This is a genomic window from Streptomyces sp. NPDC023541 (genome assembly GCF_055559995.1).
The window spans coordinates 1-57,671 of record NZ_JBVHJO010000015.1; the positions used below are offsets into that span (position 1 = coordinate 1).

Here is a 57,671-nt window from a genome sequence, read left to right on the forward strand (position 1 = left end):
CCGGCCCCGCCGGCGTTTGAGGCGCGGCCACCGGCCCGCAGCCGGAGGGGATCAGCGGCAGTGCCCGGCGAGGGCAGCGGCGGGCACCGGCCCGCCGCCGGAGGCGATCCGCGGGGCACGCCCAGCGGCTACGCGCCCGGCCAGGGGCCCGGGATCGGGGTCTCTTCCTTCTCTTCCGTCTCCGTCCTGAAGACCTTGAAGCCGCGCCTCTGGTAGTTCGCCATCGCCGTCGGGCCGTCCTGGCTGCAGGTGTGGACCCACACCCGGCGGGTCGGCTCGCGCTGCGGCCAGCGCGACGCGAGGTCCCACGCCCGTTCCACGCCCACGGACAGCAGGTGCCCCCCGATGCGGCGGCCGCGGAAGTCGGGGAGCAGGCCGAAGTACATGATCTCCACCACGCCGTCGTCCTGCGGGTCGAGCTCCACGTACCCGGCCGGCGTGCCGCGGTCGTACGCCACCCACGTCTCCACCCCCGGCCGGCCGAGCTGTTCCACCCACTGCGCGCGGGTCAGGGACAGCCGGTCCGTCCAGTGGATGTCGCCGCCCACCGAGGCGTAGAGGAAGCGGCTGAACTCGGGGGAGGGCACCTCCGACCGCACGATGGATATTTCCGGGCCCGCCGGAGCCGCCGGGATGAGATCCGCCGGAGAGGTCATCTCCAACGACCAGGTGGTGAGTGTGATAGTGCTCATGCAGCTCAGGGAATCATGCCGGGTCCCGTCCGGCCCAGGCGGGCCCGGACCACCGCCGGGGCGGTGGAGTGCGGGAGCAGCGCGGCCGGGTCCTCGGGGCGGAGCAGCTCCACCTCGACGTCCTCCGCGAAGCGGTACGGCCGGTGGGCCAGGACGCCCGCGAGGTGGCGGCGTACGCGCGACAGCTCCGCCCGCACCGTCACCGTACGGGCCGGGTCACCGAAGACCTCCGCCGACAGCTCCGCCGCCGAGCGCCCCCGCGGGCTCTCCGCCAGCAGGAACAGCAGCTCCGCGTGGCGCGGGCTCAGCTCCTGCGACCAGCTCCCGGACGACCCGTACACCGTCGCCGACCAGGAACCCGACCGGCTGAGGTCCAGTACGACCCGGGTCGCGGCCGTGCCCGTACGGTCCGGCGCGACCCGCAGCAGCCAGCCGCCGGGCAGCGGCTCTGCCACACAGTCGCCGAGCTGCGGCAGCCACACCCGGCCCGGCGCGAAGTCCTTCGGCAGGGGGATCCGGTCCGCCGGGGCCAGCCCCGTCACCGCGGCCGTCCAGCCGTGCGGGTCCACGGCCAGCGCCCGTCCGGGCAGCCGGGCCAGCAGCGGGGCCGCCACCGCCCGCAGCCGCTCCAGCGACTCCAGGTGCCGGATCCGCAGCTCCCGTTCCGCGAGCCGGGCCACCGAGCTCACCCAGGCCAGCGTCGCCGGATGCATGGTGGCCAGCGGCCCGCTGACGTCGACCACGCCCAGCAGCCGGCCGTCCCGCGGGTCGCGCACGGGCGCCCCGGCGCAGGTCCAGTCGTGGTGGCTGGAGACGAAGTGCTCCGCCGAGAACACCTGGACCGGCCGCCGGGCCACCAGGGCGGTCCCCACACCGTTCGTGCCGACGACGGCCTCGTCCCAGTCGGCCCCGACCGCGAAGCCGAGCCGGTCCGCCTTGCGCAGGATGGACGTGTGGCCCTCCCGCCACAGCAGCCTCCCGTCCGCGTCCGCGACGACCATGATGTGGAGCGCCCCGTCGAGCGCGGGCAGCAGGCCCTCCCGCAGCACGGGAAGGACCTCCCGCAGCGGGGAGACGTGGCGCCGCTCCTCCGTCTCGGCGGCCGACAGCATCCGCGAGCGCGCGTCCCGGTCCGGGTGCACCCCGCCGGCCAGCATGCGGCGCCAGGACTCCGCGATCTCCGGCCGGGGCGCGGCCGGCGGGCGGTCGCCCGCCAGCGCGGCCGCGCGCACCCCCTTGAGCAGGCGCGTGGCCTCCCGAGGGTGCATGGCCGAGATGCGTGCCACATCGACCGTGATGCCTGTGGTGTCGGCCACCGGAACCTCCCCGTGCGAACAGGACGTACGACGCCGGCCGCCCGGCGGTTCCCCAGGTGCCGGTCCGCGGCGCCTCGAACCGCTTCCCCCCGGCGCCCCCGACGGGCGGCTGCCGACTCACAGGTTGCAACGGTATGCAACCCTCGCCAAGTTCCGTCCGCCCGACCGAAAATGTCCGCACGCCGCCCGAGCGGCGTGACAGCTCCTCCTCGGGGCTTCGGATCAGAGGTGGTGCCGAGTCGGCGCGGCGCCACCTCTGGGCCGGTCGACGGGCCCGGATCCCGGCTCGGAGCGGTTTGGGGACCGCAGGGGAGCCCGACGGGGGCTCCTCCCTAGCGCGCGATCCGCGCCCGTTCCACGACCGCGCGCAGATCCAGGCTGTGCGGCAGCGTGCCGAAGGCCGTACCCCAGTCACCGCCCAGCCGCGAGGCGCAGAAGGCGTCCGCGACCTCCGGCGGAGCCCATCGGACCAGCAGCGATCCCTGCAGCACCAGAGCCATGCGCTCCACGACCCGGCGGGCCCGCGCCTCGATGCCCTCCAGATCGGCGAGATCCGTCAGCAGGTCCTTGATCGCCGAATCCAGCCGGTGGTCGGCGCCCCGGGCCAGGCCCACCTCCTGGAGGAAGGCGTTCAGCGCCTGCGGCTCCCGCTGGAGGGCGCGCAGCACGTCCAGGGCCTGGACGTTGCCCGAGCCCTCCCAGATGGAGTTGAGCGGGGATTCGCGCAGCAGTCTCGGCAGCCCGGACTCCTCGACGTAGCCGTTGCCACCCAGACACTCCAGGGCTTCGGCCACCATCGGCGTACACCGCTTCGTCACCCAGTACTTCGCGGCGGGCACGGCCAGGCGCAGGAAGGCCTTCTCCTGCTCGGTCCCGGCGTCGTAGGCGGCGGCCAGGCGCAGCGTCAGGGTGGTGGCGGCCTCCGACTCCAGGGCGAGGTCCGCGAGCACGTTGCGCATCAGCGGCTGGTCGATGAGCGGTGCTCCGAAAGCAGAGCGGTGCTCCGCATGGTGCACCGCCTGCGTCAGCGACTGCCGCATCAGCGCGGCCGAGCCGATGACGCAGTCCAGCCGGGTCGCCGCGACCATCTCGATGATGGTCCGCACCCCGCGGCCCTCCTCGCCGACCCGTCGCGCCCACGTCCCGTCGAACTCGACCTCGCTCGACGCGTTCGACTTGTTGCCCAGCTTGTCCTTCAGCCGCTGGATCGCGAAGACGTTGCGCGTGCCGTCCTCCAGCACCCGCGGCACCAGGAAGCAGGTCAGCCCGCCCGGAGCCTGTGCCAGCACCAGGAAGCCGTCGCACATCGGCGCCGAACAGAACCATTTGTGCCCGGTCAGCAGGTACTCGCCGGACGCGCCCAGCGGCACGGCGGCCGTCGTGTTGGCCCGTACGTCGCTGCCGCCCTGCTTCTCGGTCATCCCCATGCCGAAGAGCACGCCGGCCTTCCGCGCCGCCGGCCGCAGGCCCTCCTCGTACACGTGCGAGGTCAGCCGCGGCTCCCACTCGGCTGCGATCGACGGATCGGCCCGCAGGGCCGGCACGGCCGCGTGCGTCATCGAGACGGGGCAACCGTGGCCGGCCTCCGCCTGCGACCACAGGAAGAACCCGGCGGCGCGGCGCAGGTGCCCGGCCGGCCGGCCCCAGGCGTCGGTCAGCCCGGAGGACACCGCGTGCCCGAGCAGCCGGTGCCAGGCCGGGTGGAACTCCACCTCGTCGATACGGTTCCCGTACCGGTCGTGCGTGCGCAGTTTCGGAGGGTTCTCGTTCGCCTGCGCGCCCCATTCCTGGGCCTGCGCGGAACCGGCCGCGCGCCCGAGGTCCGCGAGCTCCGCCCGTACCTCGCCGAGGAGTTCGGGATCCGCGGACGCCAGGTGACGCTCGACGCCCTCGGTGAGGGCCCGATCGCCGCCGTAGACGTCGTAGCCCACCAGGGGCGGGGCCTGGTTGCTGACTGTGTGGGTGGTGGCTGCCATGCGGATACCGTAAGGACGTGCAGCCAGCAAAAGAAACACCCGAGCGGATCCCAGGACGGCTCCACCGGGCCCGCGCCCTCTACCGCAACGTCTCGAAGCGGAAGATGGGCTGGCTGCTGTTGAAGGACACCGTCAACTCGTGCATCGAGTACCGGATCCTCGGGCTCGCGGCCGAGGCGGCGTTCTTCACCCTGCTCTCGCTGCCCCCGCTCTTCCTGGGCCTGCTGGGCCTGCTCGGCTACGTCGACGGGTGGACGGACACCCGTACCGTCGAGAGCATCGAGGAGAACATCCTGCGCGCGGTCGGCACGGTCCTGTCCGACCGCGGCGTCAACGACATCGCCAGACCCCTCCTGGACGACGTCACCCGCAGTGGCCGGCCCGACCTGATCTCCCTCGGATTCGCCTTCGCCCTGTGGTCGGGATCCCGCGCCGTCAACGTCTTCATCGACACCATCACCGTGATGTACGGGCTCGACGGCCACCGCGGCATCGTCAAGACCCGGCTGCTGGCCTTCCTGCTCTACGTCATCGCCCTGCTGATCGGCGCCATCGTGCTGCCGCTGATGGTGGTCGGCCCGGACGCCGTCGTCCGGCTCGTGCCGTGGGGCACCGAGGTGATCGCCGTCCTGTACTGGCCGACCGTGACCCTGCTGTCCATCGCCTTCCTGACGACGCTCTACCACGTGTCCGTGCCCGTGCGCTCGCCGTGGATCGAGGACGTGCCGGGCGCGCTGGTGGCACTGGCCATGTGGGTGCTGGGCTCGTTCCTGCTGCGGATCTACCTCACCAACACCGTGGAGGGGCCGACCATCTACGGCTCCCTGGCCGCGCCCGTCGCCGTCCTCCTCTGGATCGGCATCTCGGCCTTCGCGGTGCTCGTCGGCGCGGCCGTGAACGCCGCCATCGACCGCGTCTGGCCGTCGGTGGCCACGGCGGCGGCGCGCGAGGCGAACGAGCGGATCCGGGAGGCGGAGGCCGCGCAGCTCATCGCGCGGGCCGCCGCCTGGCGGGCGATGGCGGAGGGCGAGTCGGAGGACGACGAGGACGACGCCATGCCGTCGGAGTTCCCGGAACGCTGGTCGAAGTTCCTGCCGCCGGAGGACTACCACTCGCGCCTGCGCAAGCACTGACAGCCCGAGCGGGGGGCGGCCGGGGCGGCGGGGCGGGGCGGGCCAGGGCGCACGGCGGCCCGGCCGGGCCGATCGCACGGGAGGGGCGGGCGTAGCCTGGAGCCGTGTACGAGGAGACAGCGTCGGCCGGCGTGCCGGGAGCCGTGCTGTGGCAGGTCGAGGGCGGCGCCGGCGTGGTGCTGCCCGACGGGTGCATGGACCTGCTCTGGGCCGGCGGACGGCTCCTCGTGGCCGGGCCCGACACAGGACCCCATCCCGCCGGGGAAGTGCACGCGGGGGCCGTCGCCGGGATCCGGCTCGCGCCCGGCACCGCGCCCGCGCTGCTCGGCGTACCGGCGCACGTCCTGCGGGACCGGCGGGTCGCGCTCGCCGACCTGTGGCCCGCCCGGGAGGTACGCCGCCTCACCGGACTGGTGGCGGCGTACGGGGACCCGCGCGCAGGCCTCGAAGCAGTGGCCCGGGCCCGCGCGGCCGACACCGGGCCGGCCGACCCCTTGGCCGCCGAGGTCGTAGCCCGGCTGCGGGCCGGGCAGCCGGTGGCCGCGATCGCGGCCGCGGCGGGCCTGGGGGAGCGGCGGCTGCACCGGCGCTCCCTGGACGCCTTCGGGTACGGACCGCGCAAGCTCGGCCGCATCCTGCGCCTGCGCCGGGCCCTGGCCCTGGCCCTGGCGGACGGGGGCCTGCCGTACGCCGAGGTGGCGCACGCGGCCGGCTACGCCGACCAGGCCCACCTCGCGCGCGAGGTGCGCGCGCTGGCCGGGACCACGCTGACCGCCTACTCGGGGGGCGCCGCCGGGGCGAAGAGGGAGACGCCGCAGCCGTCCGGGTCGAGGACCACGGCGTAGCGCTGCCCCCAGAAGGCGTCCCAGGGCTTCAGATGGCCTCGGTAGCCGGCCCGGGTCAGGTCGTCGTACAGGGCGTCCACCTCGGCGGGGGAGTCGCACAGGAAGGCCAGGTCCCGGCGGCCCTCGCCGGTGGGCGGGGTCCAGGACGGGTCGAAGGACCGGACGGTCTCCTCGGTGTCCCAGCCGATGCGCAGCCCTCCCGGGAGCGTGGCCTCGACGTGGGGGAGGCCGTCGGCCTCGGCCGGCACGTCCAGGCCGAGGCGGCGGTAGAAGGCGAGCGAGGCGGCCATGTCGGAGACGACCATGCCGATCATGTCGAGTCGTGGAGTCATGCCGGCAGGCTAGGCATCCCGGGCTCCGCGGTCTTGAACGAAACGGACACCGTCCACCCGGTCCTGCCCGCCAGCAGCACCGGCTGCCCCGCGTCCCGGACCGGGCAGCGCACGAGGATTGACGGTGCGTCAGATGTGCGCGCTTGCTGTGTCGGGAAGCCGGACGAGTGCGGGGGCGGCGCCGCCCCTGCCGCGTTCCGGCCCGTCGACGCCCGCCGCCGGGCGGACGGCGCACACCCGGCGCGGCGGCTCCCGGGCCGCCCCGCCCCGGCCGTGCGGGCCCGACATGCGCCGTACGCCCAAGAGCACCTCGCCCTCGGTGGGGGAACGCACTTCTGCCCGGGCGCGGGCCTGGCCCGCACCCGGATCAAGGCGCTGACCCGGGAACTCCCGCGCCACCACACCGACTTCGAGCTCACCGGCGAAGTCCGGCGGCTGCGCTCGGACTTCGCCAACGGCGTCAAGCACCTGCCGGTCCGCTTCCGCGCATAGGCTTCCGGAAATGAACGACAGCGCACACACGATACGGATCCGACCGGGCGGCCCGGCGGACGCACCGGCCCTGCTGGACATGCTCGACTCCGCCGTGGCCTGGATGAACGCCCGCGGGAACACCGAGCAGTGGGGCACGGTCCCGTACTCGCGGCGGCCCGGCGGCACGGAGCGGGTGGAGCGCTACACCACAGAGAACACCCCGTACGTCGCGGAGCTGGACGGGGTGCCCGTCGGAGCCCTGGTGCTGGACTCCGGGCCCAGCCCGCAGCTGCCGATCGCACCGGCCGGGGAGCCCGAGCGGTACGTGCGGCTGCTGGTCTCCGACCGGCGGCACGCCGGCCGGGGCATCGGCGCCGCACTGCTGGCGCACGCCGCCGAGGAGACCCTGGGGGCCGGCATCACCCTCCTGCGGGTCGACTGCTGGGCGGGCGGCGGGGGCGAACTGGTCGCGTTCTACGAACGCAGCGGCTTCACGCCCACCGACCGCTTCCTGTCCGGGGACTGGCCGGGACAGGTGCTGGCCCGGCGCCTCGGCGGGGCACTCGGCTGACGAGGCGGAAAACGGCGCGGAGAACCTCCCGGGAAACGTCTCGGGGAAAAGGAGTGGCCCCGACGCGAGCGTGCTTGTTACGGTGGGGACGTTCCCGCCGAGCGGTGAGGGACCACGGCAACGTGTATGACCCGGAGGTGAGTTCATTGATGACTGTCATTGCGCAGGGCGCTGCCCGCACTCAGAAGACCATCGATGTGACCTCCGTGGTCTCCGGCTGACCTCACACCTCTCTTCGCGTGCCGCCGCAGGGCGGGCGCGTGCGGCCGGGGCCACCCTGTGAAGGGTTCCCCTTGTCTTTCTCCGCTTTCCCGCAGGCCTCGCTCTCGCACACCCTCACCCCCCTCGGCTGGGACGACGCGTGGGCGGCCGAGTTCATCCCGTACGCCGAGCAGGGCCTCGTACCCGGCCGTGTCGTACGCGTCGACCGCGGTCAGTGCGACGTACTGACCGCCGACGGCATCGTCCGCGCCGACACCGCCTTCGTCACCCCCCACGACCCGCTGCGCGTCATCTGCACGGGGGACTGGGCCGCAGTCGAGACCGCGGGCAACCCGCGGTACGTGAAGGCATACCTGCCGCGCCGGACCGCCTTCGTGCGCTCCACCTCGTCGCAGCGGTCCGAGGGGCAGATCCTCGCCGCGAACGTCGACCACGTGATCATCGCGGTATCCCTCGCCGTGGAGCTCGACCTGGGGCGCATCGAGCGCTTCCTGGCCCTGGCCTGGGAGTCGGGGGCGCAGCCGCTGATCGTCCTCACCAAGGCGGACCTCGTCCCGGACCCGGTCACCCTCGGCCACCTGGTCCAGGACGTGGAGACCACCGCCCCGGGCGTCCAGGTCCTCACCGTCTCCTCCCACACCGGGGAGGGCACCGACGTCCTGGGTGCGATCGTCGCCGACGGCACCAGCGTCCTGCTGGGCGTCTCCGGCGCGGGCAAGTCCACCCTGGCGAACGCGCTGCTCGGCACGGAGGCCATGGAGGTCCAGGCCACCCGTGACGTCGACGGCAAGGGCCGTCACACCACGACCACCCGCAACCTCCTCGTCCTGCCGGGCGGAGGGGTCCTCATCGACACCCCGGGCCTGCGCGGCGTCGGGCTGTTCGACGCGGAGGCGGGCGTCGGGCAGGTCTTCTCCGAGATCGAGGACTACGCCGCGCAGTGCCGCTTCCACGACTGCGCCCACGAGGCGGAGCCGGGATGCGCGGTGCTCGCCGCGTTGGAATCGGGGGCCCTGCCGGAACGGCGCCTGGAGAGCTACCGCAAGCTCCTGCGGGAGAACCAGCGGATCGTGGCGAAGACGGACGCCCGGCTGCGGTCGGAGATCCGCCGCGACTGGCGGCTGAAGTCGGCGGAGGGCCGGGCCAACTACTCCGCCAAGCGCGGCAACCGGGTCTGACCCGACCGCCCCGCCGCCGGGCTGCCCGGCCCGACGGCGGGGCGGCCCGGGGTGGCCGCTCAGAGCCCCCACGCGTGGAAGGGGAAGAACCCCACCGGGTTCACCCGCGGTTGCCCGGCCGCGTCCACCGTGGCCGGACGCCCCGGGCGCCGGGAGCGGAGGCAGCCGAGTTCGGCCTCGCTGGGCGGGACCTGGACCGGGACCTGGGCCGGGATCTGGGCCGGGATCTGGGCCGGGATCTGGGCCGGGATCTGGGCCGGTCGTTCCCGCGCCGATATTGGGTGATCAACCGGCCCGTTCCCTGTGTACTCTGGGCGAGCTTTCGAACCCGTTCAAGCATCAACAGAAAATGGGGGGCCGGTGCGCAATCGCCGACTCATAGTTTCCGCCGCCGTCATCGCGGCCGGCGTAGGTCTCGTCCCTGGCATGGCCCAGGCCGACGGCCCGGCCAAGCCCGACGCGCACGGGCTGAGCGCTCCGGACGCGGACCTCGGCAAGGCCGCGGCGTCGAACTTCAGCACCTTCACGAGCGCCGCCGAGCGTACCGTCCGGCCCGCCGGCAAGGGCGACGCCCAGGCGCAGGGGAGCGCCGCCTCGGAGCCGACGGTCGGGCTGTCCGCCAAGGGCACCAGCGCCCGCGGGATCAGCCTGAGCCTCGCCGTCAGCATCGACCCGGACGCCCAGATCTCGGCGTTCATCGAGTGGGGCGACGGCAGCTACGACGTGTTCGACACCTACGGTCCCACCAACCAGACCGTGGCCCACTCCTATTCGGAGATCGGCGCCTACACGATCAAGGTCACCTTGAAGGACGGTACGGGCGAGCGGGGCAGCAACTCGCTCGCCGTCGTCACGCCGGGTTCCGACTTCACGCCGTACAAGCCGACCCGTCTCCTGGACACCCGCAACGGCACGGGCGGGCCGAAGGCCAAGATCCCCGCGTACGGCACCACCCGGGTGAGGATCTCCGGCAACGGCGACATCCCCACGGGGGTCACGGCCGTGGTGCTCAACGTCACCGCCACCAACACCAACAGCGCCGGCCACGTGACGGTCTGGCCCGAGGGCAGTGAGCGTCCGAACACGTCGAACGTCAACTTCGCCAAGGGGCAGACCGTCCCGAACCTGGTCATCGTGCCGGTCGACAGGAACGGCTACGTCGACCTGTACAACGGCGGCTGGGAGTCGGTCGACCTGATCGCCGACGTCACCGGCTACTTCACCCGGACCACGTCCAGCGGCTACACGCCGATCAACCCGTCGCGCTTCGTCGACACCCGCAACGGCACGGGCACCGCGCAGGGCCAGGTCCGCGGGCAGGCCACTTTCGGCACCAAGTTCGCCGGCCGGGACGGCATCCCGGACGACGCCACGGCGGTCGCGCTGAACGTGACGGTCACGAACCCGCGCGAGGCCGGCCACCTGACGGTGTTCCCCAGCGGGGGCAGTGTCCCGATCACGTCCAACGTCAACTTCCGCGCCGGCCAGACGGTCGCGAACTCCGTGATCGTGCCGGTCGGCCCCGACGGCTCGGTCAACTTCCGCAACGGCGCCTGGAGCGGAACCGACGTGATCGTCGACGTCGTCGGCTACTACCGCGTCGGCAGCCGGGGCGCCTACCTGCCCTTCGTCCCGGAGCGTCTGCTCGACACCCGTGACAGCTCGGACTGGGAGTGGGGCCCGCTGGAGGGCCAGGGCTACATCTACATGCCGCTGTCCACCCAGCGCCCCGCCAACACGGCCTACGTGCTGAACGCGACGGTCACCAACACCCGGGGCGAGGGGTACCTCACGGTCTCCCCGGACCCGAACACGCTGAGCGCCTACCAGGGCGGCTGGGCCGGCTGGCCCACCCCGCCCAACTCCTCCAACCTGAACTGGAAGCGGTCCGAGACCGTCCCGAACCTGGTCCAGGCCGGCATGGGGGACAACGGCATCGTCGACTTCTGGAACCGGGGCTGGGACGACATCGACCTCGTGGTCGACATCTTCGGCGTCTACCAGACGAACTGAACCACCGGCGCGGCCCGTACGACACGGCGCCCCGGGAGCGGCCCCCAGCGGTCCGCTTCCCGGGGCGCCGCCCGTTGCCCGCGGGCATCGACCGGCGGCCCCGACGACCTGGAGGAAGCGGTCTGAAGGAAACGGTCTAGTGGTCGAAGGGGGCGCTGCACCGGGGGCAGTCGGGGGTGGCGCGGCCGGGGTCGAGGCATCCGCATGCGTCGCAGACGAGGTGCAGCAGGCAGGCCGGCTCGCCGGCGTCGTCCACCGGCTCGGCGGGTGTGTTCGGTGCGGGTGCGTTCGGTGCGGGCGTGTCCATGGCGGCTCCCCGGCGGGACGGTGACAGCGGCAGGCCTCAGGGCCTTCGAGCGTAGCCCTGTTCGCCGGGACCGCCCCCGGCTCGCCGTGCCCGGTGCCGGGCCGGCGGCGGCCGGCACCGGGCGGCGGTGTCAGGCCCCGGCCGGGGTGCGTGGTGCGCGGCGCATCGCCCACAGGGCCGGGCCGCCTCCGGGGAGCCGCGCTCGCCCGAGCACGGTGAAGCCGAAGTGCTCGTAGAAGGGCAGGTTGTCGGGCTTGGAGGACTCCAGGTACACCGGCAGGCCCGCCGCGTCGGCCTGCGCCAGACCCGAGCGCAGCAGGGCCGCCCCGTGCCCCTGGCCGCGGGCGGCGGGGTCGGCGCCGATCACCGCCAGGTACCAGTGCGGCTCGGTCGGGGCGTGCTGCACGGCCTCCTCGACGGCCTCGCGGAACAACGCGGCCCGGTCGCCGAGGATGTCCTGGAGCTCCTGGACGGTCTCCGCGTCGGGTACGGCCTTCGCCCGGCCCTCGGGCGCCACCCAGAAGGAGGCCGCGGCGTCGGTGCGCTCGCACACGCCGTGATGGACGTACTGCCGGGTGAACAGCGTGGTGAAGTAGCGGCTCATTCCCGCCTCGCGAGAGGCGTCTTCGGGGAAGAACCAGCGCATCATCGGGTCGTCCTCGAAGGCGGCGGCCAGCGTGCGGCCGACCATGCGGGCATCGTCGATCGTTGCCGTCTTCGGAGCGTTCGTCATGGGCATACGGGTCATTCTGCACCCTTGATGATCTTGACTGGGGGGCGGGCCCCCTCGCCGGCGCCCGCCAGCAGGAAGTACCGCGGCGGCAGGGCCAGTTCGACGACGAGGAGGCCCACCTGGAACCCTTGCGGCCATCCGTGCACTGCCAGCGACAGCAGCCGCCCGGCGTGTTCGTCCGGGTGCTGCGCCTCGACCGGCTCACCACCGAGACCTGTACGCGCGCCGAGCTGCGCGACACCTGCGCCGGCGCGCTCCTCGGAGCCCTGCGCCCGTTCCCGCGCGAGGAGATCCCCTGATCGGGCCCGGAGCTACGCCGCGGACACCGCGCCCACCCATGCCCCCACCACCAGCAGGCACGCGAACAGTTCCACCAGCACGCTCGTGCCCACCGCACGCATCACCGCACGCGTCGACGTCCAGGCCTCGCCGTGCCCGCCCAGGCGGAGCCGCTCGCAGAGGTAGACGCCGCCCACGAAGCCCGGAACCGCCCCCAACACCGGGACCAGGACGAAGCCCAGGACCGCACCGCGCCCGCGAAGACCGCCGTCCGGGGGGTGACCGGGAGTCCGCGGGGCCGCCGCGGCGGCAGCTGCCACTTCACCGCCTGGACCACGAGCAGCAGGGCCGTCGCCGCGAAGCAGCGACCACGCCGGCGCCGGCCGCTCGTGCAGCGCCCACCGCAGCAGTCCGGCCCACACCAGCCAGGTCCCGGGCACACCCGGAACCAGTACCCCGACCAGCCCGAGCAGCAGCACCAGACCCACCAGGAGCAGCTGCGGCACGTCCACCCGCCCAGCGTGCCCGACCAGTGGCTACCGGGCCACCCAGCCACGTTCGTACGCGTGCCAGCCCAGCTGCAGCCGGGTCGTCACCCCCGACAGCTCCATCAGGCCCTTGACCCGCCGCTGCACCGTCCGCAGACCCAGCTCCAGGTGCTTGGCCACGCTCGCGTCCGTCATCCCTGCCAGCAGCAGCGAGAGGATCTCCAGATCCGTGGCGTCGGGGACGCCCCCGGCCTCCTCCGCCGAACCTGCCGCCCCCAGCCGCAACGGCAGCGACTCCCGCCACACCGCCTCGAACAGCCCCGTCAGGGACTCCAGCAGCCCGGACGCGTGCACCACCAGCGCCGCGGGCTCCGCTCCTCGCGCCGTCAGCGGGACCATGGCGAGGGTCCGGTCCGCGATCACCAGCCTCGTCGGGACCTCCGCCGTCACCCGGACCTGCTCGCCCCGGGCCAGCGCCGTCGACGCCTCCCGGATCCCGCTCGGCAGGGTCAGCACCTCCCGCTCGATCACCACCCGGTGGTCGACCCCGCGCACCGATGCCCGGTCCTCCGCCTCGTTGTCCGTACCCCTCACCACCTGGGGGCGACGGCCGCTGACCAGCGCGCACACCTCCTTCTCGGCGCCCAGTCGGAGCTGGTGGAAGCGGTGCGCCACCGCGCTCGCGCCCTGCACCACCTCCACGAGGTCGTGCACCGCCCGTTCGGCCGCCTCCGCCCGGTACTCCTCCGCCAGCAGCGCCGCCGCCCGCTCCGCCTGTTCCAGCTCGTGCCGCTGGTGGGTCAGCAGGGCCCCGAGCGCCACCCCCGGCGGGGCCGCCACCCAGCGCCCCGGCCGCGCCGAGGACTGCGCCGCCAGCCCGTGCCGCTCCAAGTGGCGCAAGGCCCGTTCGGTCTGCGGCACCGGCAGGGTCAGCCGGTGCGCGAGGTCGGGGACCTCGGCCGCGCCCAGCGCCACCAGCGCGCGGTACGCGGACTCCTGGCCCTCGTCCAGGCCTATGGCACCCAGCAACCCGTCCACCACCTTTCGACACGACGCCCGGCGGGAAGCGGCCACGGCGCAATCCCGCCGCCGACATCATCGCCGCACCCCCCGCCCCTGTGCCAAGGTTGCGCCACCGCAGCACCAACATCCGTAGGTCAGAAGCCATTTGCGCGGCAGCTTTGCCGTGCAATGCAGCAGTTGGCCGGAATTCAACCGGGGAGAGCGATGCGCCCCTTATCCGCGCACGGCGATCGGGGCGGCCACAGCGGCCGTCCTCGCCGTCACCGTCGTCGGCCCGTCGACGGCGCAGCAGTGGGCCGACGGAGCGCCCGGAGCGGGGAAGGGACTCCTCGTCGGCAGCCGGGCGGCCGGAAAGCAGCCCACCGCCCCCGTCACCGTGCCCCTCGTCACCGGTGACCGGGCCCTGGTGTCCACCGACGCGTCCGGCCGCACCCCCGCCATCGCGATGCCGCGCGCGGACGGCTCCCAGCCGCTCGCACCCCGAAGTCGCGGCGCTCGCCGCCGGCCGAACTCTTCGACGTCACTGGCTCGTCCGGCAGGGCGACGACGACGCCCACACCCAGAAGGTGCCGCTCATCGCGGTCCACGACGCAGCCGTGAACGTGGCGCGCAGCACCCCGCCCCCGCCCCGCGGCGCCGACCGCTCCCCCGCCCCCGGCTCCCTCGGGCCGTCGCCCAGGTCTCGCCGAGGGTCGAAGCGACCGACGCGAAGGGCCCCACGGCCATCCAGACGGTCGTGCGGGCGTACGACGTCCGCTGATCCGTACGGGCGGGACGGAAGGGGTCCACCGGGCGGCGGCCGGTGGACCCTTTTCGCGCATTCGGCGTTTTCGGCCCCCACCGGGGGCCGAGAATGAGGGCATGAGTCAGCAGGGCGCGGACGACTGGTGGCAGAAGCTCTACGAGGACCCGGACGCGGGGCCGGCACCCGACCCGGGGGACACCCTCGACAACCGGTTCCGGTCGGCGGCGGGCGTGACGGCGGAACCGGCCGAGGCGCCGCCCCCCGTGCCGCAGGAGCCGGTACGGGAGGCGGAGTTCGGGCCCGGGCCGGGGCGCGGGCCGTTGCCGGCCCCGCGACCGGAGCCGGACGCCGTGCTGCCCGCACGGCCACCGCTGCCCGACGCGGCCCGCCGGGAGCCCCCGCGACGACCGGCGGCGGGGCCGGTGCCCGCGCCGCGCCCGGCCCCCGACGGCCTGCCCGCGGCCCCGGCCGCGCAGGTGCCGCCCCCGCCCCCGCCGCCTGCCGCGCCGCCTGCCGCGCCGCCTGCCGCGCCGCCTGCCGCGCCGCCTGCCGCGCCGCCTGCCGCGCCGCCTGCCGGGCGGAGCGCCCCGGCGCAGCCCCCGCACCGTGCGCTCGACCAGCCGGCGGTGCAGGTGCCGTTGCCCGGCGAGACGCACGGCCCGCCGCCTCCGGCCGCGGCTCCCGACGCGCCGGCCGGGCCACCGCGGGTCCCGCCGCCCACCGCGGAGGCCGCGGCACCACCCGGCGCGGAAGGGGCTACGCCCGGCCCGGGGTTCGGGCCGTTTGCACCGCCGCCCGCCCGCGGAGTCGCTTCCGGCGCGCCCGCCGCGCCGCCGGCCGGGCCACCGCCGGTCGCGCCGCCCACCGCGGAGGCCGCTGCACCGCCCGGCGAGCGGTACGGCCCGCCACCGCCTGCGGCGCCGCCCTGGCACGGGGCCCAGCCGCGCGATCCCCGTACCGGCGGCGCCACCGGCTACGCCCTCGGGGGCGTCGAGGTGCCGCCGGCGCCCGGCCCTGAGCTGCCCACCCGGCGCGCCCGGGCGCCGCGCCCGGAAGACCGGACCGAGGAGGTCCCGCAGCCCGCGCCCCGCCCCGGCCCGGCGCCCGCACCCGTACGCGCACCCGGGCCGGACGCCCAGGACGCCCCGGACGTCACCGCGCCGCGGCAGCGGCCCGAGGTGCGGCACCTCGGCGACCGCGCACCCACCTACGCCGCCGAACCGGGCGGGCTCCCGCCCGCGGACCCGGCCGCCCTCGACGGCCTGGTCCCGGACACCGTCCTGGAGGGAGCCCGCTACGGCGGCTACACCCTCCGCGCCGCCTCCCTGCGCGGTGACTCCGCCCGCTACCGCGGCGAGATGCGCCGGGACTTCCTCCTCACCGCCCGCTTCGGCAGCGGCGACGACGCCCTGGTCCTGGTGGCCCTCGCCGGCGGGGACCGGGCCGCGCCCGGCGCCGCCGAGGCCGCCGCCGACCTGTGCCGCACGGTCGCCGCGGCCGTCGGCCGCAGCCAGGGCCGGCTGGCCGACGACATCCGGGCCGGCCGCCGAGACGCCCTGCGCTCGGGCCTGCAGCGGCTCACCGACCGGGGCTACGGGCGCCTGCGGGCCCGCGCCGCAGAGCTGGGGCTCGCGGAGGAGGAGTACACGGCGGGACTGCGCGGACTGCTGCTGCCGGTGGACCCCGAGTGCCGTACCCGGGTGTGCTTCGGCTCCGGCGCGGGCGGACTCTTCCGGCTCCGCTCGGGCCAATGGCAGGACCTGGAACCGGCCGTTCCCGCCGCTCCGGCCGCACCCGCGCCGACCCCCGCCCCCGCCCCCGCCGACGGAGCCGACGAGGCGCCCGGGGAGCCCGGCCGCCCCTTCCGCTTCCGGGCCTCCGTGGCCAGGCCCGGGGACACCCTGCTCCTGTGCTCCGGCGGCCTGGCGGAGCCGATGCGGGAGGAGGCCGCCCTCCAGGCGGAGCTCGCCGCCCGCTGGGGCGAGCCGGAGCCGCCCGGCCTCGCCGCGTTCCTCGCGGACACCCAGCTCCGCCTCAAGGGCTACGCCGACGACCGCACGGCCGCCGCAGTCTGGGAGGCGTAACCGGCGCGGACATGGCTGTATGGGAGGCATGGCGAAGCAGAACGTGGCGGAACAGTTCGTCGACATCCTCGTGCGCGCCGGCGTGCGCCGTATGTACGGAGTGGTCGGCGACAGCCTCAACCCCGTGGTGGACGCGATCCGCCGGGCCGGTGACATCGAGTGGATCCAGGTCCGCCACGAGGAGACGGCCGCCTTCGCGGCGGGCGCCGAGGCCCAGATCACCGGCCGCCTCGCCGCCTGCGCCGGCTCCTGCGGCCCGGGGAACCTGCACCTGATCAACGGGCTGTACGACGCCCAGCGCTCGATGGCACCGGTCCTCGCGCTGGCCTCGCACATCCCCTCCAGTGAAATCGGCCTGGGCTACTTCCAGGAGACCCACCCCGACCAGCTCTTCCGCGAGTGCAGCCACTACAGCGAGCTGATCTCCAACCCGCAGCAGATGCCCCGGCTGCTGCAGACCGCCGTGCAGCACGCCATCGGCCGCAGCGGGGTCAGCGTGGTCGCGCTGCCCGGGGACATCGCCTCCCAGCCCGCCCCGGAGAAGGCGGTGGAGCACGCCCTCGTCACCGCCCGGCCGACGGTGCGCCCCGGCGACGGCGAGATCGAGAAGCTGGTCCGCCTCGTCGACGAGGCCGACCGGGTCACGCTCTTCTGCGGCAGCGGCACGGCCGGGGCGCACGCCGAGGTGATGGAGTTCGCCGAACGGGTCAAGGCCCCGGTCGGGCACGCCCTGCGCGGCAAGGAGTGGATCCAGTACGACAACCCCTACGACGTCGGCATGAGCGGCCTGCTCGGCTACGGCGCGGCCTACGAGGCCACCCACGAGTGCGACCTGCTGATCCTGCTCGGCACGGACTTCCCGTACAACGCCTTCCTGCCCGACGACGTGAAGATCGTCCAGGTGGACATCCGCCCCGAACACCTCGGACGGCGCTCCCAGCTGGACCTCGCCGTGTGGGGAGACGTACGGCAGACCCTGCGCGCCCTGAACGCGCGGGTGAGGACCAAGACGGACCGCCGCTTCCTGGACCGGATGCTGAAGAAGCACGCGGACGCCCTGGAGGGGGTGGTGAAGGCCTACACCCGCAAGGTCGAGAAGCACACGCCGATCCACCCCGAGTACGTGGCCTCCGTCCTCGACGAACTGGCCGACGAGGAGGCGGTGTTCACGGTCGACACGGGCATGTGCAATGTCTGGGCGGCACGCTATCTTTCCCCGAACGGCAAGCGGCGCATCATCGGGTCGTTCAGCCACGGCTCGATGGCCAACGCCCTCCCCCAGGCGATCGGCGCACAGTTCACCGACCGCGGCCGTCAAGTGGTGTCGATGTCGGGTGACGGCGGTTTCTCCATGCTGATGGGAGATTTCCTCACCCTGGTGCAGTACGACCTGCCCGTCAAAGTGGTCCTCTTCAACAACTCATCGCTCGGCATGGTCGAGTTGGAGATGCTGGTTTCCGGCCTTCCCTCCTACGGGACGGAGAACAAGAACCCGGACTTCGCCGCGATCGCCCGCGCGGCGGGCGCCTACGGGGTCCGCGTGGAGAAGCCCAAGCAGCTCACCGGTGCTTTGAAGGACGCTTTCCGGTATCGCGGACCCGCTCTGGTGGACGTGGTGACCGACCCCAACGCCCTGTCGATCCCACCGAGGATCAGCGCCGAAATGGTGACCGGATTCGCACTGTCCGCCAGCAAGATCGTGCTCGACGGCGGGGTGGGACGGATGATCCAGATGGCTCGATCCAACCTCCGCAACGTGCCCCGCCCGTAAGCCCGCAGGAGTGCGGATCCGCCCGGAGGGCATGCATCCCGTAGGCCTGTTCGAGAGCAACGGACACGGGAGGGACACCGCCGTGCGGGTGGGGGCGAAGACGGGGAAGCTGTGGAGGAGAGGGGCGCCGGTACCGCGCGAACCCTCCACGGCCGAGGACGGGGAAGCGGTGGACACCCTGCGCATCAGCCGGAGCGTGCGCCGCGCCGACCTGAAGGCGGTGGGCGAAGTCCGGCGGGCCCTCAGGGAGCTGATGCGCCACCGGTGCCGGACCGAGGCCACGGACGTGGCCGAACTACTGATCACGGAAATCGTCACGAACGCGCTCGTCCACACCGACCGCGGCGCCGAGGTGTCCGCGAGCCTCACCGCCGCACGGTTACGGGTGGAGGTCCGCGACCACGCCGCACGCCGGCCCCGGCCGTACGTACCGACCGCCGACGACGGTACGCACGGCCGGGGCCTGGTGCTGGTGGAGGCGCTGGCCGACGACTGGGGCGTGGACGCGCTCGCCCTGGGTGCCGGCAAGGTGGTGTGGTTCGAACTCGACGGGCGCCGGGAAGCCCCGTACGCCGCAGGGCCCGCCTGAACCGGCGGGCCCTGCGGGGGTGTCCTCTTCACGTCGGGACCGGTCAGCCGAACTGCTGCTCCAGGTCCTTCAGTTTGCGCTCCAGCGAGTCCAGCCGGGGAATGGTCTGGGTGTCGTCCTCGGCGGTGAGGTCCACCGTCCGGGCGCCGGTCACGTCAGTGGATTCGGTGTGGTTGACGGCCTGCAGTGAGGGCCGGCGGCGTAGCGGCAGCTGTCCCGGATCCGGTATGGCCGGCTCCGCGCCGACCGGCGCGGAGCCCCCTCCCTGCGTCAGTTCCGGAAGCTCGACCTGGCGGCCGCGGGACCGCCCGAACGCCCGGTTCTGCCGGCCCAGCGCCTTGATGCGCGCCCGGTCGAGCCGGTTCTGGTCGCGCCTGCGGTGCCGGTCCTGCTCCCGCTCCTTCTTGTCCTCGCGCACCTCGTCCACGGCCTCGTCGAGGGTGCGCACCCCCTCCAGCAGCATGAGGGACCACGCGCCGAAGGTCTCCCGGGGGGCCCGCAGCCAGCGGACCATCCGGATCTGCGGCAACGGCCGCGGAATCAGGCCCTGTTCGCGCAGCGCCGCCCGGCGGGTCTGCTTGAGGGCGCGGTCGAACAGGACGGCCGCCGAGAGGGACATCCCCGCGAAGAACTGCGGAGCGCCGTCGTGACCCAGACCGCGCGGAGCGTGCACCCAGTTGAACCAGGCGGCCGCGCCCGCGAACAGCCAGACCAGCATGCGCGAACCGAGGGCCGCGTCGCCGTGGCTGGCCTCGCGGACGGCGAGCACCGAACAGAACATGGCGGCGCCGTCGAGGCCGAAGGGCACCAGGTACTCCCAGCCCCCGGAGAGGTTGAGGTTCTGCCGGCCGAAGCCGACCAGTCCGTGGAAGGAGAGCGCGGCGGCCACCGCCGCGCAGCAGAAGAGCAGGACGTACGAGGCCGTCCCGTAGACGGCCTCCTTGCGCCGCCGCCGCTCCTCGCTGCGCTCCCAGCTGTCGTCGGCCGCGGCCTTCTCGCTCTCGCGCTTGCCCCGTGCCAATACCGCAACCGCCGCAAGTACGCCCAGGATCAGCAGGCTGCCGGGCAGCAGCCAGTCCAGCGATATGTCGGTCAGTCTCATGCGGATGTCCCTTGCCTCGCGTATGCGGCTGTGCGGCTTTCCGGGCGCCATAGTGGCGTAGCCGGTGCGCGGTGCACGCGGGTTTCGGGGCAAGTGGACGCCATCGGGGGGCGCGGCCCGCCGGATAGGGTGTTGTATCTCGAACTGGCGCCCGTAAGGGCCGAGTTGTGTTCGATTACGGCCACCGCTACGGGTGGGTTAGGCGGCGTCCGCCGTCAGGCGGGTGATGCGGTCGGCGTCGCAGGTGCGGGGGCAGGTGACACAGGTGTCCCCCGGCCGGATCGTGTAGAAGAAGCAGCAGCTGGCCCGGTCCCGGGTGGGCAGCTCCCGGCCGTCGGGGCCCGAGAGCGTGCGGAAGCCGGCGCCCCCGGTGTACGGAGCCGTCGAGCCGGGGAGCAGTGCCTCCAGTTCGGCCATCGCCCGCCGCTCCTCGCCGAGCAGGTGGCCGACGTACCAGAGGCTCTCGACGACCTCGTCGGTCACCATGCCCCACAGGGCGCGGCGGCCGCGCCGCATGCGCGGGCCGAAACCTTCCAGCACGGGTGCGAGGTGCTGGGCCACCGCAGCCCGCACCTCTTCGCGCAGCGCCTCCTCGTCGGGCACGACCCGGGCCCCGGGGAGGGCGGCCGCCGGGTCGTCCGGCAGGCAGGCGAAGCTTTCGACGTGCACGGCCATCCGGCCCAGGGTCCGGTGGAAGGCGACCTCGGAGACCGGGAGCCGGGGGACCCGCCGGTCGAGGAACCACGGCAGCGTGATCAGCAGGCAGGCGGGCCACGCGTACCGGTGCAGCCCGAAGCTCGCGACCACATCGGGCCGCGCCCGGGTGCCGTAGTCCCTCAGGACCTGGGCGTCGTCCGAGGCGAGGAAGGCGTCCAGGGCGGCCCCGCCGGCCGCCAGCTCGTCCGCGCCGACCCACCCCGCACCGCGAGGGGAGGGTTCGTGCGCGGCCCGCTCGACGACCCGCAGGCCGCCGTACGCTTCCGCCAGCCGGGCGTACGCGTCCGCCGCCGCAGAGCCGGGCGGGGCAGGGGCGACAGGCGGGAGGGCCGAGACGGTCATGACGGGCCACCGATCACACGATCGTTAACAGGTAAGCCTTACCTTACCTGATCGTGGTCGGTCCGCGCCCACCCGTTGCGTGGCGCTTCACCTATTCTCTGGACAGGTCGAAACCCGGAGGAGGACCGAGTGCACGAAACGGCCCACGCCCGGGTACCGGCACAAAAGCGGAAGGTGTTGCGCCATTCGGTGCGCGGGCAGGTCTTGGACGCGCTGCGCGCCGCCCTGGTCGACGGCGAGCTGGTGCCGGGGGAGATCTACTCGGGCCCGGCGCTGGGGGAGCGCTTCGGGGTCTCCGCCACCCCTGTGCGCGAGGCGATGCAGCAGCTGGCCGTCGAGGGAGCGGTGGAATGCCTGCCGAACCGTGGCTTCCGCGTGCTGTCGCGCACCGCGCGGGAACTCGCCGACCTGGCGGAGGTCCGGGCCCTGCTCGAAGTGCCCGTCATGCTGCGGCTGGCCCGGACCGTGCCGGAAGCCGACTGGCAGGCCCTGCGCCCGGCCGCGGCCGCCACGGCCGAGGCGGCCGCGGCGGGCGACCTGCCGGGGTACGCGGAGGCGGACCGGGCCTTCCACCGGGCGGTGCTGCGGCTGGCGGGCAACGACCAGCTGGTGCACGTGGCGGAGGAACTCCACCGCCGGTCCCAGTGGCCCCTGCCGGGCGCTCCGCGGGTCCGGCGGGCCGATCTCGTCGCCGACGCGGCCGAGCACTCTGCGCTGCTGGAGGCGCTGATCGCGCGGGACCTCCCGGTGGTCGAAGCCCTGGTCCGAGAGCACTTCGCCGGCGCCTGACGCCTGCGGGGCTCAGCGACTCCAGGACCGGGCCCGCCCGGACCCGGTCCTCGAACGCGTTGCGCCCGGCTACGCTCCTGGCCCCCGGGCCCGGGCCCCGAACGCCGGCAGGGCCGGTTGTGCGGGGGTCCGCACCTGAAACGCCGGACAGTCGTCGAGGCGCGGGAGCGGAGTGGGCCGGGCTACGCCGCAGGCGACGGGGCAGGCGACGGGGCGGGGTGGAGCTGGTCCGCCAGCCAGGTCGGGATGCCGCCCAGGAGGTGGAACAGGCGGCGGGCCTCCGCGCGCAGGCGGGTGGCCTCCGGTTCCGGCTCGGCCTCGGCCAGTGCCGCCAGCGCCGGGGCGGTACCGATCAGGAAGCCCAGGTCCTCCCGGATCCGCAGTGACTCCGCAAAGCCCTTGCGGGCCTCGGCGACCTCGCCGTCCCGCAGGGCCAGCGCCGCCAGGTGCCGCCAGGTGAAGGACAACAGCAGGGTGTCGCCGTGGGCCTCGGCCCCCGCGTGGGCGCGGTGGTACGCCGGCCGCGCCGACTGCGGCGCGTCCGCCAGGTGCTCGGCGACCAGGCCGCGGCGGAAGTCCAGCAGCGGACGGGTCCGGGAGCCCGGTGACAGCAGGGCCGCGGCCCGGCCCAGCGCGGAACGGGCCTCGTCGGCCCGGTCGCGTACGCCGAGCACGGTCGCGGCGTAGGCCAGGTGGCCCCGCTCGCACGCCGCCGCGCCCCGGTCGTCGTCGTCCTGGGCGACCGCCTCGGCGACCCGCAGCGCGTCCTCGGCCTCGGCCCAGCCCTGGCCGGTGAACAGGCACCGTTCGACCAGCAGCGCGGTGCGCTGCACGGCGGCGGCCGCCTGGCCGGCCTTGCCGACGTGAGGCGTCAGCAGGGCCGCCGCGTCGGTCCAACAGCCGCGCGAGCGCAGCCGCCATATCGCCCGCTGGAGGGGGTCGTCTCCCCCGGTAGACCCGGCACCCGACATGGCGGTATCCGCCACATTGCCCTCCCCGAAGCAATCAAGCAGCACATGGTTGAGCCCTGGGGCGAAATGAGAGCACGGATCGCAGGCTCCGGCCAAGGGGTCGGGTGAACTCTTTCACAAAGTCCGGACGGATCATCAGCGCCGCCGGCCATCCCGCGGCCGGTGGCGGAGAGGATCTCCTCAGCTCATGCGCAGTGCCAGGAAGAAGTCGAGCTTGTCCTCCAGCCGGGAAAGGTCCCGCGCCGTCAACTGCTCGATTCGCCCGACACGGTAGCGCAGCGTGTTGACGTGCAGGTGCAACCGGGTCGCGCAGCGGGTCCAGGAGCCGTCACAGTCCAGGAAGGCCTCCAGGGTCGGGATGAGCTCCGCCCGGTGGCGCCGGTCGTAGTCCCGCAGCGGGTCCAGCAGCCGGGCCGTGAACGCGCGGCGCACGTCGTCCGGGACGAACGGCAGCAGCAGCACGTGCGAGGCCAGTTCGTGGTGGCCCGCCGCGCAGACCCGGCCCGGACGGGCCGCCGCGACCCTGCGGGCGTGCCGGGCCTCCTCCAGCGCCCCGCGCAGCCCCTCGGCGGAGTGCACGGCCGCGCTGACGCCCAGGGTGAGCCGGCCGTCGTCGGCCAGGCCGGCCGCCAGGGGTTCGCGCACCACCGCGAGCAGCTCGTCGGCGTGCAGGGCCGTGGCAGGGCCCTTGTCCTCGCCGGCGTCCCCGGCGAGCGAGGGCAGCGGCACGAGCGCGATGGCCTCGTCACCCGCGTGGGCCACCGCGATCCGGTCGGACGGCTCCGGTCCCGAGACCGACGGGTCGACGAGGATCTCCTCCAGCAGCGACTGGGCCACCGGGCCGCCGGGGATGTCCCCGTTCTCCCAGTCCACCCGTGCCACGACGACCTGCCAGTGCGGGGCGGCGCCCAGCCCGGGCAGCAGCACCGGGGCCGCCACCCGCAGGCGGGCGGCGATCTCGGCCGGCGCGGCACCCGTCTGGACCAGTTCCAGGACCTCTTGTGCGAGGCGGCGGCGCACGGTTCGGGCGGCGTCGCGCCGGTCGCGCTCCACGGCGATCAGCTGGGTGACGCCCTGGAGCAGGTCCAGGCGCTCGGCCGGCCAGTCGCCGGCGTCCGCCTCGACGGCCAGCAGCCAGTCGGAGAGCACCGTTTCGCGCACGTCACGGGCGGTCGGACCGGCCGCCCCGCGACTGTGTCCCCTGATCGGGAACAGCGAGTAGGTAATACCCTGGATGGAGATCCGGTGCGGTCCTCTGCGGCCCGTCCGGACCGCCGCGAGGTGCTCGCCCGCCAGGGCCGCACAGATACCCGGCGCCAGCGGCTCGCCCGCCCCGGCGATCTGCCGGCCGGTGGGGGACAGCACCCAGGCCCGGAGGTCGAGGTCGGTGGTGAGGAGATCCAGCACCACGTCGGGGCCGCCACCCGCCGGACCCGACGTCATCAGGCGGCGGTGCCGGTCCACGACGGCCGCCAGGTCCCCGGCGCGCTCGCCCGAGACCTGCCGGACGACGTACTCGGTGATCGTGGCGAATGCAACGTCCTCGTTCACGGCGAACAGCGGCAGCCGGTTGCGCACGCAGGCCGATACGAGGTCGTCCGGGATGGCACCCAGCTCCGCCTCGCCCGCGGCGAGGCCCGCGACACCGGCGCTCGCGAGGATTCGTACGAACGGCTCGGAGTCGGCTGAATTTCGCCTCCAGGCCAGGCCGGTGAGGACGAGCTCGCCCCCGGACAGGTACCGGCTGGGATCGCGCAGGTCGGTCGTCATGACCCCGCGGACCGTACGGTCGAGTTCGTCCTCGCCGCCGAGCAGCCGCAGCCCCAGCGCCTCGGTCTCCAGCAGTGCGCGCAGCCGCATGATGTCGCCGCCGATCTGTCTCGAATGTTGCCGTTGGAAATCGGGCAGGTCGTCGCATCCTGCCTTTCATACGAATCTACAAGACGAGGGAGGCCGTCAGCCAACTCCTTCATGGTTTCGGTGACTGCACCCGGGGGACGGGCGGCTTGTGTACTGAGTCCACACCGCGTTAACAGCACGTGAACGACCAGTCGAGGGCCCTCAGGCCTCCTGGCTTGAAGTGAACGACCCGATTAAGAAGAAGAGAGCCGACATGGACTTCCTTCGCCCCGCCAGCTGGGAGGAGGCGCTCGCCGCTAAGGCCGAGTTCCCCACAGCTGTGCCGATTGCGGGTGGCACCGACATCATGGTCGAGATCAACTTCGACCACCGCCGTCCGGAGTACCTCCTTGACCTCAACCGCATCGAGCTGCTGCGGGAGTGGGAGGTAGGCGAGGAGGTCACCGAGCTCGGCGCCTCCGTCCCGTACACCCAGATCATGGAGAACCTGCGGACCACGCTGCCGGGTCTCGCGTTCGCCTCGCACACGGTCGCGTCCCCGCAGATCCGCAACCGCGGCGGTGTCGGCGGCAACCTCGGTTGCGCCTCGCCCGCCGGCGACTCCCACCCCGCCCTCCTGGCCGCGGGCTGCGAGGTCGAGGTCGAGTCCGTACGCGGCTCGCGCATGATCCCGATCGACGAGTTCTACACCGGCGTCAAGCGCAACGCGCTGGCCGCCGACGAGCTCATCAAGTCGGTCCACATCAAGAACGCCACGGGCCCCCAGCAGTACTCGAAGGTCGGCACCCGCAACGCGATGGTCATCGCGGTGTGCGGCTTCGGCCTCGCCCTGCACCCCGACACCCGCACCGTGCGTACGGGCATCGGTTCGGCCGCCCCGACCCCGGTCCGGGCCAAGGCCGCCGAGGAGTTCCTCAACGCCGCGCTCGAAGAGGGCGGCTTCTGGGACAACGGCAAGGTCATCACCCCGTCGATCGCCAAGCAGTTCGGTGAGCTCGCCTCCGCCGCGTGCAACCCGATCGACGACGTCCGTGGCACGGCGAAGTACCGCCGTCACGCGGTTGGCATCCTCGCTCGCCGCCAGCTCGTCTGGACCTGGGAGCAGTACCGCGGCACGAACGGCCGCTCGCTTGAAGGGGCTGCGTAATCATGCGCGTCAATTTCACCGTCAACGGTCGTCAGCAGGAAGCCGACGACGTCTGGGAGGGCGAGTCCCTCCTCTACGTGCTGCGCGAGCGCCTGGGTCTGCCCGGCTCGAAGAACGCGTGCGAGCAGGGCGAGTGCGGTTCCTGCACCGTCCGCCTCGACGGCGTGCCGGTCTGTTCCTGTCTGGTGGCCGCCGGCCAGGTCGAGGGTCGCGACGTCGTGACCGTCGAGGGCCTGGCCGACTTCGCCAAGCAGCGCGAGGAGCACGGCCACGGCTGCGGCACCGGCGCGTGCGGCGGCGGCAAGGGCGTGTCCACCGACGAGGCCAGGCAGTGGTCCGCCAAGGGCACCGACTCGCAGACCGGCGAGGGCGCCGTGCTCTCCAACATCCAGCAGGCGTTCATCGACGCCGGCGCCGTCCAGTGCGGTTTCTGCACCCCGGGTTTGCTCGTGCAGGCTGACGCGCTCCTGGAGCAGAACTCCGACCCGTCCGACCAGGACATCCGTGAGGCCCTGTCCGGCAACCTCTGCCGCTGCACGGGCTACGAGAAGATCCTCGACGCGGTCCGCCTCGCGGCCGCCCGTCAGGGAGAGGCTGTCTGATCATGGCCAACACTCGCACCGTGCCCTCCGGTACGCCGACGAACGTCACCCAGAAGCACAACAAGGGGGGCATCGGCGAGTCCACGCTCCGCCCGGACGGCACCCTCAAGGTCACCGGTGAGTTCGCGTACTCCTCGGACATGTGGCACGAGGACATGCTGTGGGGCCAGACCCTGCGCAGCACCGTCGCCCACGCCGAGATCGTCTCCATCGACATCTCCGAGGCGCTTGCCGTGCCGGGCGTCTACTCGGTCCTCACCTACGACGACCTGCCGGCCGAGATGAAGAACTACGGCCTGGAGATCCAGGACACCCCGGTCCTCGCCAACGGCCGGGTACGCCACCACGGTGAGCCGGTGGCCCTCGTGGCCGCCGACCACCCGGAGACCGCCCGCCGCGCGGCCGCCAAGATCAAGATCGACTACCGGGAGCTGCCGCTCGTCACGGACGAGGCCTCGGCCCTGGCCGCCGACGCGCCGCTGATCCACGAGGGCCGCGACGACCACCACTCCGGTCACGTCCCGCACCCCAACATCGTGCACCGCCAGCCGATCATCCGCGGCAACGTGGAGGAGGCCCGCAAGCGCGCCGACGTCATCGTCGAGGGCGAGTACACCTTCGGCATGCAGGACCAGGCCTTCCTCGGCCCGGAGTCCGGTCTGGCCGTGCCGTCCGAGGACGGCGGTGTCGACCTCTACGTCGCCACGCAGTGGCTGCACTCGGACCTCCAGCAGATCGCCCCGGTCCTGGGCCTGCCGCCGGAGAAGGTACGCATGACGCTCTCCGGCGTCGGCGGTGCCTTCGGTGGCCGCGAGGACATCTCGATGCAGATCCACGCCTGCCTGCTGGCCCTCGCGACCAACAAGCCGGTCAAGATCGTCTACAACCGCTTCGAGTCCTTCTTCGGTCACGTGCACCGCCACCCGGCGAAGCTCTGGTACGAGCACGGCGCCACCAAGGACGGCAAGATCACGCACATGAAGTGCAGGATCGTGCTCGACGGCGGTGCCTATGCCTCGGCCTCCCCGGCCGTCGTCGGCAACGCGTCCTCCCTGTCCGTCGGCCCGTACGTCGTCGACGACGTCGACATCGAGGCGATCGCGCTCTACACCAACAACCCGCCCTGCGGCGCGATGCGCGGCTTCGGCGCCGTCCAGGCCTGCTTCGCGTACGAGGCCCAGATGGACAAGCTCGCGGCGAAGCTGGGCATGGACCCGGTCGAGTTCCGCCAGCTGAACGCCATGGAGATGGGCACGATCATGCCCACCGGCCAGGTCGTGGACTCCCCGGCGCCGGTGGCGGAGCTGCTGCGCCGGGTCAAGGCCCGCCCGCTGCCGCCGGAGCGGCAGTGGGAGACCGCCGGCGAGGGCGCGGACGTCCGCGCGCTGCCGGGCGGCCTGTCGAACACCACCCACGGCGAGGGCGTCGTCCGCGGCGTCGGCTACGCGGTCGGCATCAAGAACGTCGGTTTCTCCGAGGGCTTCGACGACTACTCCACCGCCCGCGTGCGCCTGGAGGTCATCAACGGCGAGCCCGTCGCGATGGTCCACACGGCCATGGCGGAGGTCGGCCAGGGCGGTGTCACCGTCCACGCGCAGATCGCCCGTACGGAGCTGGGCGTCACGCAGGTGACCATCCACCCGGCCGACACGCAGGTCGGCTCCGCCGGTTCCACGTCCGCCTCGCGGCAGACGTACATGACCGGTGGCGCCGTGAAGAACACCTGCGAGCACGTCCGCGAGGCGCTGCTGGAGATGGGCCGCCGCAAGAACGGCTCCTACCACCCGGCCTGGGCCCACGCGGAGCTGCTCCTGGAGGGCGGCAAGGTCGTCACCGACGGCGGTGAGGTCCTCGCGGACATCGCCGACATCCTGGAGGGCGAGGCGATCGACCTCGAGCTGGAGTTCCGCCACCGTCCGACGGTCGCCTTCGACCTGAAGACCGGCCAGGGCGACGGCCACGTCCAGTACACCTTCGCCGCGCACCGCGCGGTCGTCGAGGTGGACACCGAGCTCGGCCTGGTCAAGGTCGTCGAGCTGGCGACCGCCCAGGACGTGGGCAAGGCCCTCAACATGCTCTCCGTGGTCGGCCAGATCCAGGGTGGTACCACCCAGGGCCTCGGCGTGGCGGTCATGGAGGAGATCATCGTGGACCCGAAGACCGCGAAGGTGCGCAACCCCTCCTTCACGGACTACCTGATCCCGACCATCCTCGACACCCCGACCATCCCGGTCGACGTCCTGGAGCTCGCCGACCCGAACGCGCCGTACGGCCTTCGCGGTCTGGGCGAGGCCCCGACCCTGTCGTCCACCCCGGCCGTCCTCGCGGCGATCCGGCAGGCGACCGGGCTGGAGCTCAACAAGACCCCGATCCGTCCGGAAGCCCTTACCGGGACCCTCTAGGACGGACTCCGGTCCGGGGGCCGCGAGGCCCCCGGACCCCTCGGACCCTCCGGGCGGTGTGACTCGGGAACGTCACACTTCACCGCCGCACCGCCCGGAGTACACGAAGCACCGCACCGCTCGCGGTCACCTTCGGCCGGCAGTACCCCTGCGAAAACCCCCATGTAGTACAAGCGGTCACCCCGCACTACCCGCAGTACACGCAGTGAACATTCGCGTCGCCTCGGGCCGTCACCCCGGGTCGTGCAGCCAAACGCAGCATCCCAAATCCCGCATCTCCAATCCCCAAGCGGGTGCCCCTTTGAACCTTGGGAGTTAGGCACCATGACCCAGTCGTCTGTGGAGCCCAAGACCACCGCGGAGGAAGCCGGCGACGGCTCTCTGAACCCCGCCGGCAAGTCTTGGCTCGACCGCTACTTTCATATAACCCACAGAGGATCCAACGTCGGCAACGAGGTTCGTGGCGGTATCACGACCTTCATGGCCATGGCGTACATCCTCCTGCTCAACCCCCTGCTCCTGTCGGGCAAGGACGTCGCCGGAACCACCATGGACGGTTCGGCGATCATCACGGCGACGGCCTTCGCCGCCGCCGTGACCACGCTCCTCATGGGCTTCGTCGGCAAGGTCCCGCTGGCGCTCGCCGCCGGACTCTCCGTGTCCGGTGTGCTCGCCTCGCAGGTGGCCCCCCAGATGACCTGGCCGCAGGCCATGGGCATGTGCGTGGTCTACGGCGTCGTGATCTGTCTCCTGGTCGTCACCGGCCTCCGAGAGATGATCATGAATGCGATCCCCCTCGCGCTCAAGCACGCCATCACCATGGGCATCGGCCTCTTCGTCGCCCTGATCGGCTTCGTGAAGGCCGGCTTCGTCGGCAACGGCGCGGAGTTCATGCCGCCCGTCCAGCTCGGCGCCACAGGTGAGCTGTCCGGCTGGCCCGTCCTGCTCTTCGCCATCACCCTGATCGCCATCTTCATGCTCCAGGCCCGCAAGGTGCCCGGCGCCATCCTGATCGGCATCGTGGGCGGCACCGTCCTGGCCGCGATCCTCAACGCCGTCGTGGACATCGACCCCAAGGCATGGAAGAACGGCCCGCCGGAGCTGGACGGCTCCGCGATCTCGATGCCGGACTTCTCGCTCTTCGGCGAGGTCTCCTTCGGCGGCTGGGGCGACGTCGGCTACATGACGGTCGGCATGATCGTCTTCACCCTGGTGCTCGCCGGCTTCTTCGACGCGATGGCCACCATCATCGGTGTCGGCACCGAGGCCAAGCTGGCCGACGACAAGGGCCGGATGCCGGGTCTGTCCAAGGCCCTGTTCATCGACGGCGCCGGTGGCGCCATCGGTGGCGTCACGGGTGGCTCCGGCCAGACCGTCTTCGTCGAGTCCGCCACGGGCGTCGGTGAGGGTGCCCGTACGGGTCTCGCCTCCGTCGTCACCGGCCTGTTCTTCGCCGCCTGCCTCTTCTTCACCCCGATCACGCAGATCGTCCCGGGTGAGGTCGCCTCCGCGGCCCTGGTCGTCATCGGCGCGATGATGATGCAGAACGCCCGCCACGTGGACTGGGCGGACGCCTCCACCGCGATCCCCGTCTTCCTGACGGTTGTGATCATGCCGTTCACCTACTCGATCACCGCAGGTGTCGCCGCGGGCGTCATCTCCTACGTCGCCATCAAGATCGCTCAGGGCAAGGCCCGGGAGATCGGCGGCTTCATGTGGGCGCTGACGGGAATCTTCCTGATCTTCTTCGCGCTCCACCCGATCGAGAGCTGGCTCGGGGTCGGCTGACCCCCCGTAGTACCGCCCGTACGCCCCGGCCCCGCCGGTCGTGCACGGCAGCACCCGCACCCTCCACGTATCCCATACTGGAACCGAATCCTCCGAGGAGGCCGCACATGCTGGACATCGCCGAAGAGCTGAACCGGTGGGTCGAGCAGGGACGTGACTTCGCCGTCGCCACGGTCGTGGCGGTGGGCGGCAGCGCACCCCGGCAGCCCGGGGCCGCTCTCGCCGTCGACAGCGAGGGCACGGCCATCGGCTCGGTCTCCGGCGGATGCGTGGAGGGTGCGGTGTACGAGCTGTGCCGGCAGTCGCTTCAGGACGGCGAGACCGTCCGCGAGCGCTTCGGCTACAGCGACGACGATGCTTTCGCCGTGGGTCTGACCTGCGGCGGGATCATCGACATCCTCGTCACCCCGGTCCCCGTGGGCTCTCCCTCACGCGCGGTCTTCGAGGCCGCGCTGGCCGCCGCCTCCCGCGGTGAGGCCGCCGCGCTGGCCCGGATCGCCGAGGGGCCGGCCGAGCTGATGGGCCGCGCCGTGCTCGTCCGCACGGAGGGCCCCTTCGGGGGCGGCCTCGGCGGACACCCGGAGGTGGACCGCACCATCGCCGAGGAGGCCCGCGCCATGCTCGACGCCGGCCGGACCGGCGTGCTGGAGATCGGCGCCGACGGCAGGCTCTGCGGAGAGCCGCTGAAGGTGCTGGTCGAGTCCAGCGTCCCGCCGCCGCGGATGATCGTCTTCGGCGCCATCGACTTCGCCTCCGCGCTCGTGCGGATCGGCAAGTTCCTCGGCTACCGGGTGACCGTCTGCGACGCGCGGCCCGTCTTCGCGACGAAGAACCGTTTCCCCGAGGCCGACGAGATCGTCGTGGACTGGCCGCACCGCTACCTGGAGAGCACCGGGGTGGACGGCCGGACCGTCCTGTGCGTGCTCACCCACGACGCCAAGTTCGACGTCCCGCTCCTGGAACTGGCCCTCAAGCTGCCCGTCGCCTACGTCGGCGCCATGGGCTCCCGCCGCACCCACGAGGACCGCAACAAGCGGCTGCGCGACGTCGGTGTCACCGAGATCGAGCTGGCCCGGCTGCGCTCCCCGATCGGCCTGGACCTCGGCGCCCGCTCCCCGGAGGAGACCGCGCTGTCCATCGCCGCCGAGATCGTCGCGAACCGCCGCGGCGGCAGTGGCGTGGCCCTCACGGGCGCGCACATCCCGATCCACCCGGACGTCGCGACCACGGTGATCGACAGGATCGGCTCCGTCGCTTGAAGGGGTGACGGCGGAAGGTGAGAAAAGGGCGCTCCCCGTGAGGGTTGCGCCCTTTCGGCGTTCCCCCTATTTTACCCGCCGGTAATCGGAGGGCGTGCTCTCCGTCCTTTCCTGACACCGGAGTTGAGCGGATGTTGCGTACCGTGCGAACAATGGGCGTGCTGGCGGCGGCCGCCCTCCTGACCGCCTTCACGCCCGCCCCGGCCGCTCCGCCGGCCCCGCCCGCCGCGGCCGGCGGCCTGCGCGAGGTGCTGTTCGTGGGCAACAACTGGGAGGGGACGGCAGACGTCCTCGCCTCCACCGGCGATCTCGCCAAGGTCGGCCGGATCAACGTGATCCCCGACAAGAGCGAGCGCCTCCACGAGATCTACCTCAACCCGGTCAGGCTCGCCTTCTTCCTCGGCATCCGGGAGAGCGCCGGCGAGGGCCACGACCAGTTCGTCGACGACATGTTCACCACCCCGGACGGCTCGGCGGTCGTCGTCTCCCGCCCCAGCTTCGCCGACGTCGTCTCCATCGACCTGGCCTCCGGGCGGATCAACTGGCGCTTCCCGGTCTCCGGTTTCCGCTCCGACCACATGGCGGTCTCCCCGGACGGGACCCGCATCGCCGTCTCCGCCTCCACCTCCAACACCGTTCACGTCCTGGACATCGCCACCGGGCGGCAGGCCGGCTCCTTCCGTACCGGCGACAAGCCGCACGAGAACACCTTCACCCGTGACGGCCGCTACCTGTGGAACAGCTCCATCGGCGAGGTGAACACGGCCCTCGACGCGCCCTGGCTCGACTGGACGAAGGGCGACCGGAAGATCACCGTGGTCGACGCGCAGACCTTCCGCACGGTCCGGGTGATCGACATGCGGGAGCGGCTGGACGCCTTCGGCCGCAAGGACCTGTCCGACTCCGTGCGCCCCGTGTCCTTCAGCCCCGACGAGTCGAAGCTCTACTTCCAGGTGTCCTTCTTCGGCGGCTTCCTGGAGTACGACGTGGCCTCGGACCGGATCACCCGCCTCAAGGACCTCCCCGCCGCCCCGGCCACCAGCACCGACCGCACCACCTGGGTCAACGACTCCCGGCACCACGGCATGTCGATGAGCCCCGACGGGGCGAAGCTGTGCATCGCGGGCACCATGGACGACTACGCGACGGTCGTGGACCGCGCCACCCTCGCCGAGGGGCCGCTCGTTCCCGCTTCCAAGCCCTACTGGGCCACGGTCAGCGGTGACGGGACGGCCTGCGTGATCTCCGAGAGCGGCACCGACCAGGTGACGGCCATCGACTTCGCCACCGGCGCCAAGCGGGTGTCCGTACCCGTCGGGGACCACCCCCAGCGCGTCCGGCTCGGCCGCGTCCCGGCCTCCTGGGCCGGTCCGGCCGCCCGGTAGCCCGGCCACCGGGCGGCCGTTGGCCAGGCGCCCGGCCGGCCGCTGATTCCTCGGACCAAGGCGCGGAAACCGGCCGAACCCGCAGATCAAGCCAATATGGGATGACTGGTCCTCGATGACCGATTAGTCTCCCGATCATGGTGGACATCCGTGAGGTACCCGAGGCCGACATCGACCGCGCCCTGGAACTCGCCTACCTGGTCTTCCACGACCGGCCCGAGAAGGAGGCCCGCGAGCGGCACCACGCGCTGCTCGCGCGCTGCGACCGGATCGGCGCCTACGACGGGGACGCCCTGGTCGGCTTCATGGCCGCGCACGACTTCCGGCTCTCCGTGCCCGGGGCGGACCTGCCCTGCCCCGGGCTCACCTTCGTCTGCGTCGCGCCCACCCACCGGCGCCGCGGCGTGCTGACCGGGCTGATGACGCAGATGATGCGGCGCGCCACCGACACCGGCCGCCCGATCGCCGCCCTCTGGGCCTCCGAGGCCGCCATCTACGGCCGCTTCGGCTACGGCGGAGCCACCACCGGCGCCACCATCGAGATCGACTCCACTCGGCCGCTGGCCCTGCGCATCGACCCGGACCCGCGCCCGCTGCGGCTCGTCGACCCGGACGAGGCCGTCGACGTGATCGGCCCCCACCACGAGGCGGCCCGCGCCGGACGCGCCGGCCGGCCCAGCCGCAGTCCCGAGCGCTGGCGCGAGGAGTGGCTGGCCGAACAGGACGAGGAGGACGAGGAGTTGAGTCCGCCCCGGATCATCGTCCTGGGGGAACCGGGCGAACCCGTCGCCGGGTACGTCCTCTACCGCACGAAGCCCGAGTCCGCCGGCGACGCCGCGGGGACCGCCGCCCGCACCACCGGCCTGGTCCGGGTCGACGAGCTGGAGGCGGACACCCCGGCGGTCGCCGCCGCCCTGTGGGAGTGCGTGGCCGCCGTCGACCTCACGGGGAAGGTCTCCGCGTGGGGCCGCCCGGCCGACGACCCGCTGCTGCACTTCGCCGCCGACCGGGACCAGGTGCGGGTCACCGCCCAGTTCCCGGCGCTGTGGCTGCGCCTGGTCGACGTACGCGCGGCGCTGACCGCGCGGTCCTGGGCCGCGCCGGTGGAACTGGTGCTGGAGGTGCACGACGTACGGCTGCCCGACAACGCCGGGCGGTTCCGGCTCAAGGCGGGGCCGGACGGGGCGACGTACGGACACGCGGACGGCGCCGCCGATCTGGCCCTCGACGTGCGCGAACTGGCCGCCTGCTACCTGGGCGGGACCAGGGTCACCGACCTCGTCGCGGCCGGTCTGGTGCAGGAGCACACGCCCGGGGCGGCGGCGGCCCTGGACGACGCCCTGCGCACGCCCGTACTGCCGCACACAGCCGACGAGTTCTAGGCGGTGCGCGGCGGGCGGGGCGCGGCTCGGCGGTGGGGGCGGGCCGGTCCGCCCCCACCGCCCGGCTCACGCGGGCAGGGAGAGCCTGGCGGCCGCCATGCCGAAGCCGGCGCCGAGGACCGCCGCGGACAGGCCGCCGTCGGGCCGGCGCAGGTCCTCCGGCCGGTAACGGCGGCACTCCGCGTGCCAGTTGAGGATGCCGGCGTGCCAGTCCCGCAGCTCCTGCACGTACGTGTCCAGGGCGGTCCGGGCCTCGGCGCCGAGCTTCCAGTCGTCGTAGAGCAGCGGCAGCTGGTTCGCCGCGATGTGCTCGAACTCCTCCGTGCGCTGGGTCATCAGCGCGTGGCAGATGTGCAGGGCCTCCGGGTAGCCGATGTCGAAGAAGTTCCGCGTGACCAGGATGTGGTTGTGGACCTCACCCTCGAACTCCACCTCCTTCTGATAGGAGTAGATGTCGTTGATCAGGCAGGCCGCGTCGGCGACCGCGTTCTCCAGTGAGCAGATGGTCCCCGAGGCGTAGATCTCCTCGGGAACGCCCCGGCCCTGGTGGCCGATCCGGCACAGGTACATGGTGAGGCGGCTGCCGAAGGTGCGCCGTCGCATCTCCGCGTAGTCCACGGGGTCCGGGATGCGGTGGTGGACCGCGTTGTCCACCTCCCAGAGCCAGCTCTCCAGCATCTCCACCAGCGTCGCCCGGAACTCGGTGCGCTGCTCCACCGGCATGGCGGCGCTGGTGCGCACCCACAGGTCGGCCAGCCCGCGCTCCATCGCGGTGGCCGGCCGCGGCTGCGCGGCGTGGTCGACGGGGATCATGGCGATCAGCCGGGCCGTGGCCGCCTTGGCCGCCGCCAGGTCCTTGGTTCCCGCGAAGACCACCGGGTAGTAGTCGTCGCCGTAAGTGCCCCAGGTCAGCCAGCAGGCGCTGAGAGTGAGTTCGGCGGGCGTGGCGTCCGGGTCGAGCCCGGCCGAGCAGAGCGCGAAGTCGTAGCCGCGCAGCTTCTCCTCGGTCCAGATCGTGGAACCGGGATCGCCCGGCTGCGGCTCCAGCAGGCCCGTGCGCCGGGCCCAGGCCACCGACTCCTCGCGCGCGTGCGCCAGATGAGGGCTCAAGGAGAGCCGGTGGGGCATGTAGATCTCCGGGATCACGGAGGGCCCGGTGCGTTCGAAGGGGACGTGGGTGAAGGAGCGTCGGCGCAGCTCCATCGAGCGCCGCGTGAACACGGACCGCAGGTCGAGGGCGCTGGTGCCCGGCCCGGACGGCATGAAGGGCAGGGTGAGCGGGGCGGTCGCCCTGGCCTCCTTGTTCATGTAGCGGCTGGAGACCATGTGCCATTCGTGGCCGCCGGACTGCCAGTCCTGGAGGCCCTTGGTGTAGGCGAGGACGGCCGCGACCTCGGCGGGTTCCAGGGCGAAGTCCGAGAACAGCTGCGGCAGTTCGCACAGGGCGGTCTGCTCGAACTGCTGGAGGCGGGAGGTCAGCAGGTCGTTGGAGACCTCCGCGGCCTCCTGGGTGGTGCAGCCGAGGAAGGTCTCAAGGACCAGGACGGCGTTGGAGAGTTCGCCCTCGTCGGTGACCTCCCGCTCGTAGGAGAACAGGTCGTTGCGGATGTGGACCGCGTCCGAGAAGGCGTCCCGCAGCACGCCGAGGGGGCGCGAGTGCGCGACGCGCGCGGGGACCTCGCCGGCGACGTACTCGACGAGGCCGGCCGACCAGGGGGCGCCGCCCACCTTGCGGCGCATCTCGATGTATTCGAGGGGGTTGGCCACCCGTCCGATGCCGATGTTGGCGAGCTCCCACATCGACTCGTCGAGGAGGTTCTTCGTGGACAGGGAGAACCGTTCCCGCCAGTCGGCGGACATCGAGGGAACGGTTCGCCGCCACAGGTCGGCGAGGCCGGCCTCCACGGGGTTGGCGGGCTCGGGGAAGCCGCAGGCGAGGTCCATCGGCATGAAGGCGGCCAGCCGGTCGAGGTAGGCCTTGGCGCCGTCGCGGTCCTGGGAGCGCTTGAAGGCCTCCAGGAAGTGGTCGTCGAAGAAGAACACCCACACGTACCAGTCGGTGACCAGCGACAACACCTCGGCGTCGCAGTCGGGGTGGGTGTATGAGCAGAGCAGCGCATAGTCGTGCGAGTCGAGGTCGCTCTCCTCCCAGACGCCGGAACCCTCCAGCATCGCGAAATCGCGCGCCCACTGCTTGGTGTGGGTCCGCGCCTCCTCCAGGTGGGGGTTCAGCCGCGCCGGGTACGGCACGTAGAAGTCCGGCAGTTGGAACGGCTGCGTCACGGCGGGGCAGGCCCTTCGTCAAAGGTGCGGGGGCCGGTGGCCCGGCCCCCGCAAGAGATCAGCAGGGCCCTACCCGTGGTGTCACCGGGATAAGGAGGAGTTCACCGCATCAGGTGACGGAAGTGTCGGTCGGCGACGCGCCGGTCTGCCGGGGGATGGGGGAGGAGCCGGACCGCCGGGACCGGGGGTCGGGCTGGGCGAACTGTTCGGCCTGCATCCGGAACATCGACGCGTACCGGCCGCCGAGCGCCAGCAGTTCCTCGTGGCCGCCCTGTTCGACGAGCCGCCCCTCGTGCAGCACGTAGATGACGTCGGCGTACCGTACGCCGGACATCCGGTGCGTGACGAGGACGACGGCGCGCTGCGGCCCGGCGAGCCCCCGGATGCTGTCGAAGGCGGCGATCTCCGCCTCCGGGTCCAGCGCGGAGGTGGGCTCGTCGACGACGATGACGCGGGCGTCCCGGTAGCGCGTCCGGGCCAGTCCGAACTTCTGCCACTGCCCCCCGGAGAGCTCCGAGGCGCCCCTGAACACCCGCGCCAGCAGGGTCTCGTAGCCGTTCGGGAGCTTCTCGACCACGCGGTCGGCCCCCGCGTACCGGGCCGCGGCGACCACATCCGCCGCCCGCTCCACCGCCTCCTCGGCCCCGCCCTCCCCGGGCCGGCCGATGGCGATGTTGGTGCGGGCGGTCACCGGCCACCGTTCGAAGTCCTGGGTGAGGAGCGCGACCCGGTCGAAGACCTGCTCCCGGTCGGCGCCCCGCACCTCGACCCCGTCCCAGGTCAGCGAACCGGAGTCGGGCAGGTGCAGGCCCGCGAGCAGTTTGACCAGGGTGCTCTTGCCGGAGCCGTTCTCGCCGACGAGCGCGACGACGGTGCCCGCCTCGATGGTGAGGGAGACACCGTCGAGCGCGGGTTCGTCCCGGTCGGGGTAGCTGAAGCGGACGTCCTCCAGCCGCACCGTCCCCAGCCGTTCCGGCAGGGGCAGCCCGCCGTCGGGGATGGCCCGCCGCCCGGCCTCGGCGACGAACCGTTCCAGGTCCCGTACGTAGAGGGACTCCTCGTGCAGGGTGTTGGTGGTGGCCACCAGCGCGCCGAGACTCGCCGACCCGGTGCGCACCGCGATCACGGCGGTGCCGGCGACGGCGAGGTCCATCCGCCCGGTGACGATGAGGGCGATCATCGCCCCGTACGTGATCAGTGCCGCGGCGCCGGAGAGCGCGGCGGCGAGCAGCTCGGTGGCGGCCTTGTCCTTGGCCAGGCGGGTGGCCTCGCTCTCGGCGACCTCGGCCATGTTGCGGTAGTGGCCGAGCAGGTAGCGGCCGGCGCCGTGCACCCGCACCTCGGGGGCCGATGTACGGGAGATCAGCAGCTGGCCGATGAGCCGGGCGGCCCGTACGTGCTCGACCCAGGTGATGACGGACAGGTAGCGGCGCTGTGCCACGCGCATCGCGCCCCAGCCGCGCGGGGCGGCGATCAGCAGCAGCATGGGCAGCAGCAGCGGGTGCAGCACGGTCAGGACACCGGCGGTGGCGACGAGGGAGATGATGCCGCCGAGGGTGGCCACGCAGGCGCCGACGGTACGGCGGGCCGAGGGCGGCCCCCACTGGGCGCTGTCCAGCAGCCGGCGGAACTCCCCGTCCTCGATGGCTTCGAGTTCCACCTCGACGGCGGCCTTCAAGTACTGCTCGTGAGCGGCCCGCTCGATCTTCGGCTCCAGCCGTCCGGCGGCGGCCGTGGACCGGGAGGCCAGTACGGCGCCCAGTACGGCGACCAGCACCCCCGCGGCCAGGGCGGGCATCGCGGCGTGCAGCCGCTCGGCGGGGCTGCCCGAGTCGAGCAGCGTACGGAGCACCTCGCTCAGGACGAGCAGCCCGACGGCGGAGGTGACCCCCTGCCCGGCCTCGGAGGCGGCGACGGTGAGCAGGGCCGGCCGGTCGGTGTCCCAGGCCAGGCGCAGGGTACCGGCGACCATGCGGGGCATCGAGCGCAGGGTGGACAGCAGCCGCCCTTCGAGGCGGGCGTAGTCGTGGTTGGACCAGCCGGCGTCGTAGCGCAGGGGCCCGCCGAAGAGCCGCCGCTCGCTGGCCGAGACGGCGGGCTGGAGGGGCATGGGCCGCTTGAGGAGCCTCATGCGCGGCCACCTCCGCCCGGTGCCGGGTCGAACACCACATGAACGTGCACGGATCGCAAGATTCCTCCCGAGGTGCTGCGGCTGCGAACTGACGCCGGAAGAACGTGGCTGCTCAGAGCGGCGTCACGGCCCGCGGGGAACGAACGCCCGCACACAGTTGCGGCCCCCGTCCGGAGCCCAAGGGCGGCGCGGTCACCCGACGTTCGAACCACCCGCAGGTGTCGACACCCCCCTTCGAGGGATTGCGCCCGAGCTCCCGCGACCGGGCGGCCAGGAAGGCGGCGGAGGCCGCCTCCCGGGTGGGGGAGACGGCCTCCGTGCGGTGGTGCGGGTGTTACGGGACGGGGACGGGGAGCGGTGCCGTGCCGAGGATGGGAACACTCCAGCGCTGCGCTGCGGAACCGCTGCAGTCCCACAGCCAGAGCTGTCGGCCCGGCGTGGTGTCGGCGTTGCCGAGGTCGAGGCAGCGGCCCGAGACGGGGTTGTGGATGGTGCCGTCGGCGCGGGGCAGGAACTTCTGGCTCGGCGCGCTGCCGTCACAGGCGCGCAGTTCGACGGGCGTGGTGTTGGCGGTACCGGCGGCCGTGGCGTTGAGGCATGCTCCGTGGGTCCGGATGGTGCCGTCGTCGCGGATCTGGAGCTTCTGGGCCTCGGTGCCGTTGCAGCCGGCGATCTGGATCCTGTTGCCGTCGTCGGCGCTGTTCCCGTCGTTGTCGACGCAATGTCCCGCTGCTGCGGTCAGGCTGATGGGGCCGGCGGCCCCGGTGGCGGTGACGGAGGCGGCGTAGGGATAGACCGCCGGATTGCTGACGCCGCCGGTGAGGCCTGAGGGGGTGTCGGCGTCCTCGAACCGGCCCAGGGTGAGCGGGCCTGCGGGGGCCGGACCGGCGGAGGAGTTGTGGTGGCCGGTTCCGGCGAGGGTGCCGTTGACGTACAGGCGCATCTGCCCGGTGGTGTGGTCGTAGGCGGCGGTGAGCCGGGTCCAGGTGCCGAAGGCGATACGGGCGGCGCTGTTGGTCTGTGCGGTGGTGTCGTAGGGCCAACCGGGGGTGGCCGGGTTGCCCAGGGCGAACTCCCACGTGTTGGTGTAGTGGTTGGGGAAGAGCAGCAGGGAGGTGTTGCCCTTCGGGCCCTGGCCGAGGACGACGCCTCCGGCCTTGGTGGCCATGACCGATGTGCTGATCGTGAAGCTCTTGCGGGTGTCGATCACCGGGCCGGACGCGCTGATGGAGGAGGAGGGGCCGTCGAAGGCGGCGTAGGTGGTGCTGCGGCCGTCGATGGTGGCGTTTGGCCAGGTGACCCCGGTCGCGGTGGCGGGGAACTTCCCGACCGTGCTGGGGGTGGTGCCGCCCTTCTCCCCGGTGAGGGGCCATTGGGCCTTGGGCATGTTGAGGTTGCCCAGGGTGACCGGGGTGGACTCGAAGCCGGTGACGGTGGGGTGCGGGACGCCTCCGCCGTCGGGGCGGGTGCCGATGCCGTTGAAGGCGACGAGTTGCCGGTTGGCGTCGACGGCCCACAGGTCGGGAATGCCGTCGCCGGTGAGATCACCGTCGGAGCCGATCCGGGGGTGGGCGGTGGGGTCGATCTTCCCGATGACGGTGCCGGCGGCGGGATCGGCGAAGCCGGTGAGGTCGGGTGCCTGGGCTGTGCCCTTGACCGTGAAGGCGCGGACGCTTCCGTCGGTCTTGGAACGGGCCCACAGGGTGGGGAAGTCGGTGCCCTGTGCCCGGCCGGGGGTGATCAGTTCGTACGAGTCCCACCGGGTGTCGTTGGCGGAGAGGAGGACGGCTCCCGTCTCGAGTTGGTCCGGTTCGCCCGCCGTCGCCAGCCACAGCCGGCCCTTCTCGACGAACAGGAGTGAGGTACGGGGTACCGAGTTGGGCTTGGGGCTGCTGTCGCCCGTGTGGTTGCCGAAGGCCGCGATCTGGGTGACGTTCGACCAGTCGGGTCCGAAACCGGATTCACCGCAGGGGATGGGGACGCGGGCGGGTGTGAGGCAACCGGTCGGCTTGAGCACCGTTCCGGCGGCCCGGCTGTCGAACCGGCCCACGATGCCGTCGTTGCGGTAGAGGGAGAGGTCCCGGCCGGAGGGCGCGTGAGCGAACAGATCGTCGACGGTCTTGTGGCCCAGGCTGCCGCGGTGGCTGATCTGGACGCCGTTCCAGCCGTTGTCTCCGGGAGCGGAGCTGATGCCCGCCTTGGGCGCCGCGACCGGGTCGGAACCTCCGCCGATCACCCGCAGGGCCCCGGCGGTGTCGGGCAGTAGGATGTCGGCCTTCATGTCACCGGTGAGGTCGCCGAACATCGGGGCGGTACCGCTCGGGTCGGACGGCGCGTAGTAGCTGTAGACGAACGGCTGGGACATGTTGCCCGCGTTGTCCTGGGTCTGCAGGTAGACGAAGTTGGTGCCCCACCGCGGCGGCTTGATCGTGATGGTGGCCTTGCCCTCGGTCAGCTTGGTGATGCCGGGCCCGGGGTCGGTGCACTTCCAGCCGGTGGCGGCCGCTTCCACCGGGTCGGTGGTCCACCGGGCGCAGGCCAGACCGGAGGTCCGCGCTTGCACGGCCGGCGCCGGATCGGTGCCGGTGAGGGTGAAGGTGCCCTCCTCGCCGACGTTCTTGGGGTGGGCGTCGATGGTTCCGGAGGCGGGGAAGTCGGTGGAGGTGACGGCGGCGGTCGGCGGGGTGCGGTCGACGCGGAAGAAGCACATGTCGGTGCTGGCGCTGGTGAGCGTGCCGTCCGAGGTGCGGGCCACCCAGCCGTACTGGTGCCCGTCGGTCAGCGACCCGATGTCGACCGTGACGGCGCCGTAGCTGCTCTGCCATCCGGTGTCGGCGTACTTGCTCTCGCCTCCCTGGTCGTCGTCCCAGTACTGGAACCCGGTCCAGAGCTGTTGGCCGGTGGCCGAGTAGGTGGACGTGGTGAGGGTGATGTTGTTGTTGGCGCCGATCCAGCCGGGGTTGTCCCACGGGTTGGCGGTGCCGGGTGTGCGGCAGTCGGCGTAGGAGCCGGTGTCGGCGAAGCCGGGAGTGGGAGCCGCGCGGGGCCACCATACGGTGGGCTGGATGTCGTACTCGACGACGACGTGCGGGGTGTTGCTGAACCGCTGGCGGTAGCGCTTCTCGTACTCGTCGTCGGGGGCGAGGCCGAGGGTGATGGTGGGCCACTTGTGCGCGACAGCGGTCTTCATCAGATCCTTGACGTCGAACTGGATGTCGCCCGAGCCGGACATGTCGACGTGCCCGACCTTGCTGCAGCCGCCCATGCGCGAAGTCTCGTTGCACGGCTGGTGGTCCCAGCTGGTCGGGTTGCTGATGTACCCGGTGGAGTACAGCCCCATCGGTGTGCGGGTGTCCGGGCTGGAGGAGGACACGACGTCCGCGTAGAACGTCGCGTTGATGATCTCGGCGCCGTGGAGCCGGGAGTCCACACCGATCTGGAAGTAGGCGCGGGTACGGCCGACGCCGGTGCAGGGCGGGTTTCCGTATCGGTAGCCGCAGTAGCCGGTGGCGGGCCTGTCCTGCCCGTCCTGGGTCCCGTTGTACTCGTTCGTGCCGCGGTACGCCTCTTGGACCTGGGCCCAGGCCTGGTTGGCGTTGTCGAGCGTCGGGTTCCAGCCCGGGTCGATGTACCACGGGCCGGTGCCCTGGCCGAGGAGGGCGGCGTCGGGGACGAGCTGGATGCCTTTCGCATCCACGGTCGTGGCGACCTTCTGGACCGTGGCACCGGTACCGGGGCCGTCGGCGCTCGATGGAGTCGTACCGTCCTCGGCGGCCCGGGCGGAGTCGGACCGGCCGGTCGGAGCCTGCGCCGACTTCGCGGGAGGGGCCAAGGCGGCGGTCGAGGAGCCCGCCGAGTCCCACATGAGCGGAGTGGGCGCGGAGAAGCGGGTCTTGCCCTGGCCGTCGGCGGCCTTGAGGTTGCCGGCGCCGTCCGCGCTGACGGTGAGGCCTTCGGCCTCGACCGCGAGGTGCAGCTTCTTGACGGCCGGGTTGGCGGCGGCTTCCGCGGTGCGCACGATCAGGACCTGGCGCCAGCCGCCGGGGGTGGTGGCGCTGAGTTCGAGGTCCACACCGGGTAGGACGGACGCGTAGAGGGCGCTGTTGCCGTTGAGTGACGGCTTCGGCAGCGGGAAGGGCGCCTTGAGGGCAAGCTTCTTGCCGTCCGCCGTGGTCATGGTGGCCATCGGCCCCGTGCCGCCGCCGGAGAGCCTGAGCTTGGACGGGACGGCTGCCGGGGACACGGTGCCGTCCGCGTCGGCCCGGAGCGTGGCGTCCACGGCCTGCCATGTCCCCGACTCGTTCTTGACGCGCTGCGGAACGGGAGCGGTGTCCGTGGTGAGAGTGCCGTTCGGCGTGGCGAACGTCTGGGAACTCGCCGTCGTCAGGTGCTCAATGAGAACCGGCTTGCCGCTGCTCTTGGCTCGGGCCTTGGCGGCATCGACCGCTCCCGCTTCCGGGTTGGGAGGCCTGGTCGTGGGGCTGGGCCAGGAACTGTCCGAGGGGCCGTGGCCGCGCGCAGCCTCAGCAGCCGCGGGTGGTGCGGCGATCAGGCCAGCGCCGAGTGCGAGGACGACGGCTCCGGCCACGGGGAGAACCGTCGTGCGAAAGGCCCGTCTGCGCGGGCCTGCTGGTCTCGGCGGTGGCGGAGGAAGTAATGACGGCCTCACGTTCATGGCCCCCCAAGCTGTGAGACGGACAGAAGTCAGCCGCACATTTCCTTCACGCTTGCAATCTGTCAACAGATTACTCCGTCGAGCTGTCCGATTTGTGCGATGAACGCCCGGGTCGAGTCGCGGGTGACGTGAGTCACGCCAGGGGAATGCGGGACTCCGCTGATGAATCGAACGCGCGCTGCGTAGGGTGCGCTTCACCCGGGTTCGGCCGGCCCGGCGTTCTCGTTCCATGTGTCCCGTGGGGGGATCCGGTTGAGTCATCGGGGTCAGGTCTTCATGCGCTCACGCGCCGCTCGCTCGCGCGTCGTGCTCGCGTCGGTATTTGCGCTTCTCGTGTCCGGCCTGGGAATTCCCCTGGCCGAGGCGGCTGGGAAGCCTCCCGAAGTGTGGGCGCCGCCGCAGACGCCGTTACCGGGCGTCAAGCCGGTCAAGGGGTCGGACGCCAAGCCTTCGGGTGGGCAGGAGTCGCCTGGCCGGAAGTGGACCCCTGAATCGAACAAGAAGATTCCCTCCGGCGCGGAGACTGTCGCGCTGGCCGGCGAGGGTGCTGCGAGAGCCGCGCCCGAAGGCGGATCGACCCAGGCAGGGAAGCTCCCTGTCTGGATCGCATCTGTGAATGGCGCAAAGTCGCTGCCTGTGGATGTGGGGATCCGCAGTCTCAAGGTCGAGGTGAAGGACGCGGCCAAGGCCAAGGCGGCCGGCGTGAACGGCGCGATGATCGCCCTCACGAACCCGGTGGGAGCGGCCGCGACGGACAAGGTCGAAGTCGGCCTCGACATCTCCGCCTGGGCGAAGAACGGTGGCGCCAACTGGGCGAGCCGCGCCAGGCTGGTGCAGCTCCCCCCGTGTGCGCTGACGACACCGGGCGCTGACGGCTGCACGACCCGTACCCCTGTGGACTTCCGCCGTGACGCTTCCGGCCGCTTGATCGCGGAGGTCGATGTCCGTAGCAGGGGCGCGGCCCATGCCTCCGTGCTCGCGCCGCAGTCCGGCGCGAAGTCCGCCGCGACGCCGCGGATGCTGGCCCCCCAGGATGTCGTCCTGGGCGTGGAGCCGGGTCCGTCGAGCAACCTCGGTGACTACTCCGCGACGCCGCTGCTGCCGTCGGCTTCGTGGCAGGCGGGGGCGAACGCGGGCAACTTCACGTACGGCTACACGGCCGAGATCCCGTCGGCGATCGCGGGTGCGGCGCCGAGTGTCGTGCTCGGCTACGACTCCGCCTCGGTCGACGGCCGCACGGCGTCGACGAACGCGCAGGCCGGTCTGGTCGGTGAGGGCTGGGACTGGCACCCGGGGTCGATCTCGCGCTCGTACCGGGGTTGCAAGGACGCGGGTATCAAGGACTCGGGTGACGAGTGCTGGTCCGGCGACATCCTCTCGCTGTCGATGGCCGGCCATGCCGGGCAGATCGTCCGTGACGACACCACCTGCGAATACCGCCTGCAGGGTGACGACGGCACGAAGATCGAGCGCCTGACCGACCAGCGGAACTCGGCCTGGAAGGGCGAGGCCTTCAAGGTCACCACCACCGACGGCACCCAGTACTACTTCGGCTCCAACCGCCTGCCCGGCGGTGACGGTACGGACCCGCAGGCCGACTCCGTCTCCACCGTCCCGGTCTACTTCAACAGCGGCCAGGACAAGTGCCTGGGCGCGACCACCCCCGCCAACGGCACGTGGCAGCAGCTGGGCTGGCAGTGGAACCTCGACTACGTCGTCGACCCGCACCAGAACCTGACCTCCTACCGCTACGGCCAGGAAACCAACCACTACGCGCGCGGCGGCGGCCAGAACAACGGCACCGGCACCCCCACCGCCTACCAGCGCGCCTCCTACCCGACCTGGATCGGCTACGGCCAGCGCCTACCCGACCAGATCGCCGCCAAGGGCAAGGCCGACACCGCCGCCCAGATCAAGCTGGGCATCGAAGACCGCTGCTTCGAAGGTGCCGCCGTATGCGACCCGGCCAAGCGCAAGACCAGCCCCGCAGCGTGGGGTGACACCCCGGTCGACCAGGAATGCGCGGCATCGGGCCAGTGCCTGAGCCTGTCGCCGACCTACTTCTCCACCAAGCGCCTGGCGAAGATCGAAACCGAGGTCCTCGGGACCGGCGGCTACCGCAACATCGACACCTACCTGCTCACGCAGCGCTTCGAGCCCTCCGGTGACGGCTCCGCGCCGACGCTGTGGCTGGAATCGATCCAGCGCAGCGCGACCAACGCCCGCCCGAAGCTGGACGTGCCGCCCGTGACTTTCGGGCTGCCGAAGCAGATCCCCAACCGGGTCGACGGCCCCGTCAAGCGCCCGAACGGCACCGAGGCCACCACCTCCCCCTTCCACCGCCCGCGCATCCAGGAGATCACCACCGAGACCGGCGGCCGGATCAACGTCGTCTACAAGGCCCCCGAGTGCTCGCGAGTGAAGGGCACGATGCCCGCCGCCGCGGACACCAACGCGATGGCCTGCATGCCGGTCAAGTGGTACCTGCCCGACCAGTCCTTCCCCGACCCGGTCGACGACTGGTTCCACAAGGTCGTCGTCCAGTCCGTCACCCAGCAGGACATGGTCGCCGGCCAGACCACCGTCGTCACCGACTACGAGTACGGCGGCGGCATCGCCTGGCACCGCAACGACTCCGAGTTCACCGACGCCAAGACCCGCACCTGGGACCAGTTCCGCGGCTACGCCACCGTCACCACCCGCACCGGCAACGGCAACAGCGCCGAAGCCCCGCGCACCAAATCCGTCGCCACCTTCCTGCGCGGCATGGACGGCGACGTCCTCGCCAACGGCACCAAGCGCAGCGTGAACGTCCCCGACGCCCACGGCGGCACCATCAAGGACGAGAACCACCTTTCCGGATTCGTCCGCCAGACCGAGACCTACGACCGCGACGGCGGCACCGTCATCGCCGACGAGGTCTCCACCCCCTGGGTCCGCACCAAGCCCACCGCCACCCGCGCCCAGTCCGGCGGCATGCCCGCCATCGAAGCGCGAGTGATGAACACCGGCAAGGTCACCAGCCGCGCCAAGCTCGCCGACGGCACCACCTGGCGCGTCAGCGAACGCGCCTCCACCTACGACGACACCGCCTTCTCGCGGCCGGTCCAGGTCGACGACAAGAGCGACCTGTCCCGCCCCGATCAGCGGCTGTGCACCACCTTCACCTACGCCGCCGGTCCCGCCGGCGCGCTCACCCAGCTCGCCTCCCGCACCCTGATCCTCAAGGGCACCGGCGGCTGCACGGGACCCGCCACGGCTGCGAACACGGTCGGTGACACCCGCGCCTACTTCGACGACAAGCCCCTCGGCCAGACGGGCACGACCGCCAACCAGACCGGCACCGAGGTCCTGGAGAAGTACGACGCCGCCGGCCAGCCGGTTTACCGGCTGAACATCACCTCCACCTACGACGTCTACGGCCGCCTGGCGACCAGCACCAACAAGCTCCGCAAGGACGCCACCCACCCCGACGGCGCCGTCACCAAGACCGAGTACAAGTCCCTGCCCAACGCTCTGCCGTACGAGGTCACCCATACCAACCCCCTCGGTTGGAAGACCACCACGACCCTCGACACCGGCCGCGCACTGCCGATGAAGACCACCGACGAGAACGGTCACGTCGCCGAACGCGGCTACGACTCCCTCGGCCGGGTCACCGCCGTCTGGCAGCCGGGCCAGGACCGGACGACCGATCCGCCGGTCCGCAAGTTCTCCTACGCCATGAACGGCACGAAGGCGCCGACCACCGTTCTGAGCCAGACGCTCATGGCGAACAAGCAGACGTACGTCAACAGCTACACCGTCTACGACGGCCTCGGCCGCGTCCGCCAGACCCAGGCCCACACCCCGTCCGGGGCGAAGGGCCGGTTGATCACCGACGCCCTCTTCGACTCCCATGGCCGGCAGGTCAAGACGAGCGCCCCCTACTACAACGACGAGAAGGAACCGTCGGGCGCGCTCTTCCTGCCCAACGGCGGGGTGAACCCCGACAGCCAGATCCCGGCGCAGACCGTCTCGGTCTTCGACGGCCTCGGCCGCCCCACGGCCTCCGTCTTCCAGTCCTACGGCATCGAGCAGTGGCGCTCGAAGACCGAGTACCCGGGAGCCGACGAGGTCCGTTCGATCCCGCCGGCAGGTGGCTACGCCACGGCACGCATCAGCAACGGCACCACCTCGCTCCTGCGCCAATACAAGAGCAACAACCCCACCGGCCCTTACGACGAGACCCTTTACGAGGTCAACACCCAGGGCCAGGAACTGCGGCGCAAGGACTCCGCGGGCAACGAGTGGACCTTCGCCTACGACCTCCTCGGGCGGACGATGAAGACCACCGACCCGGACTCGGGGACCGCCACCACTGCCTACGACGACGCCAACAACCTCGTCACCGTCACCGACGCGCGCGGCAAGAGCGCGACCACCGTCAGCGACCTCCTCGGCCGCACCGTCGCCACGTACGAGGGCAAGACGGTCGACCCGGCCAAGCAGGTCGGCGCCTTCACCTATGACACCAAGCCCAAGGCCCTCGGCAAGCCCGCCACCACCACCCGCTATGTGGGCGGTAAGTCCGGCACCCCGTACATCACCGAGATCACCGGCTATGACAGTGGTTACCGGCCCCTTGGCACCAAGGTCACCGTCCCCGCGGCGGAGAAGCAGCTGGCGGGCACTTACGAAACCAAGAACACCTACGACAAGCACGGTCAGCTCCGGGCCACGGACCTGCCCGCCATCACGGCCGCAGGCCTGGAGACGGAGAGGCTCGCCTTCGGCATCGACGACGTCGGCAAGCTGTCGTCCATCGCCGGCACCATCGGAGACGTCCGCACCCCCTACGTCGTGGACGTCTTCAACGACCCGTACGGCCGTGCCATCCGCACCACGCTCGGCGAAACGGGCATGCAGGTGGTCTCGACCGTCGACTACGACCAGGCAACCGGCCGGCCCGTCCGGTCCACCCTGGACAAGCAGACCGGGACGAGGGCCAGCGTCGACGTCCTCGACTACACCTACAACCGGGTCGGGCAGCTGACCTCGATCAGCAACACGCAGGACGGGGCGGCCCGCGACCTGCAGTGCTTCACCCATGACTACCTGGGCCGCCTGACCCAGGCGTGGACCGACACCGGTACCACCACGAACGCGCCCCAGCCCAACGTCCGCGGTATCGGCGGCTGCACCAACAGCGCAGCGCCCGCGGTCGACGGCACCGGCAAGCCGAGCGTGGGCGGGCCGGCCCCGTACTGGCAGCAGTACGAGTACGACCGGATCGGCAACCGCACCAAGCTGGTGAAGAAGGACGTCAGCGGAAACGCGGCCAAGGACACGACGGTCACCCAGACCTTCGGCACCGGCCCCAACACCCCGTCTTCGGACCCGAAGACCGGCGGCGGCACGGGCGGCCCGCACGCCCTGATGAAGTCCACCGAGACCGGCACGGCCGGCACGAAGGTCGCCTCGTACACCTACGACGCCGGCGGCAACACCGCCTCGATCACCAGCACGCCGGGCACCAAGACCCTGACCTGGAACGACCAGGGCAAGCTCGACAAGATCACCGGTACCGGCGAGAGCGCCGGCACCAGCTACCTGTACGACACCGGCGGCAACCAGCTCATCCGCCGCGACCCGGGCAAGACCACTCTCAACCTCGGTACGGACCAGATCACCCTGGACACCGCCACCGGCAAGGTCTCCAACGTCCGCACCTACGGCGCCCCCGGAGGCCTGTCCGTCACCCGCACGACGAGCGCGGGGAAGTCGTCCCTCTCCTACCAGTCGTCTGACCACCACGGCACGAACGGCGTTCAGTTCGACGCCACCGACCTGAACCACGTGCGCCGCCCCGCGGACCCCTTCGGTAACGAAGGCGGCACCCAGCCGGCGCCGCGCTCCTGGGCGGGCGACAAGGGCTTCGTCGGCGGCACCAAGGAAGAGGCAACCGGCCTCACCCTCCTCGGCGCCCGCGAATACGACCCCGCCACCGGCCGCTTCATCAGTCCCGACCCGATCATCGACCCGGGCGACCCGCAGCAGTGGAACGCGTACGCCTACTCCAACAACGACCCGATCAACAAGTCGGACTCGACCGGGCTGAAGGTCTTCTGCGACAACTTCTCCTCCTGCGCCCAGAACACCAAGACCGGAACGACCAGCAACGTCAACGCCTCCCAGTCCGCCAACGGGGGCGGAAGCGGCGGTTCGGACGAGGCCACGAAGGAACTGAACAGGTCCAACGATGAGCTGAACAAGGCCAAGAAGCGCCGCGATGCCCTCAAGCACGCCGTCGTCGACCTGGTCATGGACCTCATCGGCTACAACGACGCCCGCAACTGCTTCACCAAGGGCGACGTCATGGCCTGCATCAACACCGCCCTCAACGCCGTCCCCTGGGGCAAGGTGGCCAAGGCCATCAAGATCGGCATCCAGGCCTTCAAGATCTACAAGGAACTGAACAAGGCCTACTCGGCCGTCGACGCCGCGGAGAGCAAGGTGTCCCGGGCGATGGCGGCGGTGACCAAGGCCAAGAAGGCCGACGACGAAGCAGCCGCGGCAGCAGCCCAAGCACGCAAGTCGGCGGACGAGAAGGCAACGACCGAGTCGGCCAGCGACAGCCCGGGCACGCAGTCCAAGGCAGACAGAGGCGACACCGACGGCGAGGCGAGCGGCGGAGGGGCTGAGGCGCGCTCCGGCGAGTCGGCAGCGCCGTCGTGCACCAAGCAGAACAGCTTCCCCACTGGCACGCGCGTGCAGATGGCCGACGGAACGAGCAAGGCCATCGAGGACGTCGAGGTGGGCGACAGGGTCCTCGCCACGGACCCCCAGACAGGCGAAACCGCGCCCAAGACGGTCACGGCGACCATCATCACCCCCGACGACAAGGAATTCACCGACCTCACCCTCACCGACGACGCCAACCCCCGCGGCCCGCCGGCCACCCTCACCTCCACCGCCCACCACCCGCACTGGAGCGAAACCCGCCGCCAGTGGCTCGACGCCGGCGAATTCGCCCCGGGCGAGCAACTCCGCAAGCCCGACGGCACGGCCCTCACGGTCCAAACCACCCGCAACTACCCGTACGCCGTCACCACTTACAACCTCACGGTCGACGACTTCCACACGTACTATGTGCTCGCAGGCGCCACTCCAGTACTCGTTCACAACTGCGGGGATAAGGTATGGGAGCCGTTTCGTGAGGGCGTCGACCACACCGATCAGGGATCTCTTCCGGCAGGTGCAGGGATTTCGTCGGGGTCGCCCCTCGCGGCGGGCGAGTATCACTTTATTGTTCGCCAGGACGGTTCCCTGCGCGCCATGCAAAACGAATCGATGTGGGATCTGAATCCGGGGGCCGGACACACCTCCCTGGGCGACCGTCGAGGTGTGCTTATGGCAGGCACGTTCGATGTCGATGCAAGTGGCGCGATCTCCAGGATCGACAACTTCTCTGGTCATTACCGTCCGACAGATACCCCGGGGTTCACTCCTCTGCTGGACGTCACGCGCGGAGCCTTCCGGCGGCATGGTTGGGGCTTCGCAGATAGCGCCTGGGACTACTATGCTGGGCCAGGTCTCTAAGCTGGCTCATGTTCGCTGGGGGCAGTCTCATGGAGGCTGCCCCCAGCGGGGTTGCAAAGATCCGACTGAATACCTCTCCCGATGCGGCGGTAGCGATGGAATTTTCGAAATATCCCGGCTCCGACGTTCTCCTAGCCCGTCTCACGCAAGGCCAAGACATCGGGCACCCCGTGGAAGAGACGCCCCCCACCTTCATAGGACAGACCCCGGCCGAGGAATCCCTCCGTCTGCTCGCGGAGCGACTCGGCATGCAGAGCCAGGACCTCTTCCTCGTCGCGGGCCTGGCGATTCCCGACGACGAGCTCCTCTTCGATCAGGAAGCCAGCCGTGAACTGCCTCAGCTAGTGAGACGTGCGCTCTTCTTGCCAGCGCCTGATCGGCAGCGGCTGCGTGACTGCGCCCGCTCTCTGGCCGAGGTACCCGAAACGCTCTCCCAAGGAAATCGGAGCCTTTATGGGCAGTACCCTCCAGGGCTCGGGTCACTCCTTGTGCAGATGCTTGCGCTCCGGAATCTTGGATGGTCTTCGGCGGCTAAGGTGATGTACCTGATGTCGGGTGTTTACCTGTCGGCTGCGACGATTGGCGCATTGGGTCGTGGCGTCAAGGAAATCGATGCCGAGCTTCTCGACGGTCTTTCCGTCGTGCTAGGAGTTCCGGTCGCTACCTTGGCACGCTTGACAGGTGTTCGTCCAGCGGTAGAGATCCGTAGACACTCGTCAGGGACTGCCGATACGGCTGCCTTGCTTTGGGGCGTGCGGCATTTGACTGCGGAACAGGTCAGGGAAGTTTCCCGCTTGGCAGATGCGCTGGGCCAGGAATGACGTGAAGCGGGTGACTCGTCCAGGACTGGATATGATATCCAAGTGTGGCGAGACGCGCTGCGTGAATGGATTGCATGGGGAAATTCTAGACTCTTTGAATTTCGGCAACGCGAATCTTTTCTAATGGTACGCCTCCTGCATCTTTTGAGCCCCTCCGGGAAATGCCGGAGGGGCTCAATCGGTTTTGACGGCAGTAGTTGACGGCAACGTCAGTGGACGTGGGGTGCGCGATGCGGCGGGTTGTCGCTGGCGTCGGGCTGGTTGGCGATCTCGGCAGAGTCGTAGAGAGCGCGGCCGAGGAGGTCGATGGCGTCGCGTTGGAGGCGGAGTCTGACGTGGGCGTAGACGGTGGCGGTGACGCCGATGTGGGCGTGGCCTAGGAGTTCTTTGATCACGACGAGTTCGACGCCTTGCTCCAGGAGGAGAGTGGCGGTGGAGTGCCGTAGGTCGTGGAAGCGGATGCGGCGGAGCCCTGCCCGGTCGAGGAGGGCGCGGAAGTGGCGATTCAGGTTCGCGGGATCGATTGGCCCCCCTGCCGGCGTGCTGAAGACGATGCTGCTGTCTTTCCAGCCCTCCGCTGCCGCCTCACGTTCTTCTTCCCGTGCTTCACGGCGTTCCTTCAATGAGCGGATGCACTCGGCAGGAAGGGCGATGCGGCGTTCGGATGCCCGGGTCTTTGTGGGGAGGGCGGTTAGCCCGCCGGTCTGGGTACGCTGGAGGGTACGGCGGATGCTGGCTGTGCCCTTGTCGAGGTCAACGTCTTCCCATTGGAGGCCGAGAAGTTCGCCCTTGCGGAGGCCGGTGCGGAGGGCGAGTTCGTACAGCGCGAACAGGCGGTCATTGCGGGCGGCAGCGAGCAACTGGCGGGCTTCATCGGCGTTGAGGGGTTCGAAGCGGCGGGGTCGGGGCGTGCCGGTGCGGACGTTGCGGGCGACGTTGCGCGTGATCTCCTCTTCACGCACGGCGTGCTCCAGGGCGGACTTGAGGACGGAGTGGATGTACGCCAGCGTCAGCGGGGAGAGCCTCTTGGAGCAGCACGTTCCGGCGGCGCAGCAGCGGGGCTGGTCGCGTCGGGCGTCGATGCTGCGGGCACAGCACTGGCAGGTGGTGCGGAGCTGGTTGAGCCAGGTACGGACGTCCTTGGCGGTGAGCTTGGTGAGCTTCTTCTTGCCCAGACCGGGGACGAGGTAGTGGTTGACGCAGGCGGTGTAGCGGGTGTGGGTGTTCTCGCGGAGGTGGTCAAGGCGGCCCGCTGGCGCGGCCCGCGCGCGCTCCGGCCCTGCGGGGCCGCCGCCCGCTCCTGTCTCCGCCCCGCTTGCCGGCGGCCCCGCCGGTCCGGAGCGCGCAACAGCCAGCAGCGGGGAATGTTCTGGGGCTCTGCCCCAGGCCCCGGCCCTCTCTCCGAGGGGCGGGAGGTCGACTTACGAGTGCGGGTTCGTCGTGGTGAGTGGTCGCGGGGCGCGGGAGGGGTCCCTCGTCGCCCGGTCACCGGAGGCGTACCAGGAACCCCCGGGGGCCGCCAAGGCCAAGCGCAAGCGTCACCCGGTGAGCCTTGGCGGCCCCCGGAGAACCCTGGTACGGCGAAGCTGCCCGACCGACGAGGGACCCCTCCCGCTCAGGCCCGTTCTTGCCGGAGCTCCGGCCCTGTGCCGTGGTGGGTTACCGCCCCGGGCGGGTATCTGCTGGATAGCCCCCGGTTCACACGCTCTACCGGCGTACCGTGGCGCTGGAGGTAGTGCAGATGACTACGGAACTGGCTGACAACGTCCGCAAGTACCGGCGTCGTGCCGGGTTGAGCCAGGAGGAACTGGCCCACGCCGCAGGCGTGTCACCGGGCACGGTGCGCAAAGTGGAACAGGGCGGAACGGTCCGCATGGAGACGCTCCACGCGCTGGCCCGCGCGCTGGGCGTGACCACGGCAACGTTACTGGCCCCTGACGCCCCCGAACCCGTGGGCCGCGGGGAAGACCCGAACCGCGTCAACCTGATCCAGCTTCGCGCCGCGCTCACGCCACCAGTGGGACTCACCGACCTGGACGGCGAGGCCGCCGAGGAGGAGCCGAACCTGCGTCGGTTCCGAAGGACGGTTCAAGACGGGGCGGTGTTGTATCACTCCGACAGCTACAAGAGCGTCGCGTCCCAACTGCCAGGTCTCTTGCGGGACGCCAACAGCGCGGTCGCCTACTACGACAGCGGCGAGGAGCACCAGCAGGCGGTCTTGGCCAGGGCCGAGGCGTTGCAGTTGGCCGGCCGCTACCTGACGCAGGTACGGCAGTACGACCTCGCCTACACCGCCCTGGCCGGTGCGATCACGGACGCACGCCGCGCCGACGACAAGCTCACTGGGGCATCCGGCGTGATCGGGATGTGCTGGCTGCTACTCCGGCAGGGCCTGCTGGACGAGGCCGAGCAACTTGCCTCCCAGACGGCCGACGTGATCGAGCCTCGTCTGTCGCGGGCGACGCCGGACGAGTGCGCGGCATGGGGATGGCTGGCACTTCGGGCAGCTGCTGCTGCGGGCCGCAACAACCGCCCCGACGAGGCCCAGCACTACCACCGCGTCGCGAGCACCGCGGCGTCCGCTGTGGGCCGGGAACACACTGGATCGTTCTTCCGGCACTGGACCACCTTCGGGCCCCTGACGGTCGGTATGAAGGGCGTGGAGGACGCCATGGTCGTCGGGGACGCACGCGCCGTCGTCCGCAAGGCTGGCGAGGACGCCATGTCACCCAAGGCGTGGAAGAGCGCCGGGCGGCCGAGCGATGAGAACTGGAACCGTCATCGGCTGGACGTGGCACGCGCCCATGCCCGGACCAACGACCTCTCCGCGGCGATGGACGAGCTGACGGGCATCCGCCGTGCGTCCCCGGAGTGGCTGAGGCATCAGCGGATGGCGGCCGAGACCATGCAGGAGATCCTGAAGAAGCGCAAGCGCACCCTCACGGCCGAGATGCGCGACATGGCCGCCCACCTGACCGTCGTCGGATAGGTGCCACGCAGCGCGATACTTCGCGCACCCTCAGTCGCCAACTGGCATGTTCCATGGATGGAGTGACAGACCGCCGGCCTCTACGGTCGCCGTGTTCCCAATCGGCGACCCAGGCGGGGGTGCACAGTGAGCACATCCAGGAGCGACGCGGACCGCATGCGTCGCAGGGATCTGTACGACGCCGCAGCCGGGGTGACAGGACCCCGCTTGCTGCCCTGGACCACCCCGGACGGGAACCCCTGCTACCTCAGCACCGACGGCAGGGGCTATCTCTCCTCCCTCGCCGACAGCATCGAAGAAGTCCAACTCGACATGGGCGAAGAACTCCTGGAGTACGCCCGCGGAGTTGTGGCCCCCGGGGCCAAGATGCTCTCGGCCGTCGAGTACAGGTGGCTCGCCTGCCGGCTGACCGAAGCACTGACCGACGCGCTCAGGGTCGCCGAGTCGCGCGGTGACCGTATCCCCACCCCGCCCGAGAACTCCGACTCCTGACGGCAGTAGCGACGGCAACAACCACGGAGCCAGGCGCACAACCACGGACTTCGACGGACGGCCGAACCCCTCCTCACCTGCATAAAGACAGCTAGAGGAGGGGCTGCCAGCACACGTACTATGTGCTGGCGGGGGCCACTCCGGTCCTCGTCCACAATTGCGGCAACGGCTCGATCTCTAATAACAGGCCCGACGATCTGGGGCTTGAAATGATGGAGGCTGACTTCGCGGGTATTTCCCCAATGGCCGCCGGATCCTCTGATTTCTCGCGCGCCGCATCTGAGGGTGGGGACTTCCTCTGGACAGTTGGAGAGGCAGGGAACCTGAACATGGTTCGAGCTGCACCCGGGATTCATCACACGGTAGCCAATGGTGGTGCGCCAGTAATTGCCGCAGGGCAAGTCTCATTCCGCAATGGTGGCGCGGTGTCCTCATTCGATAACATGACGGGCCACTACACGCCACCCTGTGCTCAGTGTGCCGCCGCGTTCATCGAGCGAGGGGTCGACGCCTTCGCTGGGGCCGGAATCAGGGTTCCATTGGCAGTAATTAGGGACTATGGCGGGAGGGCTCCGTAAATGGGAGTGGAGTCTGATCTACGGGAGATCCGGAGCGTCCCAGTCGATGGGATCTCCGACTGGATCCACAGGCGCTTTCCTGACGGGAGCTATCCGCAATGGTGGTTGGCGGTTTTCGAATCGCTGGAGACCAGCGTAAGTCCCCTACGGGATGTGGCTTCGAGTCAGCGTAGACGCGACTTTGAAGTCAGCGTGGAGGTCGTCAGGCTGGCGGTAGCTGTTGGGGGCATCAGGTCCCCCATGGGGGCGTACTGGATCCTGCGACTCGCAGCCATCGCGCTCCGATTCACCCCGCCAGTCGCTGGCCTGCCTGAAATCCTGACGCCGGACGGGGCTGCCGAATGGGCGGTCAATCGAATTCCTCTCTCACGTGAACAGGCGCTAGCGGAGTCCGAAACCAGGAAAGCGGAGTACTTGGCCGCCGGCGAAGACTTCTTTGCGCCCGTGGGGCAGGCGATCCCCCTGAGCGGCGAGGTGGGTGTCAGATTCTCCGAATTGCATGACGTTGAACTAATCTTGTCTGCTCTTCCGTGGGTCTCTTCCGCGGTGGTGAGTGGAGAGGTCAGTCGCGACGTTGATGCCTGGCTAGAAATTCGGGATCAGTTGTAGTAGCACACCTTTCTGCACGAGAACTGCCCTGTTTCTTCGGACTACTTGGAAACCCTCGGGGCAGAAAGCCGTACCGCCATCGACATGTTGTCGGTGGCGGTACGGCTGTGTTTGACGGCAACGCTGACGGCAACGTCAGCGGACGACCACTGCGGCGGGCGGGTCCCCAGGGCCGTCGTTGTCCGTGCCGAGTGCGTCGTTGAGCGTGTCGATCGCTTGGCGTTGGAGGCGGAGTCTGACGTGGGCGTAGACGCCGGCGGTGACTCCGATGTGGGCGTGGCCGAGCAGTTCTTTGACGACCACGAGGTCGATGCCTTGCTCCAGGAGCAGGGTGGCGGTGGAGTGTCGTAGGTCGTGGAAGCGGATTCGGCGCAGCCCTGCACGGTCGAGGAGGCCGCGGAAGCGACGGGTGAGGTTGGCGGGGTCAAGCGGTCCGCCGGTTGGGGTGGTGAAGACCAGACCTCTGTCCTTCCAGCCCGGTCCGGAGACCGTGCGTTCCTTCCCTTGGCGTTCACGGTGGCTCTTCAATGACTGGACGCACCCCGTGGGCAGGGCTATGCGGCGCTCAGAGGCACGCGTCTTGGTAGGCAGCGCGGTGAGGCCGCCCGTACGGGTGCGTTGGAGAGAATGTCGGATGCCGGCGGTGCCAAACGTCGAGGTCGAGGTCTTCCCAGTGAAGGCCGAGGAGTTCGCCTTTGCGGAGTCCGGTGCGTAGGGCGAGTTCGTACAGTGCGTGCAGCCGGGCGGTCTTGGCCGCTTGGAGGAGCTGCCGGGCCTCGGCCGCTGTGAGTGGCGTGAAGCGTCTGGGGCGCGGCGCGGCGGTCTTGACGTTCCGGGCGACGTTGCGGCAGTTGGCCGGCCGGTATCTGAAGCAGGTGCGGCAGTACGACCTCGCTTATACCGCCTTGGCCGGTGCGATCACGGATGCCCGCCGCGCAGACGACGAGCTCACCGGGGCATCGGGCGTGATCGGGATGTACTGGCTGCTGCTGCGA

Annotated in this window: 39 protein-coding genes and 2 pseudogenes (1 of these 41 running past the window's edge); 23 read left to right on the forward strand and 18 right to left on the reverse strand. The window is 71.3% G+C overall.

The window, feature by feature from the left end; translation table 11 throughout:
- Nucleotides 1-128: 128 nt before the first annotated feature.
- The 3 genes from ACZ3X1_RS29270 to ACZ3X1_RS29280 form a co-directional block, all read right to left on the reverse strand.
- On the reverse strand, nucleotides 129-692 hold the full coding sequence (locus ACZ3X1_RS29270; protein WP_467281564.1) for a GNAT family N-acetyltransferase: 564 nt from the start codon (nucleotides 690-692) through the stop codon (nucleotides 129-131).
- 5 nt (nucleotides 693-697) lie between these two features.
- Nucleotides 698-1,960, reverse strand: coding sequence for a GAF domain-containing protein (locus ACZ3X1_RS29275; protein WP_356815577.1), 1,263 nt, complete (start codon nucleotides 1,958-1,960; stop codon nucleotides 698-700).
- A gap of 380 nt (nucleotides 1,961-2,340) precedes the next feature.
- Nucleotides 2,341-3,984: an acyl-CoA dehydrogenase family protein gene (locus ACZ3X1_RS29280; protein ID WP_356815556.1), complete on the reverse strand. Its 1,644-nt coding sequence runs from the start codon at nucleotides 3,982-3,984 to the stop codon at nucleotides 2,341-2,343.
- A 17-nt stretch (nucleotides 3,985-4,001) separates the two neighbouring features.
- On the opposite strand from ACZ3X1_RS29280, the gene ACZ3X1_RS29285 reads away from it, so the two are divergent.
- Complete coding sequence (locus tag ACZ3X1_RS29285) at nucleotides 4,002-5,117, forward strand: YihY/virulence factor BrkB family protein (RefSeq protein WP_356815558.1); 1,116 nt, start codon at nucleotides 4,002-4,004, stop codon at nucleotides 5,115-5,117.
- A 104-nt stretch (nucleotides 5,118-5,221) separates the two neighbouring features.
- Nucleotides 5,222-5,962, forward strand: a complete 741-nt coding sequence (locus ACZ3X1_RS29290) for a helix-turn-helix domain-containing protein (protein WP_467281565.1) — start codon at nucleotides 5,222-5,224, stop codon at nucleotides 5,960-5,962.
- On the opposite strand, the gene ACZ3X1_RS29295 is transcribed toward ACZ3X1_RS29290, so the two are convergent.
- Nucleotides 5,893-6,294, reverse strand: a complete 402-nt coding sequence (locus ACZ3X1_RS29295) for a VOC family protein (protein ID WP_467281566.1) — start codon at nucleotides 6,292-6,294, stop codon at nucleotides 5,893-5,895. The genes ACZ3X1_RS29290 and ACZ3X1_RS29295 overlap by 70 nt on opposite strands.
- A gap of 135 nt (nucleotides 6,295-6,429) precedes the next feature.
- Between ACZ3X1_RS29295 and ACZ3X1_RS29300 the strand changes: the two genes are divergently transcribed.
- The 4 genes from ACZ3X1_RS29300 to ACZ3X1_RS29315 all read left to right on the forward strand — a co-directional run bounded on the left by ACZ3X1_RS29300 (nucleotide 6,430) and on the right by ACZ3X1_RS29315 (nucleotide 10,752).
- Nucleotides 6,430-6,786 (forward strand): hypothetical protein, encoded by a 357-nt coding sequence (locus ACZ3X1_RS29300; RefSeq protein ID WP_467281567.1) that lies wholly within the window; start codon nucleotides 6,430-6,432, stop codon nucleotides 6,784-6,786.
- Between the two features lie 10 nt (nucleotides 6,787-6,796).
- Complete coding sequence (locus ACZ3X1_RS29305; protein ID WP_467281568.1) at nucleotides 6,797-7,339, forward strand: GNAT family N-acetyltransferase; 543 nt, start codon at nucleotides 6,797-6,799, stop codon at nucleotides 7,337-7,339.
- A gap of 293 nt (nucleotides 7,340-7,632) precedes the next feature.
- Entirely contained in the window at nucleotides 7,633-8,739 is a 1,107-nt protein-coding gene (gene rsgA, locus ACZ3X1_RS29310) for a ribosome small subunit-dependent GTPase A (protein WP_356815565.1), read from the forward strand.
- Between the two features lie 426 nt (nucleotides 8,740-9,165).
- The gene (locus ACZ3X1_RS29315) at nucleotides 9,166-10,752 is read left to right on the forward strand and encodes a hypothetical protein (protein WP_467281569.1); all 1,587 of its coding nucleotides are present in this window, start codon (nucleotides 9,166-9,168) and stop codon (nucleotides 10,750-10,752) included.
- A 136-nt stretch (nucleotides 10,753-10,888) separates the two neighbouring features.
- Here the strand turns inward: ACZ3X1_RS29315 and ACZ3X1_RS29320 are convergent, their stop codons facing one another.
- The 3 genes from ACZ3X1_RS29320 to ACZ3X1_RS29330 form a co-directional block, all read right to left on the reverse strand.
- Nucleotides 10,889-11,059 (reverse strand): hypothetical protein, encoded by a 171-nt coding sequence (locus ACZ3X1_RS29320; RefSeq protein WP_467281570.1) that lies wholly within the window; start codon nucleotides 11,057-11,059, stop codon nucleotides 10,889-10,891.
- A gap of 130 nt (nucleotides 11,060-11,189) precedes the next feature.
- Nucleotides 11,190-11,807: a GNAT family N-acetyltransferase gene (locus tag ACZ3X1_RS29325; protein WP_467281571.1), complete on the reverse strand. Its 618-nt coding sequence runs from the start codon at nucleotides 11,805-11,807 to the stop codon at nucleotides 11,190-11,192.
- Nucleotides 11,804-11,938 (reverse strand): hypothetical protein, encoded by a 135-nt coding sequence (locus tag ACZ3X1_RS29330; RefSeq protein WP_467281572.1) that lies wholly within the window; start codon nucleotides 11,936-11,938, stop codon nucleotides 11,804-11,806. The genes ACZ3X1_RS29325 and ACZ3X1_RS29330 overlap by 4 nt, the downstream gene beginning before the upstream one ends.
- Between ACZ3X1_RS29330 and ACZ3X1_RS29335 the strand changes: the two genes are divergently transcribed.
- Complete coding sequence (locus ACZ3X1_RS29335; protein ID WP_467281573.1) at nucleotides 11,933-12,091, forward strand: hypothetical protein; 159 nt, start codon at nucleotides 11,933-11,935, stop codon at nucleotides 12,089-12,091. The genes ACZ3X1_RS29330 and ACZ3X1_RS29335 overlap by 6 nt on opposite strands.
- A gap of 12 nt (nucleotides 12,092-12,103) precedes the next feature.
- Here ACZ3X1_RS29335 and ACZ3X1_RS29340 read toward each other — a convergent pair whose 3' ends face one another.
- Nucleotides 12,104-12,583, reverse strand: a complete 480-nt coding sequence (locus ACZ3X1_RS29340) for a DUF456 domain-containing protein (RefSeq protein WP_467281574.1) — start codon at nucleotides 12,581-12,583, stop codon at nucleotides 12,104-12,106.
- Between the two features lie 24 nt (nucleotides 12,584-12,607).
- Nucleotides 12,608-13,588, reverse strand: a complete 981-nt coding sequence (locus ACZ3X1_RS29345; protein WP_467281575.1) for a helix-turn-helix domain-containing protein — start codon at nucleotides 13,586-13,588, stop codon at nucleotides 12,608-12,610.
- Between the two features lie 855 nt (nucleotides 13,589-14,443).
- Here ACZ3X1_RS29345 and ACZ3X1_RS29350 point away from each other — a divergent pair.
- From ACZ3X1_RS29350 to ACZ3X1_RS29360, 3 genes are read left to right on the forward strand one after another with little or no spacing between them, the layout of a single operon-like run.
- Complete coding sequence (locus ACZ3X1_RS29350; protein ID WP_467281576.1) at nucleotides 14,444-16,411, forward strand: protein phosphatase 2C domain-containing protein; 1,968 nt, start codon at nucleotides 14,444-14,446, stop codon at nucleotides 16,409-16,411.
- A 28-nt stretch (nucleotides 16,412-16,439) separates the two neighbouring features.
- Entirely contained in the window at nucleotides 16,440-18,182 is a 1,743-nt protein-coding gene (locus tag ACZ3X1_RS29355; RefSeq protein WP_467281577.1) for a pyruvate dehydrogenase, read from the forward strand.
- A 31-nt stretch (nucleotides 18,183-18,213) separates the two neighbouring features.
- Nucleotides 18,214-18,771 (forward strand): ATP-binding protein, encoded by a 558-nt coding sequence (locus tag ACZ3X1_RS29360; RefSeq protein WP_467281578.1) that lies wholly within the window; start codon nucleotides 18,214-18,216, stop codon nucleotides 18,769-18,771.
- Nucleotides 18,772-18,814: 43 nt separating this feature from the next.
- On the opposite strand, the gene ACZ3X1_RS29365 is transcribed toward ACZ3X1_RS29360, so the two are convergent.
- Both ACZ3X1_RS29365 and ACZ3X1_RS29370 read right to left on the reverse strand, forming a co-directional pair.
- Nucleotides 18,815-19,873, reverse strand: coding sequence for a DUF2637 domain-containing protein (locus ACZ3X1_RS29365; RefSeq protein WP_390079038.1), 1,059 nt, complete (start codon nucleotides 19,871-19,873; stop codon nucleotides 18,815-18,817).
- A gap of 198 nt (nucleotides 19,874-20,071) precedes the next feature.
- On the reverse strand, nucleotides 20,072-20,932 hold the full coding sequence (locus ACZ3X1_RS29370) for a (2Fe-2S)-binding protein (protein WP_467281579.1): 861 nt from the start codon (nucleotides 20,930-20,932) through the stop codon (nucleotides 20,072-20,074).
- A 129-nt stretch (nucleotides 20,933-21,061) separates the two neighbouring features.
- Here ACZ3X1_RS29370 and ACZ3X1_RS29375 point away from each other — a divergent pair, with 129 nt between their 5' ends.
- Nucleotides 21,062-21,721, forward strand: a complete 660-nt coding sequence (locus tag ACZ3X1_RS29375) for a GntR family transcriptional regulator (protein WP_356814151.1) — start codon at nucleotides 21,062-21,064, stop codon at nucleotides 21,719-21,721.
- Nucleotides 21,722-21,903: 182 nt separating this feature from the next.
- Here the strand turns inward: ACZ3X1_RS29375 and ACZ3X1_RS29380 are convergent, their stop codons facing one another.
- Nucleotides 21,904-22,692 carry a hypothetical protein gene (locus ACZ3X1_RS29380; protein WP_362630951.1) on the reverse strand — a complete coding sequence of 263 codons (789 nt, stop codon included), beginning with the start codon at nucleotides 22,690-22,692 and terminating at the stop codon, nucleotides 21,904-21,906.
- A 180-nt stretch (nucleotides 22,693-22,872) separates the two neighbouring features.
- Nucleotides 22,873-24,552: a PucR family transcriptional regulator gene (locus ACZ3X1_RS29385; RefSeq protein ID WP_467281580.1), complete on the reverse strand. Its 1,680-nt coding sequence runs from the start codon at nucleotides 24,550-24,552 to the stop codon at nucleotides 22,873-22,875.
- 253 nt (nucleotides 24,553-24,805) lie between these two features.
- Here ACZ3X1_RS29385 and ACZ3X1_RS29390 point away from each other — a divergent pair, with 253 nt between their 5' ends.
- The 7 genes from ACZ3X1_RS29390 (at nucleotide 24,806) to ACZ3X1_RS29420 (ending at nucleotide 34,517) form a co-directional block, all read left to right on the forward strand.
- A complete protein-coding gene (locus ACZ3X1_RS29390; RefSeq protein WP_467281581.1) occupies nucleotides 24,806-25,699 on the forward strand; it encodes an FAD binding domain-containing protein in 894 nt (297 codons plus the stop codon).
- A gap of 2 nt (nucleotides 25,700-25,701) precedes the next feature.
- Nucleotides 25,702-26,301, forward strand: coding sequence for a (2Fe-2S)-binding protein (locus tag ACZ3X1_RS29395; RefSeq protein WP_356814146.1), 600 nt, complete (start codon nucleotides 25,702-25,704; stop codon nucleotides 26,299-26,301).
- 2 nt (nucleotides 26,302-26,303) lie between these two features.
- On the forward strand, nucleotides 26,304-28,703 hold the full coding sequence (locus ACZ3X1_RS29400; protein ID WP_356814145.1) for a xanthine dehydrogenase family protein molybdopterin-binding subunit: 2,400 nt from the start codon (nucleotides 26,304-26,306) through the stop codon (nucleotides 28,701-28,703).
- Nucleotides 28,704-29,027: 324 nt separating this feature from the next.
- Complete coding sequence (locus tag ACZ3X1_RS29405; RefSeq protein WP_356814144.1) at nucleotides 29,028-30,491, forward strand: NCS2 family permease; 1,464 nt, start codon at nucleotides 29,028-29,030, stop codon at nucleotides 30,489-30,491.
- A 107-nt stretch (nucleotides 30,492-30,598) separates the two neighbouring features.
- The gene (locus tag ACZ3X1_RS29410; protein WP_467281582.1) at nucleotides 30,599-31,750 is read left to right on the forward strand and encodes an XdhC family protein; all 1,152 of its coding nucleotides are present in this window, start codon (nucleotides 30,599-30,601) and stop codon (nucleotides 31,748-31,750) included.
- A gap of 152 nt (nucleotides 31,751-31,902) precedes the next feature.
- Complete coding sequence (locus tag ACZ3X1_RS29415) at nucleotides 31,903-33,135, forward strand: YncE family protein (RefSeq protein ID WP_467281583.1); 1,233 nt, start codon at nucleotides 31,903-31,905, stop codon at nucleotides 33,133-33,135.
- Between the two features lie 137 nt (nucleotides 33,136-33,272).
- On the forward strand, nucleotides 33,273-34,517 hold the full coding sequence (locus ACZ3X1_RS29420; protein WP_356814141.1) for a GNAT family N-acetyltransferase: 1,245 nt from the start codon (nucleotides 33,273-33,275) through the stop codon (nucleotides 34,515-34,517).
- Nucleotides 34,518-34,583: 66 nt separating this feature from the next.
- Here ACZ3X1_RS29420 and ACZ3X1_RS29425 read toward each other — a convergent pair whose 3' ends face one another.
- From ACZ3X1_RS29425 to ACZ3X1_RS29435, 3 genes are all read right to left on the reverse strand, one after another.
- Nucleotides 34,584-36,800 (reverse strand): terpene synthase family protein, encoded by a 2,217-nt coding sequence (locus ACZ3X1_RS29425; RefSeq protein ID WP_467281584.1) that lies wholly within the window; start codon nucleotides 36,798-36,800, stop codon nucleotides 34,584-34,586.
- A 109-nt stretch (nucleotides 36,801-36,909) separates the two neighbouring features.
- Nucleotides 36,910-38,931 (reverse strand): ABC transporter ATP-binding protein, encoded by a 2,022-nt coding sequence (locus ACZ3X1_RS29430; protein ID WP_467281585.1) that lies wholly within the window; start codon nucleotides 38,929-38,931, stop codon nucleotides 36,910-36,912.
- A gap of 334 nt (nucleotides 38,932-39,265) precedes the next feature.
- Nucleotides 39,266-43,519, reverse strand: coding sequence for a ricin-type beta-trefoil lectin domain protein (locus ACZ3X1_RS29435; RefSeq protein ID WP_467281586.1), 4,254 nt, complete (start codon nucleotides 43,517-43,519; stop codon nucleotides 39,266-39,268).
- A gap of 729 nt (nucleotides 43,520-44,248) precedes the next feature.
- Here ACZ3X1_RS29435 and ACZ3X1_RS29440 point away from each other — a divergent pair.
- Nucleotides 44,249-51,187, forward strand: coding sequence for a polymorphic toxin-type HINT domain-containing protein (locus ACZ3X1_RS29440; RefSeq protein ID WP_467281587.1), 6,939 nt, complete (start codon nucleotides 44,249-44,251; stop codon nucleotides 51,185-51,187).
- A 29-nt stretch (nucleotides 51,188-51,216) separates the two neighbouring features.
- Nucleotides 51,217-52,008, forward strand: coding sequence for a hypothetical protein (locus ACZ3X1_RS29445; protein ID WP_467281588.1), 792 nt, complete (start codon nucleotides 51,217-51,219; stop codon nucleotides 52,006-52,008).
- 209 nt (nucleotides 52,009-52,217) lie between these two features.
- On the opposite strand, the pseudogene ACZ3X1_RS29450 reads toward ACZ3X1_RS29445, so the two are convergent.
- A pseudogene (locus tag ACZ3X1_RS29450) lies at nucleotides 52,218-53,246 on the reverse strand (tyrosine-type recombinase/integrase); the annotation flags it as partial.
- 503 nt (nucleotides 53,247-53,749) lie between these two features.
- On the opposite strand from ACZ3X1_RS29450, the gene ACZ3X1_RS29455 reads away from it, so the two are divergent.
- Both ACZ3X1_RS29455 and ACZ3X1_RS29460 read left to right on the forward strand, forming a co-directional pair.
- Nucleotides 53,750-54,997 (forward strand): helix-turn-helix domain-containing protein, encoded by a 1,248-nt coding sequence (locus ACZ3X1_RS29455; RefSeq protein ID WP_467281589.1) that lies wholly within the window; start codon nucleotides 53,750-53,752, stop codon nucleotides 54,995-54,997.
- Nucleotides 54,998-55,153: 156 nt separating this feature from the next.
- On the forward strand, nucleotides 55,154-55,489 hold the full coding sequence (locus ACZ3X1_RS29460) for a hypothetical protein (protein WP_467281590.1): 336 nt from the start codon (nucleotides 55,154-55,156) through the stop codon (nucleotides 55,487-55,489).
- Between the two features lie 1,322 nt (nucleotides 55,490-56,811).
- Here the strand turns inward: ACZ3X1_RS29460 and ACZ3X1_RS29465 are convergent.
- Nucleotides 56,812-57,523: pseudogene (locus tag ACZ3X1_RS29465) on the reverse strand (tyrosine-type recombinase/integrase); the annotation flags it as partial.
- Here ACZ3X1_RS29465 and ACZ3X1_RS29470 point away from each other — a divergent pair.
- Nucleotides 57,471-57,671 carry the 5' portion of a hypothetical protein gene (locus ACZ3X1_RS29470; RefSeq protein ID WP_467281591.1) on the forward strand. Its footprint extends 297 nt past the window's final position, so 201 of the gene's 498 nt are visible here — the first part of the coding sequence; its start codon is at nucleotides 57,471-57,473; its stop codon lies off the right edge, out of view. The pseudogene ACZ3X1_RS29465 and the gene ACZ3X1_RS29470 overlap by 53 nt on opposite strands.

Bases quoted from the DNA above. Each gene is read 5' to 3' on its own strand.
- ACZ3X1_RS29270 (WP_467281564.1), bottom strand. From the start codon at position 692: ATGAGCACTATCACACTCACCACCTGGTCGTTGGAGATGACCTCTCCG.
- ACZ3X1_RS29275 (WP_356815577.1), bottom strand. From the start codon at position 1,960: ATGCACCCTCGGGAGGCCACGCGCCTGCTCAAGGGGGTGCGCGCGGCC.
- ACZ3X1_RS29280 (WP_356815556.1), bottom strand. From the start codon at position 3,984: ATGGCAGCCACCACCCACACAGTCAGCAACCAGGCCCCGCCCCTGGTG.
- ACZ3X1_RS29295 (WP_467281566.1), bottom strand. From the start codon at position 6,294: ATGACTCCACGACTCGACATGATCGGCATGGTCGTCTCCGACATGGCC.
- ACZ3X1_RS29305 (WP_467281568.1), top strand. From the start codon at position 6,797: ATGAACGACAGCGCACACACGATACGGATCCGACCGGGCGGCCCGGCG.
- ACZ3X1_RS29315 (WP_467281569.1), top strand. From the start codon at position 9,166: ATGGCCCAGGCCGACGGCCCGGCCAAGCCCGACGCGCACGGGCTGAGC.
- ACZ3X1_RS29320 (WP_467281570.1), bottom strand. From the start codon at position 11,059: ATGGACACGCCCGCACCGAACGCACCCGCACCGAACACACCCGCCGAG.
- ACZ3X1_RS29325 (WP_467281571.1), bottom strand. From the start codon at position 11,807: ATGACCCGTATGCCCATGACGAACGCTCCGAAGACGGCAACGATCGAC.
- ACZ3X1_RS29350 (WP_467281576.1), top strand. From the start codon at position 14,444: ATGAGTCAGCAGGGCGCGGACGACTGGTGGCAGAAGCTCTACGAGGAC.
- ACZ3X1_RS29355 (WP_467281577.1), top strand. From the start codon at position 16,440: ATGGCGAAGCAGAACGTGGCGGAACAGTTCGTCGACATCCTCGTGCGC.
- ACZ3X1_RS29360 (WP_467281578.1), top strand. From the start codon at position 18,214: ATGCATCCCGTAGGCCTGTTCGAGAGCAACGGACACGGGAGGGACACC.
- ACZ3X1_RS29365 (WP_390079038.1), bottom strand. From the start codon at position 19,873: ATGAGACTGACCGACATATCGCTGGACTGGCTGCTGCCCGGCAGCCTG.
- ACZ3X1_RS29370 (WP_467281579.1), bottom strand. From the start codon at position 20,932: ATGACCGTCTCGGCCCTCCCGCCTGTCGCCCCTGCCCCGCCCGGCTCT.
- ACZ3X1_RS29380 (WP_362630951.1), bottom strand. From the start codon at position 22,692: ATGTCGGGTGCCGGGTCTACCGGGGGAGACGACCCCCTCCAGCGGGCG.
- ACZ3X1_RS29385 (WP_467281580.1), bottom strand. From the start codon at position 24,552: ATGCGGCTGCGCGCACTGCTGGAGACCGAGGCGCTGGGGCTGCGGCTG.
- ACZ3X1_RS29390 (WP_467281581.1), top strand. From the start codon at position 24,806: ATGGACTTCCTTCGCCCCGCCAGCTGGGAGGAGGCGCTCGCCGCTAAG.
- ACZ3X1_RS29395 (WP_356814146.1), top strand. From the start codon at position 25,702: ATGCGCGTCAATTTCACCGTCAACGGTCGTCAGCAGGAAGCCGACGAC.
- ACZ3X1_RS29400 (WP_356814145.1), top strand. From the start codon at position 26,304: ATGGCCAACACTCGCACCGTGCCCTCCGGTACGCCGACGAACGTCACC.
- ACZ3X1_RS29405 (WP_356814144.1), top strand. From the start codon at position 29,028: ATGACCCAGTCGTCTGTGGAGCCCAAGACCACCGCGGAGGAAGCCGGC.
- ACZ3X1_RS29410 (WP_467281582.1), top strand. From the start codon at position 30,599: ATGCTGGACATCGCCGAAGAGCTGAACCGGTGGGTCGAGCAGGGACGT.
- ACZ3X1_RS29415 (WP_467281583.1), top strand. From the start codon at position 31,903: ATGGGCGTGCTGGCGGCGGCCGCCCTCCTGACCGCCTTCACGCCCGCC.
- ACZ3X1_RS29420 (WP_356814141.1), top strand. From the start codon at position 33,273: ATGGTGGACATCCGTGAGGTACCCGAGGCCGACATCGACCGCGCCCTG.
- ACZ3X1_RS29430 (WP_467281585.1), bottom strand. From the start codon at position 38,931: ATGAGGCTCCTCAAGCGGCCCATGCCCCTCCAGCCCGCCGTCTCGGCC.
- ACZ3X1_RS29445 (WP_467281588.1), top strand. From the start codon at position 51,217: ATGGAGGCTGCCCCCAGCGGGGTTGCAAAGATCCGACTGAATACCTCT.
- ACZ3X1_RS29455 (WP_467281589.1), top strand. From the start codon at position 53,750: ATGACTACGGAACTGGCTGACAACGTCCGCAAGTACCGGCGTCGTGCC.
- ACZ3X1_RS29460 (WP_467281590.1), top strand. From the start codon at position 55,154: ATGCGTCGCAGGGATCTGTACGACGCCGCAGCCGGGGTGACAGGACCC.